The sequence below is a fragment of the Neisseria sp. P0019.S002 genome, assembly GCF_051957155.1.
Lineage (GTDB): Bacteria > Pseudomonadota > Gammaproteobacteria > Burkholderiales > Neisseriaceae > Neisseria > Neisseria perflava.
The window spans coordinates 57,672-109,474 of the sequence record NZ_JBQCWS010000003.1 but is presented as its reverse complement, the minus strand read 5'-3'; the positions used below and the strand labels follow the sequence as shown (position 1 = coordinate 109,474).

Genomic DNA, 51,803 nt, shown 5'->3' with positions numbered 1-51,803 from the left:
CCAGCATGCGAAGGTTCGAATCCTTCCTCCCCAGCCAAATAAAAGCGTGTAAGTTTTCTTACACGCTTTTTTACGCTAAGAGCAAAATAACGCTGAAAAACTTTTTTTTACCCGTCTTTACGCGTATAATCGTGTAATTAGTGTCTTAGACATAGGGCAAAGGGAAGCGTAATGTTTTCTGAGCGTAAATCAAATCTAGAATCAGGTGAAGATATGGCTGCTTATGACAGTTTAATGGTGTTTACCGGTAATGCAAATCCGGAATTGGCGCAACGTGTTGTCAAACATTTGGATATTTCACTCGGCGAAGCCACCGTTTCCAAATTCTCTGATGGCGAAGTAGCCATTGAATTGTTGGAAAATGTGCGTGGTCGCGATGTGTTTATTTTGCAACCTACCTGTGCGCCAACCAATGACAACCTGATGGAAATTTTGACTATGGCCGATGCACTCAAACGTGCTTCTGCCGGTCGTATTACTGCCGCGATTCCTTACTTTGGTTATGCGCGTCAAGATCGTCGTCCTCGCTCTGTTCGTGTACCGATTTCTGCTAAATTGGTAGCGAATATGTTGTACTCGGCAGGCATCGACCGCGTATTGACTGTTGACTTGCATGCCGACCAAATTCAAGGTTTCTTCGATATTCCGGTAGATAATATTTACGCCACCCCGATTTTATTGAACGATATTAAACAACAACGTATCGAAAATCTGACTGTTGTCAGCCCCGATATCGGTGGTGTTGTACGTGCACGTGCTGTTGCTAAATCTTTAAATGCTGATTTGGCTATTATCGACAAGCGTCGTCCTAAAGCCAATGTGGCTGAAGTGATGAACATTATTGGCGATATTCAAGGCCGTACGTGCTTGATTGTAGATGATATGATTGATACGGCAAACACCTTATGTAAAGCAGCCGTTGCCCTGAAAGAGCGCGGTGCAGATCGTGTACTGGCATACGCCAGCCATGCAGTATTCTCCGGCGAAGCAGTGAATCGAATTGCTTCTTCCGAAATTGACCAAGTAGTTGTGACAGATACGATTCCATTGTCTGAAGCAGCTAAAAAATGTGAACGCATCCGTCAAGTTACCATTGCCGGTTTGCTGGCTGAAACGGTACGCCGTATCAGCAATGAAGAATCCGTCTCATATCTTTTCAATGAAGATGTGATGACTGGCGGCATGTTGCTGCCATAACCCGATGTCGTCTTAAGCTGGTCGCGGCCGATGACGACGATTTTATCTAAATTGGAGTATTAAACATGACTTACGAAATTCAAGCCTCTGTTCGCGAAGCCCAAGGCACTGGTGCGAGCCGCCGCCTGCGTCGCGAAGGCCAAATCCCTGGCATCCTGTACGGTGAAGGTCAAGAGCCTGTTGCTATCGCTGTAGACCACAAAACTGTATTCTACGCATTGGAAAAAGAATCTTTCCATACTGCTTTGATCAAACTGTCTTTGAACGGTGAAACTAAAGATGTTATCGTGCGTGACTTCCAAATGCACCCATTCCGTCGCGAAGTTCAACACATCGACTTCCAAGCTGTAAAAGCTGATCAACCTGTACGTATCCGCGTTCCTCTGCACATTGTTAACGCTGAAAACTCTCAAGCTGTTAAATTGCAAGGTGGTCGCGTATCTCTGTTGAACACTTCTGTTGAAGTAGTTGCTTTGCCTGCAAACATTCCTGCTTTCTTGGAGCTGGATTGTGCATCAGTAGTTGCCGGCGACATTCTGCACTTGTCAGACATCAAATTGCCAGAAGGTGTTGAAAGCGTTTCTCTGAAACGTAACGAAAACCTGGCTGTTGCTACTGTTACCGGTAAAAAACGCTAATAGGTAGTTAATATAATAAGAAAACCGTATTAGATTTATCTGATACGGTTTTTTGTTTTGCATATAAAATCATTTGCTATAAAACTTGGGTAAACGTAACAGCATATGCACTTTATAAGATTGAAGCAATTTCATTGCGAAGTTTATTAAGAAAGCGTCCATGCCGTACCCATTGAGCGGCTGATTCATAATCCTGTTGTTCAAATGCTTGTTGCAAATCTTGATATAGGTTGCTTTGTGCTTCTTGAATTTCTTGATCTAGCGCTCGGATGGCATCATGGTTTTGTTCCATTTGAGCATCCATCAATGTTTCCCGCCATTCCATCTGCTGCATGAGGAATTCTGGTGAAAACGAAGTATGTTCAGGTGCATCAGCATCGATATTTTGACTTTTCAAGAGATAAGTGGCCCGATCAATAGGGCTTTTTAATGTGCGGTAGGCATCATTAATTGTAGAAGACATCATGACGGCTTGTTTCTGCTCAAAAGCTGAAGCAGAAGCAAATTTATCGGGATGAAAACGGGCAGCTAAAGCTCGATAGGTCTGTTCGAGTGCTTCGGTATCAATATTGAAAGATGGCTCAAGCTGAAAGAGGTTGAAATATTGAGACATGATATTAAGGGAAAAAATCTAAAGAAGAGGATTATTTTACGATATAATCCAAAAACTGTTTATACGAAAGGAAAACAATATGACCGGTAAGGTACAGCATAATAAAGGCAAGATACGAGACAATGCCTTAAAAGCCTTAGTCAAATCTGATTTGTTCCGACACAAAGTAGAACGAAAAAGAAAAGGCAAGGGCAGCTATAATAGGCAAGGAGCCAAAAAATGGCGGGATGGTTTTGATACTTTCCCGCCATTTTTCATATTTTAAACGTGGAAGCTCTCACCGCAGCCGCAAGAGTCTTTGACATTCGGATTCTCAAATTTGAAACCTTCCTGTAAGCCTTCTTTGGTGTAATCGACTTGCGTGCCGTCTAGATAAACCAAGCTTTTCGGGTCGATATAAACGCGCGCGCCGTGTTCTTCAAAAATCAGGTCATCCTCGTTCACTTCATCGACAAATTCAAGGTTGTATGCCATGCCCGAGCAGCCACTGGTTTTCACTCCCAAGCGCACGCCCAAGCCTTTGCCGCGTTTGGTCAGATAGTTGTTGATGTGTTTGGCTGCGTTTTCTGTGATGGTAATCATGCTTTTTTCCTCATTTCGCAATCATTTTCTGTTTTGCCTGCTTTTTTATTTCAGACGGCCTCTTGACTATCAGGCCGTCTGAAAACGCTGTTTTGCCCACTCTATTGCGGCAGTAATGGCAGCTTTTGCCTGCGGACTGTTTTTCCAACAAGTCGAGCCAGTCAATTGTGCGCCCTGTTCCAAAATATCGTCTAAATCCGCAACCGCCAGAGTGGCAATATCATCAATCCCATTTGCTGCAAACTCTGCAATATGGTTTTACCTATGCCTTTGACAGCAAGTAGGGATTGGATTTCTTCATCGGTAAAAGGCATATCGCCCTCTTTGATTTTACAGGTACAGGCGCACTTATATGGCAAGTTGGACCTATCAAGCCGATTTAGGCATTAATATCTACAAACTAAGTATCTGGCAAACAAGATTATTTGTTTTCCTGACGTTTGCGATAGTCGGCAACGGCTGCTTTTACCGCATCTTCAGCTAAGATGGAGCAGTGGATTTTAACTGGAGGCAATTCCAACTCTTCGGCAATTTCACTGTTTTTGATTGCCAGTGCATCATCAAGGCTTTTGCCTTTGACCCACTCGGTAATCAGGCTGGAAGAAGCGATAGCAGAGCCGCAGCCGTAAGTTTTAAATTTTGCATCTTCGATAATACCCTCATCGTTTACTTTGATTTGCAGACGCATTACGTCACCGCAGGCCGGTGCACCGACCATGCCGGTACCGACAGATTCGTCGTTTTTATCGAAAGTACCGACGTTGCGAGGATTTTCGTAGTGATCGATTACTTTATCGCTGTATGCCATGATGTGGTTTCCTTTATGTTTTTAATGGTGTAAATGGTTTGTTTACGAATATTCAGACGGCCTGAAGTTTAGATTTTGCATGCGCCACCTTCGCAGCCGTCATCATTCTCTGAATCAACGCCGCCTTCTACGGTAACACCGTCAAAATCTTCGAGCAGGTTGTCGAGATTGTCGAGGTCGAGTTCTTGTTCGTCCATAGTTTATGTCTTTAATCTAAAAGTTATGCCTTAGTGGGGCTAGGGGATCAAATGAAATCTATATATAGGTCGTCTGAAAAGTTTTGTTGATTTTCAGACGGCCTTTTATAAATGCGGATTAATGCGCCGCCCATTCAATCGAGTTCAAATCGATACCTTCTTTAAACATTTCCCACAGCGGAGACAGTTCACGCAGTTTGCCGATTTTGGATTTAATCAGTTCTGCTGCGAATTGGACTTCTTCTTCGGTGGTCATGCGGCCGAAGGTGATGCGCAGGGAGGAATGTGCCAACTCGTCGTTGCGGCCGAGTGCGCGTAAAACGTAGCTTGGCTCAAGGCTTGCGGAAGTACAGGCGGAGCCGCTGGATACTGCGAGTTCTTTCACCGCCATAATCAGGCTTTCGCCTTCGACGAAGTTGAAGCTGACGTTCAGGTTGTTTGGAGCGCGGTGTTCGAGGTCGCCGTTGATGTAGACTTCTTCGATGCCTTCGATACCTTTGAGGAAGATATCGCGCAGTTTCAGGTAGTGTGCAGTGTCTTGTGCCAATTCTTCTTTGGCAATGCGGAAGGCTTCGCCCATACCAACGATTTGGTGGGTCGGCAATGTGCCGGAACGGAAACCGCGTTCGTGGCCGCCGCCGTGCATTTGGGCTTCGAGGCGGACGCGTGGTTTACGGCGTACATATAGGGCGCCGATGCCTTTAGGGCCGTATACTTTGTGGCCGGACATAGACAACAAATCAACTTTGGCAGCTTCAACGTCAACAGGCACTTTACCGCATGCTTGTGCTGCATCAACGTGGAAAATGATTTTGCGTTCGCGGCAGATTTCACCGATGGCAGGAATATCTTGAACTACGCCGATTTCGTTGTTTACCCACATTACGGAAACGAGGATGGTGTCTTCGCGGATGGCGGCTTTCAGTACGTCTAAATCAACCAAACCGTTTTCTTGTACATCCAAGTAAGTCACTTCGTAACCTTGGCGTTCGAGTTCGCGCATGGTGTCGAGCACAGCTTTGTGCTCGGTTTTTACGGTGATGAGGTGGTTGCCTTTGGATTTGTAGAAGTGCGCCGCGCCTTTAATGGCGAGGTTGTTGGATTCGGTTGCACCGCTGGTAAAAACGATTTCTTTGGAGTCAGCGTTAATCAGGGCTGCAATGTCTGCGCGTGCTTTTTCTACCGCTTCTTCTGCTTCCCAACCGAAGCTGTGGCTGTTGGAAGCTGGGTTGCCGAAAATATCGGACAGGTAGGGAATCATTTTTTCGGCAACGCGGCGGTCAACGGGAGTGGTGGCGGCGTAGTCGAGGTATACGGGGGTTTTGACGGTCATGGTTTGCTCTTTCGTTTGGTCATCTGCCTGCGGTCTTTGCCGCAAGTCGGTTTAATGAATGTGTGTAAAGGTAACGACATGACTGCTGTCGCTGCAGTTTTTTTGTTCAATGATGCTTTGCAGTGTAACGCCGCTGAGGTAATCATTGATGGTTTTGTTTAAGTTTTCCCAAAGGTCATGGGTCAGACAGGGGGCGCCGTGGTGGCAGTTTGCTTTGCTGCCGCATTGTGTGGCATCCAGTCGGTCTTCGGCTGCGGAAATGATTTGTGCAATATTGATTTGCTCGGCGGGCGCGGCAAGGATGTAGCCTCCGCCTGGGCCGCGTAGGCTTTCAACCAATCCGGCACGGCGCAGCTTGCTGAATAATTGTTCGAGGTAGGAGAGCGATATGCTTTGTCGTTCGCTAATGGCACTGAGTTTGACAGCACCGGTTTGCGCGTTCATCGCCAAATCTATCATGGCGGTTACTGCAAATCGCCCTTTGGTAGTCAGTCTCATGGTGTGGTTGCCTGTGTGGGCGTTTTTATTAGTGGAGGGAATTGTCTAATATCTGAGTATTTCAGTCAAGTATGTGGCGGCTCGGTTTGATTGTTTGTTTAAATGGTGGCATTGGCTGATTTTTAAATCGGAAAATATTTTCTTTATTTTTCTGTAGTTTGGATTTAAGGCCTTCTGAAAAAAGGCTATCAACCCTACAAATATCAGGGTTAAAATGTTTTGATTTACTATTGATACTGATATAGATTATCAAAATTATTCTTAAAATTTAGTTGTTTTGATGGAGTAAAATAATGAGGTGTTTGAGATGTTCAGACGGCCTTGACCATCCATCTTTACCTTAACAGAGGCAATCGACAATGAAATGTGATTTAAGCAAAATAACCTGTATCGAAGACTTGCGCCTTGTTGCTAAACGTAAAATGCCGCGTATGTTTTATGACTATATTGACTCAGGCTCTTGGACGGAAACCACTTATCGTGAAAACACTTCGGATTTTAAAGACATCCGTTTCCGCCAAAAGGTATTGGTTAATATGGAGGGGCGCAGTCTCGAAACCAAAATGATTGGGCAGGATGTGAAAATGCCGGTAGCGATTGCGCCAACAGGTTTCACGGGTATGGCGCACGCCGACGGCGAAATCTTGGCGGCGCGGGCGGCGGAAAAATTTGGTATTCCGTTTACGCTGTCGACCATGTCCATTTGTTCGATTGAAGATGTGGCTGAAAACACCAGCTCGCCGTTTTGGTTTCAGCTTTATGTGATGCGCGATCGCGAGTTTATGGAAAACCTGATTAAGCGCGCGAAGGATGCCAAATGTTCGGCTTTGGTATTGACAGCCGATTTGCAGGTTTTGGGTCAACGCCATAAAGACATCAAAAACGGCCTGTCTGCGCCGCCGAAACCGACCATCGCCAATTTAATCAATTTGGCGACTAAACCGGAATGGTGCATGAAAATGCTGAACACGGAACGCCGCACCTTCCGCAATATTGTCGGTCATGCGAAAAACGTGGGCGATTTGTCTTCGCTGTCTTCATGGACTTCCGAACAATTCGACCCGCGCCTGAGCTGGGACGATGTAGCACGCATTAAAGATTTGTGGGGCGGCAAGCTGATTATCAAAGGCATTATGGAACCTGAAGATGCGGAAAAGGCAGCGAAAAGTGGCGCGGACGCATTGGTCGTTTCCAATCATGGCGGCCGTCAGCTTGACGATACCGTGTCTGCCATTAAGGCTTTGCCGGATGTGGTCAGCGCGGTGGGCAGCGACATCGAGGTTTGGATGGACAGCGGCATCCGCAGCGGTCAGGATATTTTGAAGGCTTGGGCATTGGGTGCGAAAGGTACGATGATAGGCCGCGCGTTCCTGTATGGTTTGGGTGCGTATGGTGAAGAAGGCGTGACCCGTGCGCTGGAAATCCTGTATAAAGAAATGGATATTTCTATGGCGTTTACCGGTCATCGCAATATTCAAGATGTGGATTCCAGCATTTTGCGTTCTACGCGTTGGCATCAAGATGAGTTTTAATTTTTGAACATAGGAAAAGGCCGTCTGAAAATCTGTTTTCAGACGGCCTTTTTATAGACGGCTATTTCTCGTTTTGGCGATACCATTCGATGAAGGCATCGGGTTTGACAAAGCCTAATAAGGGTTCGCTATGACTGCCGTCGGCGCGGACAACAAACACGCCCGGAGGGCCGAAGAGGCCGTATTCTTTCAGTAAGGCTTGATGGTCTGGAGTGTTGGCGGTTACGTCGATTTGGAAGAAGCGTTGCATATCGACTGCTTCGTGTACCTGCGGCTGGTTGAGCGTATAGGCGGCCATTTCTTTGCAGGATACGCACCAGTCGGCGTAGAAATCAATCAGCACGGGCTTGCTAGGATCGGCTTTCAAGGCGGCATCCATAGCGGCTTTGAGTTCGCCAACATCGGTAAACATTTTGCCGTGGTCGGTTTCTTGTCCGGCTTCGGATGGCGGAACCAGCGTTAAGAAGTGGTGCAGGGCGGTGGTTTGTTTATTGAAGCTCTGCCAGCCAAACCATGAGCCGCCAATCAGTAGTAAAAAGCCCAATACGGCGGCAACCGTTTTCAGACGGCCTTTTTGTTTGCCGGATTTCGCCAAAAGCATAAGGGCGGGAACAATCATCAGCAAGGTGTAGAGGCCGACTACTGCGAAATAAGGCAGATGCGGTGTGGCAAGGTATACGGCAACGGCCAGCAGAATGAAGCCGAATGCGTATTTGATGCCGTTCATCCAGTCGCCTGCTTTAGGCAGGATATGGCCGCCGAATGTACCGATGATGATGAGCGGTACGCCGGTGCCGAGTGCCAAGACATAAAGCGCCAGACCGCCCAAGACGGCATCGCCGGTCTGGCCGATATAGCCCAAAGCAAATGCCAGCGGAGGCGCAACGCAAGGGCCGACAATCAGGGCGGACAAAATACCCATGATGAAGACGGAAACGATTTTACCGCCGGAGAGTTTGTTGCTTTGGTTTTGGAAATAGGATTGGACGGAGTTGGGCAGCTGGATATTGAAGAGGCCAAACATAGACAGCGCCAGTACCACCATCAACGCGGAGGCGGCAAGTACGACCCAAGGCTGTTGCAACCATACGGTCAACAGCGCGCCGGTCAAACCGGCAATCACGCCGACCAAGGTATAGGTCAATGCCAAGCCTTGTACATACACCATCGACAAGGTAAACGCGCGGCCTTTACCGGCTTTTTTATCGCCCACGACAATGCTGGAAACAATCGGCAGGAGCGGATACATACAGGCGGTAAAGCTTAAGCCCAAACCTGCGACAAAAAACGCCAACAGGTTGGCGTTTAAAGTATCCCAAGAGAGCTTGAAGCGGCTGCTGTCGGGATTGTTTGTAGCGGGTTGCGTGGGCATTTGGCCGTCTGAAGAGGCGGATGGTTGCAAAAAGCGGTCTTTGGCAGAAACCGGCTCGTCGCTTTGCGGTTGGTAAACCCCGTTGCCTTTTACGTCAAACTCGGTGTCCACCGGCGGATAACACACACCCACTTCGGCACAGCCTTGATAAGTCAGCGTCAGTTTGTATTGCGGCGCGGCTTGTTTGTAAGGCAGGTCAACCTGTGCGGTATGGTGGTAAACCGTTTGTTTGCCGAAGAATTCGTCTTCTTTTTCTTCGCCTTTGCTGAATTTGGGTTCGGCCAAGACTTTGTCAGGATTGGTCGCTGCAACGATTTTGGACTGGTACATATAGTAGCCGTCAGCGATTTTGAACTGCACGCTGATGCCTTGGTCGGTTACATTGACTTGAGGTACAAAGGCTTGCTCAGGGGGCAGCAAATCATTGGCGTCTACTGCAAATGCGAAGCTGCTCAAGCCTAAAAATGCAATGAGGAAATAAAGGAATTTTTTCATAATATCCACGGATATGCCGTTGAGAAACCGTCATTATAAATGATGGGGAAAACAATCGGCTTAATTTATGTTAAATATTGCGAGAGAAATCTAATGCTTTTGAATTATATCGAAATAGGGTTGCCCATATATGACCGATAGTCTCATGTTATCGTTCAATTTATGCCAAAGGCCGTCTGAAATGTTCAGACGGCCTTTGTTGCTATTTGGCTTGGCTTTAAGGATAAGCGATATAAGCGTAAGCGGAATGGTTGTGTATCGATTCGAAGTTTTCGCTTTCGACGACGAATGATTCGATGCGTTTGTCGGCAATCAGCGCAGTGGCCACATCGCGAACCATGTCTTCGACAAACTTCGGATTTTCGTATGCTTTTTCCGTTACATACTTTTCATCAGGGCGTTTGAGCAAGCCGTAGAGCTGGCAGCTTGCTTGCGCTTCGACGTAATCGATGATTTCTTCAATGCCTACTTCCGCGTTTGCAATCAGGCTAACGGTCACATGCGAACGTTGGTTGTGCGCGCCGTATTGGGAAATTTCTTTGGAACACGGACACAATGAAGTAACCGGAACCATTACTTTCAGATTGTGGCTGTATGTACCGTTTTTGATTTCGCCGGTCAGGGTAACATCATAGTCGAGCAGCGATTGGATGCCGGAGACCGGCGCGCTTTTCTTGCGGAAAAACGGGAAGGAAACGCTGATTTTGCCGGAATGAGAATCCAATAGGGCGACCATATCGGCGGTCAGTTTGTGCAACGTATCAAAATCCAAAGCATCGGTTTGTTTTTCCATCAGGGCGACAAAGCGCGACATATGCGTGCCTTTTTGGTCGGCAGGCAGGAAAACCGTCATGGTTAGGCGGGCGACGGTGGATTGTTCGCCTTCTTTGCTTTTGAGTGAGATTGGAAAGCGCAGGTCTTTGATGCCGACCTGATTAATCGGCAGGTTGCGTAAATCGCGGCTGGATTGCACGTCTGCAATGGCGTTCATGCGTGGTATGTCCTTCATGATAGGATTGTTGAGATGCGTGTGGAGGGAATCGGCTCGTATCGGCTGATTTGCAAATGCGAGATTATATCACTTGCTTTATCTGCCTGCATTGATTGTTTCTATTTTTCAGATAGTGATAAAATCTTTGATTATTCACATCTACATAGGCAGAGATCAAATGAAATTCGCCACGAAAGCCATCCATTCCAGCTACGATTGCGACGAACACAACCGCGCGCTGATGCCGCCGATTTATCAAAACAGTATGTTCGCGCTGCACGAAATCGGCGAGCAGGTTCCTTACCGCTATTCGCGCCTGAGCAACCCGACCCGCCAAGTCTTGGAAGATACCGTTGCCGATTTGGAGCACGGTGCGGCCGGTTTTGCGTTTTCCAGCGGTATGGCGGGGATTGATGCAGTGTGGCGCACTTTCCTGCAACCTGGCGATACCATTGTTGCCGTCGCCGATATTTACGGCGGCGCTTATGATTTATTGGTCGATGTTTATCAAAAATGGGGGGTGAACGTTGTTTTTGCCGATTTGGGCAATCCCGACAATTTGGACGAGCTGCTCAAAGCGCACAATGTCAAACTGGTGTGGCTGGAAACGCCGTCCAACCCGCTTTTGCGTTTGGTAGACGTCAAAGCCCTTGCCGCGAAAGCCAAAGCGGCCGGTGCGCTGGTCGGCATCGACAACACTTTTGCTACGCCGTATCTGCAACAGCCGTTGGATATGGGTTGCGATTTTGTGTTCCATTCCGCTACCAAATATTTGTGCGGCCATTCCGACGTATTGATGGGCATCGTTGTGGCCAAAACCAAAGAACTGGCACAGCCTTTGCACGACATGATGGTGCATACCGGCGCGATTGCAGGTCCGATGGACTGCTGGCTGGTGTTGCGTGGCATCAAAACGCTGGCTCTGCGTATGAACGCCCATTGCCAAAACGCACTCGAAATCGCGCGCCGTTTGGAAGCCCATCCTGCCATTGAAAAAGTGTTCTATCCCGGCCTGCCGTCGCACGAACATTATGAACTTGCCCAAGCACAAATGCCCCAAGGCATCGGCGGCGTGGTTACGGTTTATCTCAAAAACGACACGCGTGAAGCGGCCAATAGTGTGATTAAAAACATGAAACTGGTCAAAATGGCTTCCAGCCTCGGCGGTGTGGAAAGTTTGGTCAACCATTGCTATTCCCAATCCCACAGCGGCGTGCCGCATGATGTGAAAATGGAAATGGGCATCAAAGTCGGCCTGCTGCGTTTCTCGGTTGGAATCGAAGATGTGGACGATATTTGGAACGATATTTCCAAAGCATTGGATACGACTTTGTAAATAAGGCTTAAAGGCCGTCTGAAGGTGAATAGTTTTTCAGACGGCCTTTAGTAATACATAAGGAATAGATATGAAAACATTATTCGGTGCATTGATGAGTATGGTGGTTTTGACAGCTTGTACATCTCCTTCAGTATCTCAGCCTGAACACGCCTCTAAATCGCAGGTACAAACTCAACAAACGGCGCAACCTACTCTAGCCGCCAAATGGCGTGTTGTCGCTTTCAATAAATTCACTGAAAAAGATTTGGCCGGTACTGATGCCTATCTGGATTTGAGCGAGATGCCTAAGGCGTATGGCAAGATGGGGTGTAACGGTATGATGTTTCAAGCGAATGTAATCGGAGCGGGCAAAATTGATTTTGGCCATATTGCGGTAAGCATGATGCTGTGTGAAGACATGAAGCTGGAAGATGCGTTTTTGCGCAAACAAAGCGTGTGGAACTATCGTTTTGATGGTAACGATTTGATTTTGGAACAAAAAGGCATCAGTATCCGTTTGCGTCGTGAATAATCTTAAAGGCCGTCTGAAAATAAATATTTCAGACGGCCTTTTGAATCTTTATAATAAGCCCTATTTGAAACTGATACCAAATATCAAGGAAACCTATTATGGCAGCTTCTCCAGAAGCCAAGTTTACCGAAGAAAAAGTCTTGTGGATCAAACACCATACGCCTAAGCTGATGACTTTTGCCATCAGCCGTCCAGAGTCCTACCGTTTTTCGGCAGGACAGTTTTCGCGCCTTGGTTTCCGTGACGGCGAGGGCTTTATTTGGCGCGCGTATTCAGTCGTGTCTGCCGAATACGCCGATACGCTTGAGTATTTCGCGGTATTAATCGAAGGCGGCCCGATGTCGGCGCGTTTTGCTGCGATGAAAGAGGGCGACACTATTTTATTGGATAAAACGGCTACCGGTTTCCTCTTGCCCGAGCGTTTCCCTGACGGCAAAGACTTGGTCATGCTCTGCACGGGTTCCGGCATTGCGCCTTTCCTCTCCATTATCGAGCAGCCTGAAATTTGGCAGCGTTTCGACCGTTTGGTTTTGGCTCATTCCGTCTCTTATGCTGACGAGTTGATTTTCAACCAGCGCCTTGCTGATTTGAAAGAGCATCCGCTGATTGAAGAATATTTCCATAAATTCACTTTTGTTCCGGTTACCACGCGTGAGGAAATGGAAGGCGCATTGAGCGGTAAACGGATTCCCGAATTGCTGAAGAATGGCGGCTTGGAAGAAAAAGTCGGCTTTAAGTTCACCAAGGCCGATACGCGCTTTATGGTTTGCGGCAATCCGGCAATGGTCAAAGACACTTTCCAAGCCCTAATGGATTTGGGCTACGCCATGCATCGCAACCGCATCCCCGGCGAAATCATGATGGAAAATGGTTTTTAACAAATAAATGGTCAAAGGCCGTCTGAAAGTTTCAGACGGCCTTCAATATTAAATATAAACCGAAAATCAGAGAAAATATGAATATCAAACAATTTATCCAAGCCTTGCCCAAAGCCGAGCTGCACGTCCATATCGAAGGGACGTTCGAGCCGGAGTTGATGTTTGAAATCGCCAAGCGCAACCATATAGCGATTCCTTATGAAAATGTCGATGCGGTACGGCAGGCTTATAATTTTCACAATTTGCAGTCGTTTTTGGATATTTATTATGCCGGTGCCGGCGTATTGTTGCACGAGGCGGATTTTTACGATTTGACCCGCGCGTATCTTGAGCGTTGCCGCGAAGACAATGTCGTGCATACGGAAATATTTTTCGATCCGCAAACCCATACTGCGCGTGGCGTGGCGTTTGAAACTGTGATTAACGGCATTGTCCGAGCCTGCCGTGAAGCCAGGCAGCAATGGGGCATAAGTACGCGTTTGATTATGTGTTTCCTGCGGCATTTGTCGGAAGAAAGCGCATTTGAAACCTTAAATCAGGCTTTGCCTTATAAAGAACACATCATCGGCGTAGGCTTGGATTCGAGCGAACTGGGGCATCCGCCGTCCAAGTTTGAGCGCGTGTTTGCGCAGGCGCGGGCGGAGGGTTTATTGACGGTGGCACATGCCGGAGAAGAAGGCCCGCCGGAATATGTTTATGAGGCTTTGGACTTACTGCATGTCTGCCGTATCGATCATGGCGTACGGGCGGAAGAAGATAAGGCGTTGATGGCGCGTTTGATTAAAGAACAAATGCCGTTGACCGTTTGCCCGTTGAGCAATTTGAAATTAAAAGTGTTCCCTGAAATGGCAAAACACAATTTACGCCGTATGTTGCAACGCGGCGTGTTGGTAACCGTCAATTCCGATGATCCGGCGTATTTCGGCGGCTATATGAACCGCAATTTTGAAGCGCTTGCCGAGGCTTTGGATTTGAGTGCGGAAGAAATCAAAACCTTGTGCGCCAATTCGTTCCGCGCTTCGTTTTTGAGCGAGGCGGAAAAGGAAGAATGGATACGGAAGATTGAAAGTTTTAATGTTGAATAACGATAAAAGGCCGTCTGAAAAAGTTTCAGACGGCCTTTTATGATGGCGGTTAATAATCAACTTTGATTTTAGGCGTTTCCTGCGCGGCTTTGTATTCTTCTTCCAATTCAAAGCGCAGCGGATACAAATTCAATTTTTCCATCAGCAGGCGGTCGCCGTCTTCGTCCGGATTGCCCGTAGTCAGCAGCTTGTCGCCGTAGAAAATCGAGTTTGCGCCAGCCATGAAACACATGGCCTGCATGGATTCCGGCATATTGCTGCGGCCAGCGGACAGGCGGACGTAACTGTGCGGCATGGTAATGCGAGCGACGGCGATGGTGCGGACAAATTCCGTCCAGTCCAAATCTTCGGCATCGGCCAGCGGCGTGCCTTCCACTTTAACCAACTGGTTAATCGGCACGCTTTCGGGCTGAGGGTCGAGGTTGGCAAGGCTGGCAATCAGACCGGCGCGTTCGGCGCGGGTTTCGTTCATACCGACGATGCCGCCGCAGCAGACTTTCAAACCGGCATTGCGGACTTTGCCCAAAGTATCCATGCGGTCTTCGTGTTTGCGGGTGTGGATGATGTCGTTGTAGCGTTCGGGGTCGGTGTCGAGGTTGTGGTTGTAGTAGTCCAAACCGGCTTTTTTGAAGTCTTCAGCCATGCCGTCTTCGAGCATGCCGAAGGTGCCGCACACTTCCATGCCCAAGCCTTTCACCGCGCTGATGATTTCGGAAACGACAGCCACGTCTTTGGGTTTGGGGCCGCGCCATGCCGCGCCCATGCAGAAACGGCTGGCGCCGCGCGATTGGGCAATTTTGGCTTTTTCGACGATTTCGTCCACGTCCATCATCTGCTCTTTGCCCAGATTGGTGTTGTGGTGTGCCGATTGCGGGCAGTAGGCGCAGTCTTCGGGACAGCCGCCGGTTTTGATGGAGAGCAGGGTGGAAAGTTGGATTTCGCGCGGGTTGAAGTTTTGGCGGTGGATTTCGGCGGCTTGGAAAACGAGGTCGAGGAAAGGCAGTCCGAATAAAGCCTCGACATCGCATTTTTTCCAATAACGCGCAGTCGGATGCGGCTTGCGCTCGGTTTGACGGCGCAAGGCTACGGGAGATACGGTCATAGTGTGTTCTTTCGTGTTTACAGCGACGCAGTGTCGCTGACGGCTTGACTGCCGGCGCAATGACGGCAGCAGCAGGTTTGAAATCAATATAAAAGGCCGTCTGAAACGGCGCAGCAAGTGTAACGCTTTTGATAATGTAGAGCAAATGTTTCAGACGGCCTGAAATATGGTTTGCCCGGGTTTGCTATAATCGCATTTTTAATTTTTCCGTTTTCTTATGAACGCGCCCAAAGCCTTCGCCGTACTCGGCCCGACCGCCGGCGGTAAAACCGCACTGGCCTTAAATATTGCCCAATCGCTGCCGGTGGAAATCATCAGTTTGGATTCCGCACTGGTGTATCGCGGCATGGACATCGGTACGGCCAAGCCGACTGCCGAAGAGCTTGCCGCCGTACCGCATCATTTGATTGATATTATTTCGCCGCTGGAAAGTTACAGTGCGGCAGATTTTGTCGGCGACTGCGTGCGCTTGGTGAACGAAATACATGCGCGCGGTCGCTATCCGCTGATTGTCGGCGGCACGATGATGTATTTCCATGCGCTGACGGAAGGTTTGAACGATTTGCCCGGCGCAGATACGGCGGTGCGCGCACAGCTTCAGGCGGAAAAGAACGAACATGGTTTGGCAGGCCTGTATCGCTGTTTGCAGGAAGTTGACCCGATTACGGCAGGCCGTCTGAAAGCCAATGACAGCCAGCGTATTGAACGCGCTTTGGAAGTCTATTTTTTGACCGGCAAGCCTTTGAGCGAACATTTCACAGAGCAGAAGCAGGCTGCGCCCTTATTGGATTTATGCACGGTTGCCCTGATTCCCGAAGACCGCCATTTGTTACACCGCCAAATCGAAAAACGCTTTTTAAATATGCTGGAACACGGTTTCCTCGATGAAATGCACGCCTTACGCCGCGATTATCCGCAGCTGCATGCAGATATGCCGTCTATGCGCTGCGTGGGCTACCGTCAGGCTTGGGATTATCTCGAAGGCGAAACCGATTATGACACCTTTGTCGAAAAAGGCATTGTCGCCACGCGCCAGCTTGCCAAACGCCAGTTGACCTGGTTGCGGAAAATTCCTTTGGCGCACACGTTAGATCCTTACGCAGACAGCGATTATGTTCAGACGGCCTTAGCCTTGGCGCGTCAGCATTTTCAGGAATAATCCATGCTGACCACGCCACCACTTGCGCCTAAGACGTTGGCCGCGCTAAAAGAATTGGATATTTGTACACTGGAAGATTTACAGGAAATCGGCGCAGTCCGCGCATTTTTATTGCTGAAAGCGTCGGGTTTGACCGTAACCAAAAGCACCTTGTGGCAACTGGACGCATTGGTTTCGGATGTGGATGTCCGGCATATTTCCGAGGAGAAAAAGACGGAGCTGGGCGAGGCATTAAAAAACCATCCGCCTGTTGCCGTTTTCCCTTCTCAAAACGATATGGAAGCCTTTATGCGGCTGGCGATAGAACAGGCCAGACAATCGGCGGTATTGGGCGAAGTGCCCGTTGGCGCGGTCATCGTATATCAAAGCGAGGTAATCGCAGCGGCACACAATACTTGCATTGGCGACTACAATGTCAGCCATCATGCCGAAATCAACGCACTTGCCGCCGCAGGCAAAGCTTTACAAAACTACCGTTTGGAAGATTGCGACGTGTACATCACCTTAGAGCCTTGCTCCATGTGCGCATCTGCCTTGATACAGGCGCGGGTCGGGCGCGTGATTTATGGTGCAACCGAACCTAAAACCGGAGGGGCAGGCAGCGTGGTCGATTTGTTTGCCGACAAACGTCTGAACAAGCATACCGCAATTTTGGGCGGCATATTGGCAGAAGAATGCCAAAGCGTATTGCAGGATTTCTTTGCGGCCAAACGTAAGGCCGTCTGAATTTCAGACGGCCTGTCAGCAAAAACACTTTATTTTAAATTTTCGGATTTCCCATGTCAGTCAATCATTACGAAAACTTCCCTGTCGGCTCCATTGTGCTGCCGCGCCGTTTGCGCAAGCCGGTTCACGCCGTTTACGCTTTTGCACGGACGGCGGACGATATTGCCGACGAAGGCAATACCGAAGCAGCCGAACGCCTGCGCCAACTGGACGAACTAAAGGCAGAGTTAGACCGCATTGCACAAGGCGGGAAACCGCAAACGGCTTTGATGCAGCGCTTGTACAACGAAGCGATTGAGCCGTTTCAATTACCGTTGCAGCCGTTTTATGATTTGCTGGCGGCGTTCAGTCAGGATGTGGTCAAAACTCGTTATGAAAACTTTGGCGAATTGATTGCCTATTGCCGCTTGTCCGCCAATCCGGTGGGGCGCATTATGCTGCATTTGTACGGGCAAACCGATGAAGTGAGCATGGCGCAAAGCGACGGCATTTGCACTGCCTTGCAGCTGATTAATTTCTGGCAGGACGTGGCGGTAGATTGGCAGAAAGGGCGCGTGTACATCCCTCAGGAAGATTTGCAGAAGTTCAAAGTCAGCGAAGGGCAGATTGCGGCCGGTAAAGCCGATTTTGCTTTTCAACGACTGATGGCGCACGAGTGCCAGCGTGCCTTTCAAATGCTGAAGGCCGGTTCGCCGTTGGGCAAAACCCTCAAAGGACGAATCGGTTTTGAGCTGCGCATGATTATTGTCGGCGGCCAGTTGATTTTGCAGAAGCTGGACGGTTGCAAATATGACGTGTTTAACCAGCGGCCGCTGTTGGATAAGAAAGACTGGATGATTATCATCAAGCGGGCTTTGATGAGGAAATAAAAAAAAGGCCGTCTGAAATGGATGTTTCAGACGGCCTTGATGTTTTTCGATTAGCGGTTTTTCAAACGGTTGATGCGGTTGTCCAAAGAAGGATGGGTGCTGAACCAAGAATCTTTGGCTTCACTGGCAATGCCCATTGCCGTCATGGTTTGCGGCAAATCGCTGGGGTTGCCTTTCAAGCGTTGCAGGGCGGCAATCATTTTTGGCGCGCCCACCAGTTTTGCAGCACCCGCATCAGCGCGGTATTCGCGTTGGCGGCTGAACCACATCACGATGATACTGGCAAGGAAGCCGAATACGATTTGCAATACCATGCTGACCATGAAATATGTACCTTGCGACGTACTGCCGTCATTGTTGCGCGCTACCATGCTGGAAACGATACGCGCCAAGAAGACAACAAAAGTATTCACAATACCTTGAATCAGCGTCAGCGTTACCATATCGCCGTTGCCGACGTGCGCCATTTCATGCGCCAAAACGGCTTCGACTTCATCGCGGGTCATGTGGTCGAGCAGGCCGGTGCTGACGGCGACGAGCGAGCTGTTTTTGGTCGCGCCGGTTGCAAAGGCATTAGGCTCTGGGGAGTCGTAAATGGCTACTTCGGGCGTTTTCAGATTCCATTGGCGGGCTTGCGCTTCAACAGTTGCCAACAGCCACGCTTCTTCTTCGCTTTGGGGCTGGTCGATGACGACGGCGCCGACCGAATGTTTGGCGATGGTTTTCGACATCAGCAGGGAGACAATCGAGCCGCTGAAGCCGACGACTGCGGAATAAGCCAGTAGGCTGCCGACTTGGTCGGTGCTGTTGATGCCCAAGATGGCCAAAATAACACGGATGACAACCAGAACTGCGATATTGGTTGCGATAAATAAGAAAATGCGTTTCACCGATTATTCCTTTTTAGTGTGGTTTGTGAGGTGATTTTTATATGGGCGCATTGTCTCAAAAACTCTATAGAGATGAAACAGCGCAATAGGCAAAGGTATGCAAATTCAAAACAATTGAAGCAAAGGCCGTCTGAAAAGGTAGTCTCAACCAGTGAGAATCGCTTTTCAGACGGCCTTTGATAGGTAAAGCTATCTGCCGGCTTCTTCCAGCCAGTTGCGCGGTATGAGGAATTGATTGAGGCGTGCTTCGGGTGAACCTTCTTCCGGCACATATTGATACTCGAAGCGTACCAAAGGCGGCATGGACATCAAAATGCTTTCCGTACGGCCGCCGCTTTGCAGGCCGAACAGCGTGCCTCTGTCCCAAACCAAGTTAAACTCGACATAGCGTCCGCGACGGTAGAGTTGGAAATCGCGTTCACGTTCTCCATAAGGCGTATTTTTGCGTTTTGCCACAATCGGCAGATACGCGGCGATATAGCCTTCCCCGACTGCCTTGATAAAATTCAAGCAGGTATCGAAATCCCAGCGGTTTAAATCGTCAAAAAACAGGCCGCCCACGCCGCGTGTTTCGTTACGGTGTTTCAAATAGAAATATTCGTCACACCATTGTTTGAATTCAGGATAAACCGATTCGCCAAATGGCGCGCATACGTCCCGCGCCACTGTGTGCCAATGCACGATATCTTCTTCAAAAGGATAAAACGGCGTCAAATCAAAGCCGCCGCCAAACCACCAAACCGGCTCGGCATTTTCAGGGTAGGCAATAAAAAAGCGCACATTGGCATGGCTGGTCGGGACATAAGGATTTTTCGGATGAATGACCAGCGACACGCCCATGGCTTCAAACGCCGCGCCTGCTAATTCAGGACGATGGGCCGTAGCAGAAGCCGGCATTTGGGTTCCCTTTACATGCGAGAAATTCACACCTGCCTGCTCGAATACTGCGTCGTTTTTCAATACGCGGGTTTCGCCGATGCCCAGTTTCCCCGTCCATGCTTCATGCACAAATTTGGCTTCGCCATCTTCTTGCTCCAGCGCGGCGCAGATTTGGTTTTGCAGGGTTTTGAGAAGGGTTAGAACGGATTCTGTGTGCATGATATATCCTTGATGGTTTGTACTTACAAAATGACAGGGCGGAAGATGATTTAAGTTGTTGAAACTGTGTGTTATCTTTCTATTGCTTTGTTATGGGTAAATTTTTGCATGGGCCTATCTTGCAATCAAGCTTTACTCATCAGCAATAGATTGAAAGGTATCGATGATGTTGCGATACCTTTCAGATGGCCTTGATTTATTCAGTAAAAAAGGTATGTGCGCCCAAATAGTTTTTGGCGTAAAACGGGGTGGAAAGTTTTTCGGTTTTGATGGTTTTGCCGCTGCTGGGGGCGTGGATGAATTCGCCGTTGCCGATGTAGAGGCCGACATGGGAATATTTGTGTGCGCCGCCGGTATTGAAAAAGACCAGATCGCCGGCTTTTAATTTGTCATCGGAAATTTTACGGCTGGCTGCGGCCATATCGCGCGCGGTGCGTGGCAGATTGACGTTGAGGGCGTTTTTATAGACGAATTGGATCATGCCGCTGCAGTCAAAGCCTGTGGATGTGGTGCTGCCGCCCCATTTGTAGGGCGTGCCGATTAGGCCCATGCTGTGAAGCATCAATTCCTGCGAACCTTGGGTGCGGTCGATATGGGAAATGCGGACAGGTTGGACTTTTCTGGCGGTTGTTTGTGGCTTGTGGGATTTGTGTTTGCCGGTGGTGCCGCAGGAGGCCAACAATAGGCCGGTGGTACAAACAAATAGGGTTTTGCAGATGAGTCGAGACATAGTGAGTTCCTTCGGCAGCATGATTTCCGTTTTCAGACGGCCTCTATAATAATCCTTCTATGGGCAGGATGGATAGGATTTTTGAAGTAACCCGTTTCCAGAATTTGGCTTCTGGTTCTTGTGCGTAAGTTCGTTTTTCGCTTGGGTCATACCAGTATAGTTTATTGTAATTGCCAAGCGTTACCTGATAGGCGTAGCTTGGAGTGGTCGTTACGAGGGTGCGCTGCATTTGGCCTGCGATTTCGGGACTTTCGATGACGACACCCATTTCGGTATTGAGCCGTGCGGAACGTGGGTCGAGGTTGAATGAGCCGATGAAAATGCGTTTCTCGTCCACGATGAATGTTTTGGCATGCAAGCTGGTGGCGGAGCTACCGGTTAAGCCGCGGTCTTTGGAGGTCGGAACGGCGTGGTTGGGTTGGAGTTCGTATAGTTTGACCCCGGCTTTAAGTAAGGGCTTACGGTATTTGACGTAGCCGGAATGGACGGCGGCAACGTCGGTCGCCTGGAGGGAGTTGGTCAGGACGGTAACGTCCACCCCGTTGTGAATCAGCTTTTCTATGGCTTTAACGCCCGATTTTGTGGGTACAAAATAAGGGGAAACAAGGTAAACGCTTTTTTCAGGTTGCTTGAGAGCGTCTTGCAGGCGTTCGGAAATAGGCGGTTTGTGCCGGTCGCGGTCTAAGCCTTTAGCCGGGTCATCGCTGATCAGGCGTGTGCTGACACTTTGCCACTCCATAAGGTTGCTCTGCATTTTTTGATAGAGGCTGGAGTGTTCGATGCTTTGGCGGTAGCGGATGAGCGTTTGATTTTTATCTTGGTCGGTGTAATCAAGCTCTGCCAATCCTTTTTTCAGGTTTCCCCGTTTGATAATGCTGGTCGCGTTGTAGGCGGAATGGCTTGCCCAATAGCGGTCGAAGTCTTGGGACACTTCTGTTACTACGCGGCCTGTGGCGAGGATATCGAGGTCGGCAAAGATGGTATCGTCGTTAACCTTAAAATATTCGTCGCCGATATTGCGTCCGCCCAAAATGGTGGCACGGTTGTCGGCGGTAAACGATTTGTTGTGCATCCGGCGGTTAAGTCGCGGAAAGTCGGTAACATAGCCGAGTGCACGCCATTTTCTGAAAATAAAGGGATTAAACAGACGGACTTCGATATTGGGATGATTGTCGAGTGCAAGCAGGAGATCATCCATGCCGTTGGTGTTGTTGTCGTCCAGAAGCAAACGCACACGGATGCCGCGTTCGGCCGCGCGATGAATCAGGTTGAACAAAAGCTTGCCGGAGATGTCGTTGTGCCAGATATAGTACTGCAAATCGAGGGTATGGTCGGCGGATTCAATCAGGGCGGCACGGGCGACAAAGGCTTCATGGGCATCGTTCAGCAGATAGATATGGGAAATATCGGCCTTGGAGGGAGTAGAAGGAATACCTAAGGCGCTGTCCAGTCGCGGCGTTGAAGGGATGTCAAGATAACTGCTTTGGGTGCGTTCGTCCAATGATGGCAAAAACGCGGCGCAACCGCCCAATAGCAGGGTATAAAGAAGAGGAAGATGAAATTTCATGGGAAACCGGTACAAACAATCCCTACCTAAATGACATTTAGGCAGGGATTGAATTGAAATTAGGTTGCTTGAATCAGCTTAGAAGGCAACATAATTTGCCGGATTGACTGGTTTGCCGTTTTGACGGATTTCAAAGTGCAACTGAGTGCGGGATGCATCGGTATTACCCATGTGCGCAATGGTTTGACCGCGTTTAACGGTTTGGTTTTCATTAACCAGCAGGCGTTGGTTGTGGCCGTATGCGCTCAAGAATGAGGAGTTGTGTTGGATGATGACCAAGTTGCCGTAACCGCGCAAGCCTGAGCCTGCGTAAACGACTTTACCGTCTGCCGCTGCAACGACAGGCTGACCTTGTGTACCGGCGATATCTACACCTTTGTTGCTGCCGCCGAAGTTGGCAATAACGTTACCGGTAGTCGGACGCTGCCATGTGATGCCGCTAACGTTGCGGCTGCTGCCGGTAGACACGGTTGGTGTATTGGCAGGAGTGCTTGGAGTCGGAGCAGTGGTTGTAGTTGTTGGAGTAGAAGGTTTGCTTGCAGAAGCTGCAGGTGCAACGTAGCCTTCAGGTTTCACACGGAGGGTTTGACCAATGCTGATGGTGTTGTCGGCCAAGTTATTCCATGCACGCAGATTGTCTTGGGTAATGTTGTAGCGTTTGGAGATGTTGTAAACGGTATCACCACGAACAACAGTATGTGTCGCTGCATTAATATCAACAGGCGCGTAAGAAGGCGTGTAAGTGCCGGTGCTGCCGCTGTTATATGTTGGAGCAGGTGTACTTGCCGGCGGAGTGTATGGAGCGTCTGCCGCTGGGCTGGTGTTGGTATTGTAAGGCGCTGCACCGTAAGGATTGTCAGCGGTAGAGTTTGTTGTTGAACCACCGCTTTGTGTGCCGACGACTACAGGAGCCGGTTGTTGGCTGGCACAGGCTGCAAGTAATAAAACCAAAGCTGCCGATCCGGCATAAGATACACTTTTTTTCAACATGTTAATGACTTTCGTATTCGGGTAATTGTTCTCGTCGGAGCATATCATAATAAAAATATGCTTGTTTCTCAAGTGTTCGGCTGTTAGGGACTGTTAAGGCGCAGGGATTTCTGACCAAAAGGAAGCGGTTTGCTCCATTTGTCCGTAGGCAGTCAAATCGACTTGCAGGGGGGTAATCGTGATGAAGCCGGCTGCACATTCGCCAAAGTCGGTACCTTCTTCGCTGTCGGAAACATCGCCGACCGACCCAATCCAATAAATTTGTTCGCCACGTGGATTATACATGGGAACAATGCTTTGTTCATGATGACGACGGCCGAGCCGTGTAATTTTCATGCCTTGGATATCTTCAGGTGCGACGGCAGGGATATTGATGTTCCATAAGATGGGTTTGGAAATAGGGCGTTTGAGAAAGTAGGAAAGCAGCATCCAAGCGGCTTTTTCTGCGGTTTCCCAATAACGGCCGCTGGAATCTGCGAGTGAGAAAGCAATGGCGGGAATGCCCATCAAATAGGCTTCAGTCGCGGCGGCAACCGTACCGGAATAAAGTGTATCATCGCCCATGTTTGCGCCGTTGTTAATGCCGGACAAGACTAAGTCGGGTTTGAAATCGGCGAGGGCGTGTTGGCCGACATGAATGCAGTCGGTGGGTGTGCCGTTGACATAGTAAAACCCGTCTTCCGCCTGTTTCAGTTGTAAAGGACGGTCTAAAGTCAGGGAATTGCTGACGCCGCTGCGATCGCGTTCGGGCGCAACCACCCTGACATTGGCAAATTCTGCGCACACTCTTGCCAAAACAGCCAAACCGGGCGCAAGATAACCATCGTCGTTTGAGATTAATATGTTCATGTGACAATATTGTGTCTATCGGTAAGATGGGCGGTATTGTACTGGTTTGCTTAAGCGATTGTCCACGAATCGGCAACGTTTGGGCGGAAAGGATAATAATGAAACATTATGAGTTAGACCCCAAAGCTTTATTGGGCGGCGTGATTGCTTCAGACGGCAATCAGGAGATTGTTCAGCTTTCACTGCAGAAGAATAATGAAATTCCGGCATATGAGGCGGATGCGATTATTTTGCTTTTGGTTTTAAACGGCAAAGCCGAAATCAAAACGGTGGACGAAGTTTTGCAGACTGAAGGCTTGCAAGTTATCCGTCTTGAGCCGATGGAAGCGCACAGCATTCGCGCGTTAGCTGATAACACCAATATTTTGGTTATCAAACAATTGATTCACGAAACAGGTCTCAGCAAACGTTTGAGATTTGGAAGTTGCTGTCTGTAATGGCAATAAAGGCCGTCTGAAAAGTTTCAGACGGCCTTTTTAAAATCAACTAGATTTATTTCAAACCTTTTTTCACCAAGTCTTCATAACCGCCATGGTTGGTTACGTTGGTGTAACCGGCTTTTTTCAGCTCAGTTAGCGCAGCTTCTGCTCGGCGGCCGCTGCGGCAGTAGAGGTTAACCGGTGCGTTTTTATCCGGGCTGACGGATTTGATGCGTTCAACGATTTGGTCGTGTGGAATATTGAGCGCACCTTGCAAATGGCCTTCTTTGAATTCTTCGGCAGAGCGGACATCAATCCAAACGCCTTTTGCTTTTGCAGGTTGTGCCGCGCTTTTTTCAACTTTAGGCATAGAGGCAGCGGAAGCGGCCAAAGGAGTGGCAACAGCGGCGGCGAATAGTACGGCGGTCAGCAGTTTCTTCATGGTTCAATCTCCTATTAGACAGAAAACAATATATGATAACTTTATCAGTTTAGCATTTCATCAGGCCGTCTGAAAGGGGAGTCGGCTTTCAGACGGCCTGATTTTACAAACCGATTTAGCGTTGGGTTTCTACTGCTTCTAAAGCGCGCAAAGCGTAGGTATAAGCGGCACCTGCATTCAGTGCGATAGCGGTGGCCAATGCGCCGGCGATTTCGCTTTCGGTTGCCCCTGCTTTGGCTGCGGCAGCTGCATGCACGCTGATGCAGCTTTCGCAACGTGTGGTAATGGCAACGGCAATGGCAATCAGTTCGCGTGTTTTGGCATCCAGTGCTTCGGCAGCGGCTGCTTGATCCAGTGCGCCGTAGGCTTGCAGCATTTTAGGATGGTTTTTACCCAGTTCTCCGAATGCTTTTTTTACCAAGGCGGTATGTTCAGGCCAGTCTTTAAACATGATATGTCCTTTCTTAATGTGAGTGGATAAGATAAAAAATCCTATCCGTTTGTGTTTGGTTTGTGTATTATTGCAATAATTTGAAGATTTAAATCGTCAAAAAATCTCATTTATTGGTAAAAAACACTATGGATATTTTGGATAGGCTGGTCAAATTGGCGCAGGTAAAAGGCAGCGTGGATGTTCAATGTCTTTTTCGGGGGGAGTGGTATGTGCGGCATGAGCCAAAGCGTGCGCATGGTTTGGTGCATATCGTCACTGCCGGTTCGGGTTATATCCGAATTGATGGGGAGCAAGAGGCCAGGCTGCTGAGTGCGGGGGATATCATTTTTTTTCCGCGCAGCGTAGGGCATACTTTGAGCAACGACAGCAGTTGTGAAAATCTTGGCGTCAACGTGCTGACGAGTGAAAAAGGCGCATTTAAAGTCAAGCGAAGTCATGCAGGAGGCGATGCGGCTTTGCATCTTTTCTGCGCGCGGTTTGAATATGAAGCGCAGGCGGATATTATGGCGGGTCTGCCTGACACGGTTTTGCTGAATATCAACCATCCTTCTTTACAGTATTTGGTGGCATTGTTGCAGTATGAGAGCGGTCAGGCTTTGTCCGGCTCGGTAGCGGTTGTGAATGCATTGGCTTCGGTGTTGCTGGTATTTCTACTTCGAGCCAGCCTGGAGAAAAATGGGGAAGCGCAATTAAGCGGTTTGCTGAATGGTTGGCAGGACAAACGCCTGCGGAATTTGCTTCAGGCAGTAGTGGATAAGCCGGAAGAGGAGTGGAATATCGAGAAAATGACCGCGATTGCCAACTTATCTCGCGCCCAGTTGATGCGAGTATTTAAGCAGCAGACGGGAACAAGCCCGCACGCCTTTGTTAACAGTATTCGCTTGCAACAGGGGGCATTATTATTGAAACAGACGGCGGATTCGGTTTTATCGGTTGCGCTCTCGGTCGGTTTTCAATCGGAAACGCATTTTGGCAAGGCATTTAAAAAGCAATATGGGATATCGCCGGGGCAATATCGTAAGAATGATCGTACTGATGAGGCGGCAGTACAAGCGGAAGAAATGCCGATTTACTTTATTTGAACAGATGATAAAAGGCCGTCTGAAAGTGTAAAAATGAAATCTAGGATTTCCAAAACACTTTTCAGACGGCCTCAATTTTAAAACGTATCAATCAAACAGAATTAGTCTAGTTTTTTGAAATGACGGCGACGTTCCAATTCGCTCAGGTAGCGTTTACGCAGGCGGATGGATTGTGGCGTGATTTCAACCAGTTCGTCATCGTCGATGAACTCAACTGCACCTTCCAAAGTTAATTTAATCGGCGTAGTCAGGCGCACGGCTTCATCTGTACCGCTGGCACGGACGTTGGTCAGTTTTTTACCTTTCAGAGGGTTTACCACCAAGTCGTTGTCGCGGCTGTGAATACCGATAATCATCCCTTCGTAGACTTTGTCGTTTGGAGAAACGAACATACGGCCGCGGTCTTCCAAGTTCCACAGGGCGTAAGCAACAGCTTCACCTTGCTCTTGAGAAACCAGTACGCCGTTGTGACGGCCGGGCATATCAGGTTTAACCGGAGCATAGTCGTCAAAAACGTGGCTCATCAAGCCGGTACCGCGGGTCAAGGTCATAAATTCACCTTGGAAACCGATCAGGCCGCGTGCAGGAATGTGGTACTCCAGACGTGTACGACCGTTACCGTCGCTTTCCATATTGGTCAATTCGCCACGGCGACGGCCGAGTTCTTCCATGACCGCGCCTTGGTTTTCATCCGGCACATCCACAGTCAGATTTTCGTAAGGCTCGCATTTTTGACCGTCAATTTCACGGAATACCACGCGCGGTTTGCCGACTGCCAATTCAAAGCCTTCGCGGCGCATGTTTTCCAACAAAATGGTCAGGTGCAATTCGCCACGGCCGGAAACGCGGAATACGTCGGCATCGGCAGTATCTTCAACACGCAGGGCAACGTTGGTCAGCAATTCTTTTTGCAGGCGGTCGCGGATTTGGCGGGAAGTCACGAATTTGCCTTCAGTACCGGCCAAAGGAGAAGTGTTGACCATAAAGTCCATGGTCAGGGTCGGCTCGTCTACGCTCAACATAGGCAAGCCTTTAGGATTGTCTTTGTCGGTAATGGTTACGCCGATACCGATGTCTTCGATACCGGAAATAATCACGATATCGCCGGCTTCAGCTTCTTCCAAAGGTACGCGTTCCAAGCCTTGGAAACCCAATAGTTGGTTGATACGGCCTTGGGCAACTTGTTCTTCATGATTCATAACGGCAACGACTTGGCCGGGTTTGATGCGGCCGTTCAGGATGCGACCGATACCGAGGCGGCCGGTGTAGTTGTCGTAGTCCAGTTGGGAAATTTGCAGTTGCAGCGTTTCGTCCGCGCTGCCGCTTGGTGCAGGCGTGTGTTTCAAAATGGTCTCGAACAGAGGACGCATATCGCTGCTCTCGTCGTTTTCATCCAGTTTGGCAAAGCCGGACAGGCCGGAAGCATAGACGATAGGGAAGTCCAATTGTTCGTCAGTTGCACCCAAGTTATCGAACAATTCGAATGTTTGGTCGATAACCCAGCTTGGACGGGCAGACGGTTTGTCGATTTTGTTGATAACAACGATAGGTTTCAGACCCAAAGCCAAGGCTTTTTTGGTCACGAAACGGGTTTGCGGCATAGGGCCTTCTTGTGCGTCAACCAACAGTACGACGCAGTCAACCATGCCCAATACACGTTCCACCTCGCCACCAAAATCGGCGTGTCCCGGGGTATCTACGATGTTAATGTGGTAGCCTTCGTATTCGATGGCGGTATTTTTAGCGAGAATGGTAATGCCGCGTTCTTTTTCAAGATCGTTGCTGTCCATGACGCGTTCTTCGACTTGCTGGTTGGAACGGAATGTACCGGACTGGCGCAGCAATTGGTCAACTAATGTGGTTTTGCCATGGTCGACGTGGGCGATGATGGCAATATTGCGGATTTGTTTCATGATAATTTATAAGGTTTAGCTGGTTGCTTAAAAAAAAGATAACTGGCAATTATAGCACGATTCGCAAGTGATGACGGAATGGGTGATTCAAAAAAATCAGGTAAAAGCAGTTGAGAATAATTCATAATTAAATTTGATTGATTTTGTTGGATTATTTGCTTTTATTTATGGTTAACGAATGTAAATGTTTTTGAATAATGCAATGGATTCTTAATACTAATGTCAAAAAAATATTATTAAAAACAGGGGATTAATTTTTCAGACGGCCTTTTTGGCTGGTTAACTTTTTTGATAATTGTTTGTATTTTAAATAGAAAATTTGTCAAAAGTGCTACTTGTGCATACAATTACCTCATTCCATAACAACACACGAATCTTCATTTCGTGATTATCAACTTTTAAAAGAAAGAGAAAGAATTATGCAAGGCAACCAAGCAGTTATTGATTACATGAACGAATTATTGTCTGGTGAGTTGGCTGCTCGCGACCAATATTTTATCCACTCTCGCCTGTACTCTGAATGGGGTTACACCAAACTGTTCGAACGTTTGAACCACGAGATGGAAGAAGAGACCACTCACGCCGAAGACTTCATCCGTCGTATCCTGATGTTGGGCGGTACGCCTAAAATGACCCGTGCCGAACTGAACATTGGTACTGACGTAATCTCTTGCCTGAAAGCAGACTTGAACACTGAATACGAAGTACGCGATGCGCTGAAAAAAGGCATCAAGTTGTGCGAAGAAGCTCAAGACTACGTTACCCGCGATTTGATGATTGCCCAACTGAAAGACACTGAAGAAGATCACGCTCACTGGTTGGAACAACAACTGCGTCTGATCGAATTGGTCGGCGAAGGCAACTACTACCAAAGCCAACTGTAATCTAGCGTATAACATACAAGGAGCTGAATATGAAAGGCGATCGCTTAGTTATCCGCGAATTGAACAAAAACTTAGGCTTGTTGCTGATTACCATCAACCAATACTTCCTGCATGCCCGCATTTTGAAAAACTGGGGCTTTGAAGAATTGGGTAGTCATTTCTACAAACAGTCCATCCGCGAAATGAAATCCGCAGACGATTTGATCGAACGTATTTTGTTCTTGGAAGGCCTGCCTAATCTGCAAGAATTGGGTAAATTGCTGATCGGTGAATCTACCGAAGAAATCATTGCCTGCGATCTGAAAAAAGAGTATGAAAAACATGATGCTCTGGTTGCAGCCATCGCTCTTGCAGAAGAGCAACAAGACTACGTCAGCCGTGATTTGTTGGAAAAACAAAAAGACATCAACGAAGAACACATCGACTGGCTTGAAACCCAGCAGGAATTGATTGGCAAAGTTGGTTTGCCAAACTACCTGCAAACTGGGGCGCAAGAGGACTAAAACACAAACTACTGCCAAATATAGCAGTCCCTGCTCCCATCGACGGCATATCTTTACGGATATGCCGTTTTCTTTTATGAAAATGCTTAAAGGCCGTCTGAATGTTCAGACGGCCTTGATTTTATATCGCTTTTAAACGGTATAGATAAGTAGTTTCCTTGTTTCTGGCAAATGCCAAAGGATCGGATTCATCTATTGCTTTTTTGTGTTGCGGTTTGGTTTTCAGAATATCAACTACATTGAGTGAAGCCGTCTGAAAGCATTGGTTTAAAAAGTCTTTATCGCGCAAATGCAAGTGTTCTGCCAAGTCGGAAATAATCAGCCAAGCTTCGCCGTTTGGATTTAAGTGATGACGTACACCGTTGAGGAACGCAGTCAGCATGGCATGATTGGGGTCATAAAGGGCAGTCTCAATAGCCGAGGTCGGTTTTGCCGGCAGCCAAGGCGGATTGCAGACGATAAGGTCGGTGCAACTTTCGGGAAATAAATCAATCGATTGGATGTTGATGGCTTTATCCAAGCCTAGGCGTTTGAGGTTTGCTGTGGCGCAGGCTATTGCTTTTGGGTTGGTGTCTGTGGCAATGATGTCGGGTATGCCTCGCTTGGCCAAAATTGCGGCAATAACACCTGAGCCGGTGCCGATGTCAAAGGCCGTCTGAATATTGGGAGCGAGTGGTGCTTGGGCGATTAAATCCAAATATTCGCCACGCAGTGGAGAGAATACGCCGAAAGGAACATGGATTTTTCCGTCTAGCTGCGGAATGTCTATGCCTTTTTTGTGCCATTCGTGTGCACCGATAAAACCCAATAATTGATTCAGCGGCAAAAGAAACGGTTTGTCGTTTGGTGTGTCGTAAACATCGCGAAGGGCGGCGTAGATGTCGGGTGCACGTGCATTATCCAGTTGAAAATTTGGTTGGATTTCAACAGCAAGCATATTGAGCAAACGGCTTTGCTGAGCCTGTTTCATACGGTGGGCGTGAAAGGCCGTCTGAATATCGGCAGGTACGTCTTTCTTTTTTTCAGACGGCCTGCGGATACGTTTTTTCATTGCGGCCAAGACTTGCTTGGCATTGTGAAAATCGCCAGTCCAAACAGTTGCAGTTTGCGCATGGGCATTTTTTAAGATTTCTGCTGCACCTGCTTCTTGTATGTAAACCGCCTGCTTGGGTGGCTTTTGTGTACTTTCGTTGCGCCATTCGATGTCGGAGCGGTTGGTAGGGATGGTATGGGGCATAATGTGTTTCAAATCGGGGAAATAGGGGATTAGTTTACTATATTTAGGATGTGTTCGGTTTAAGAGGAGCTTTTAATAGTCCAAATTAGACAAAATGTATAAAAATTTCTCAAGTTTTAAAATTTATACCAATATTTTGATAAAAATAGATTGTCGTTTTGTCTAAAATGAGTATAATGCAAAACCAGAACACAATAATCTTAATCAGATTTGGACAAGGAGCATCATGCAATTAGACATTGACCGTTTGGTTGCCTATTTTGGTGGCGTAAACGCGCTGGCCGAAGCCCTGAAACAGCACGACCCGGAAAATGCTGCGACCACAGCGGCTATCTACAAATGGCGTACACGCGGTTCCCTGCCTTTGGCTCAGTTGCAAAAACTGACCGCTTTGGCGGAAGCGCAAGGCAGACCGCTTGATTTGAATGCTTTTTTACAAAAAAATGAATCTCTGGAGAGAACAGAAATGACACAAACCAACCGCGTTATCATTTTCGATACCACTATGCGCGACGGCGAGCAGTCGCCTGGTGCATCCATGACCAAAGAGGAGAAAATCCGCATTGCCCGCCAGTTGGAGAAAATGGGCGTGGATGTGATTGAGGCGGGTTTTGCCGCCGCCAGCCCGGGCGATTTTGAATCGGTTAATGCGATTGCCAAAATCATTACTAAATCTACAGTTTGCTCATTGGCGCGTGCTGTTGAAAACGATGTGCGCAAAGCAGGCGAAGCTGTTTCCCCTGCTCCGAAAAAACGTATTCACACTTTTATCGCCACCAGCCCCATCCACATGGAGCACAAACTGAAAATGAAGCCGCAGCAGGTCATTGATGCGGCGGTCAAAGCGGTGAAAATTGCCAAAGAATACACTGATGATGTGGAATTTTCTGCCGAAGACGCAGTGCGTTCGAATTTGGACTTCCTTGCCAAAATTTTTACGGCGGTTATCGAAGCGGGGGCGACTACTATCAACATTCCCGATACTGTCGGCTACTCCATCCCTTCCGTGTGGTACGAGCGTATCAGCAACATCATCAAAAGCGTGCCCAACGGCGACAAAGTAGTCTGGTCTACTCACTGCCACAACGACTTGGGTATGGCGGTTGCCAACTCGCTGGCCGCTGTTCAGGCAGGCGTGCGCCAGGTGGAATGCACTATCAACGGTTTGGGCGAACGCGCGGGTAATGCCAGCCTTGAAGAAATCGTGATGGCGTTGAAAGTGCGCCATGATTTGTTCGGCTTGGAAACCGGTATTGATACCACGCAAATTGTGCCGGTATCCAAACTGGTATCCACCATTACCGGCTATCCGATTCAGCCAAACAAAGCAGTAGTCGGCGCAAACGCCTTTGCACACGAATCAGGCATCCACCAAGATGGCGTGTTGAAACACCCTGAAACCTATGAAATCATGACTGCCGAATCAGTCGGCTGGTCAACCAACCGCCTGACTTTGGGTAAACTCTCCGGCCGTAATGCTTTCAAAACCAAGCTGGCAGATTTGGGTATCGAATTGGAAAGTGAAGAGGCGTTGAATGCGGCATTTGCACGCTTCAAAGAGCTGGCGGATAAGAAACGCGAAATCTTTGATGAAGACTTGCACGCTTTGGTGTCTGACGAAATGGGCAATATGAATACTGAAAGCTACAAATTCATTTCCCAAAAAATCAGCACTGAAACCGGCGAAGAACCGCGCGCCGATATTGTGTTCAGTATTCGCGGCGAAGAAAAACACGCTTCCGCTAGCGGATCAGGCCCTGTTGATGCCATCTTCAAAGCCATTGAAAGCGTGGCTCAAAGTGGCGCAACCTTGCAGATTTACTCTGTCAATGCGGTAACTCAAGGTACAGAAAGCCAAGGCGAAACTTCCGTCCGTCTGCAACGTGGCGACCGTGTGGTCAACGGCCAAGGTGCGGATACCGACGTATTGGTGGCAACTGCCAAAGCCTATTTGTCTGCGCTGAGTAAATTGGAATTCGGCCAAGCCAAGCCAAAAGCGCAAGGCAGAGGCATGATTTAATGCTTTGAACAAGTAAAGGCCGTCTGAAAACGTTGTAATACGTTTTGGACGGCTTTTTTATTAGGCTAAAGAACCAACTCGGTTATTGAAGTTTCAGCAGCCTATCTTGTTCGACGGACAATACGCCGTTTACCTTTTTGAAATAGGCAATGGCATCTTCAATCTTGGTCTTGGAAGACGGACGAATAGCAATGCCGTTCAGGTTTTTGTATTCATAAATCAAACTTGCGCCGGAGGCTTTCACTGCTTTTAGCAATGGCGCAGAACCGGTTTGGGCATCATAGAAGATAATCAGGTTGCCGGTAGTATCTTGAGCTTGTTGCTGAGATGGAATGGCAGTTGATTGAGTAGGAGTGCTTTGGCAAGCGCAAAGCAGGGTGGAGAGTAGGACGAATGCTAGGGTTTTCATGGCATTAATTCAATTTGATAAAAGACTAAGGCCGTCTGAACAATCGTAAAACGAAATCAAAGTTTCTCTTTACAACTTTTAGACGGCCTTAGTTCCTTATGCTTCAGGCAATTCCATGGCTAGAACGGTTTGTTCTTGTTTGGCACGGAAAGCCGCCAGTTTTTCAGCCAATTCAGGATTTTCGTTGGCCAAAAGTGAAATGGCAAACAGCGCTGCATTGGCCGCACCGGCTTCGCCAATGGCAAATGTGGCAACAGGAACGCCTTTGGGCATTTGTACAATCGAAAGCAGGGAGTCTTCGCCGCGCAGATATTTGCTGGGCACGGGAACACCCAAGACGGGAACCGTGGTTTTGGCTGCAACCATGCCCGGCAAATGCGCTGCGCCGCCTGCGCCGGCAATGATGGCTTTGATGCCGCGTTCGCGTGCGGTTTCGGCGTATTCAAACATCAAATCAGGCGTGCGGTGTGCAGAGACGACACGCGCTTCGTATTCAACGCCGAATTCTTTGAGAAATTGTGCTGCCTGCTGCATCACCGGCCAATCGCTGTTGCTGCCCATAATAATGCCGACTTGGATCATGAGGAGTTCCTTTTGCTTGAATGGATTAAGGGTAAAAAATATTCAGACGGCCTTGGGGATGACAAGGCCGTCTGAACGTTTATCTTTGTTTAAGGCTGATGGAAGCGCGTTTTGCCGCCTCGCTGTTGGGGAAACTTTGTATCAGTTTGCGCCATGTGCTGCGGGCGATGTCTTTTTGTTGCAGTTTGTATTGGCATTGGCCGATGCTGTACATGGCATCGGGAGCTTGCGGGCTGTTGCGGAATCGGTTGGCGTAGCGGTTGCCGATTTCGATAACGGATTCGCAGTTGCCCAAACGTTGTTGGCTTTGGAGAAGCAGATACATATTACGGCGGGCAATTTCGCTACCGTTGCCACCGTCTGCCTCTTTCAAAATGGCCACAGCAGCGGAGAAGTTGTTGCGCTGATAGTATTTTTGCGCTTGGTTATAAAGGCGCAGTTCATTTTGTGCGGCTGAGTCTGTTTCAGACGGCACGCTGCCACCATTGGCCAAATAGTTCATTTTCAGCTTGCGGTCGTCTAATCGTTGGGCTTTGGGTTTGGGAACTAAAGGGGTTGGACGTTTGATGTTTCGTTGTTGTTCCAATGTGTGCAAGCGTTGATTTAATTCTTCAACGGTGCGTTCCAGTCGGGCGATTTGTATGCCCAAGTGGTCAATCTGGGTTTGTTCGTCCAGGCGCGGATAGGGAATACTTTTTTCATGCAAAGGCTCACGCGGAATATCTGGCAGGACAAAGTTCGGATTGTCGGCAGGTTGAGGGGGATGGGAAACGGCGCATGATGTGGCCAATAGAGTAAGCGGCAAAAGAAACAGGGAATGTGATAATGTTTTCATCGGATTGTGTCGTTTTATTTTTTTAGTAGCAGTGTCAAACCGTCGCCGATAGGCAGGGTAATGGGAATAATGCGTGTATCGTGTGGCAGGTTTTGGTTGAAATGGCGCAGGATATCCAAGCTGGGCGGATCATTTTCGGCAGCTTCATTCATGACGCGCCCACCCAACAAGATATTGTCGATGGCAATCACGCCGCCACTCCGTACCAGTTGCAAACAGCGTTCGAAATATTTCGGCGTAGGCGGTTTGTCGGCATCGATAAGTGCCAAGTCGTAGCTTTCCGATTCGCCTTGCGCAATCAAATCATCCAAAGTCAGCAAAGCCGGTTGCAGATGAAGCGAGATTTTATGCGCTACACCTGCTGCTTTCCATGTTTCGCGAGCAATATCGGTAAAGGTTACATTAATGTCGCAAGCCGTGATTTTGCCGTCTTCGGGGAGGGCAAGCGCCATGGCGGTGCTGCTGTAACCGGTAAAGACGCCAACTTCCAAATATTTTTTGGCATTCAATAATTTGGCCAACCACACCAACATGGCCGCCTGCTCTTGGGCGATGGCCATCTTTCCCAGACGATGTGATTGTGTACGCTCGCGCAATGCGGTCAAAACGGGATGTTCGGATTGACCAATGCTGTTGAGGTAATGTTGCAATGCCGGATCGGTATTGTGCGTGTTGGTCGTCATGCCGATACGGGATTAGTCTTGATAGTAGGTATAGGGTTTTTTGTTGACTTTGGCTGCTTCAAATTCGGCCTGCTCTGTCGGATTGAGGGTAACATCCCACAATAAATGGCGGTTTTCGAGGCGTTGCGCTTCCATTTCGGGATTGTCTTCCATGAGTTTGTCGAGAAATTGGGTAGCTTCGGATTTGTAGTGGTACATGATGTTCTGCCTGAATCGTTGTCAGACCGTCATTATAGCCGATATTTTTTGCCAATACGCTAATTAATCGAACTTCCATAAGGTATAATGGCACGTCTTTTTTAGGCCGTCTGAAGCCTTTGCTCAATGTTTTGCCCCTTCTGCGGCAGAATATTGTGCAAAGGCTTAAGCCGGACAAGTTTCAGACGGCCTTTTTTATTGTGAAAAGAGCTGCTTATGTTAAAAAAATGGCTGCATAAAGTGTTGCCTAAAAAACACGTCAAATCATTGCCCGAAAAGGAAATTATCCCGCTTGAGCAACACGGTATCCGCGCGGATATGTTGAGCTTTGCCGCGGAGAAAATTGCCAAACGCCTTCATGAAGCCGGTTTTCAGGCTTATGTTGTGGGCGGTGCTGTTCGGGATTTGTTGCTCGGAGTCGAGCCCAAAGATTTTGATATTGCAACCGATGCCACGCCGGAGCAAATCCGCAAAGTATTCCGCCGCAGCCGTATTATCGGCCGCCGCTTTCAAATCGTTCATGTGATGATTGGCCCTGAAACTATTGAAGTCACAACGTTCCGCGGTGGCGATAAGGTTCAGCAAAATGCACAAGGCCGAATTATGAAGGACAATACTTACGGCAGCATTGAAGAAGATGCCATGCGTCGCGACTTTACTTGCAATGCGCTGTATTACGACCCGGTTAAAGAGGAGATTTGGGACTTCCATCAGGGCGTGGCTGATGTTGCCGATAAAAAATTGGTGATGATAGGCGATCCTGCCGAACGCTATCAGGAAGATCCTGTCCGTATTCTTCGCGCCGTCCGTTTGTCGGGTAAATTGGGTTTTGAAGTGGAAGAGCAAACGGCTTTGCCGATTGCCGAATATGCAGGCCGTCTGAAAAATGAGCCTGTGGCCCGTCTATTTGATGAAATTTTGAAAATCCTGTTTTCCGGTTATTCTCGTGCCTGTTTGAAACGGTTGAACGAGTTGGGTATTCCCGAAGGCATCCATCCGCTTTTAGATGCCTTGAAAACGGCTGAAGCAGCCGACAAACGTATGATTATGTTGGCCTTGAAAAATACCGATGAGCGCCTTCGTGCGGATAAGTCCGTTTCCGTCGGTTTTGTATTGGCGGCGGTATTGTGGCCGACACTAAACGCCATTTGGCAACGCAATCAAAGCCATGGTCAAAAACCTGTCCCTGCGTTGATGGATGCGATGAACACCATGCGCGATACGGTAGAGAAAGGTTGGGGCGTACCGCAACGATTTTCTGCAACCATGCGTGAAATTTGGCAATTTCAGCCGCAATTCGACAATATGCGCGGCGCACGCCCATATCGTCTGCTATCACAAGCCCGTTTCCGAGCTGCTTATGATTTCCTGATTTTGCGTAGCGAGGTTGGCGAGGTTGATAAAGAGATGGCTTCTTGGTGGACAACTTTCCAACATGCCGATGAGGAAGCACGCCAGCAAATGACTGCGGCTAATGATCACAAACGTCAGAAACAAAGTGGATCAACTGATGGCAAACTCAAACGTCGCCGCTGTCGTCCGAAAAAGAAAACCACTGAGGCTGAATAAATTATCAAAATTAGTTTAAGGCCGTCTGAAACGATTAAATCTTTTGAGATTTGGTTTTCAGACGGCCTTCGTATTTCAAAAAAAAAACCGCAGGCTTTTTAACCTGCGGTTTGCTTTTATGATTTGTTTTCTTCGCTGTCGAGGAAGCTGCGGAGACGGTCGCTGCGGGTAGGGTGGCGCAGCTTGCGCAGGGCTTTGGCTTCGATTTGACGGATACGTTCACGGGTTACGTCAAATTGTTTGCCGACTTCTTCGAGCGTGTGGTCGGTATTCATATCGATACCGAAACGCATGCGCAACACTTTGGCTTCACGCGGTGTCAGGCTTTCGAGGATTTCTTTGGTTACTTCGTGCAGGCTGGTGTACATCGCAGCTTCTGCCGGCGCAACGTTGTTGGCATCCTCGATGAAATCGCCCAAGTGCGAATCGTCGTCGTCGCCAATCGGTGTTTCCATGGAAATCGGCTCTTTGGCGATTTTCATGATTTTGCGGATTTTGTCCTCCGGCATTTCCATCAACTCGGCCAGTTTGGCGGAATCAGGTTCTTCACCGGTTTCTTGCAGATATTGGCGCGAGATACGGTTCATTTTGTTGATGGTTTCAATCATGTGAACCGGAATACGGATGGTACGCGCTTGGTCGGCGATGGAACGGGTAATCGCTTGACGGATCCACCATGTGGCGTAAGTCGAGAACTTGTAGCCGCGGCGGTATTCGAATTTGTCCACCGCTTTCATCAGGCCGATATTGCCTTCTTGAATCAAATCCAGGAACTGCAAGCCGCGGTTGGTGTATTTTTTAGCAATGGAAATAACCAAACGCAAGTTGGCCTGAATCATTTCCTGTTTGGCGGCTGAGGTTTCTTTCTCACTCAACACCATGTTTTTATTGATTTCTTTCAACTCTTCGATGGAAATGCGGGTTTCGGCTTCCATATTTGCCAACTCGGTTTGTTTTTCGAGGATGGCGTGGCGGAAACGATCCAACGCGTTTGCCCATACACGGCCTTTGGCTACTTCTTCTTCTACCCATTTCAAATCGGTAATGGCAGGCAGGAAGTTTTTGATGAAGTAGTCGCGCTCCATACGGACGCGGTCGATACAGATGTCACGGATTTCGCGTTCGAGTTTGCGGATGTTTTCAACGCGGCTGCGCAGGTTGCTGCTCAGGTTTTCGATTTGACGTGTGGCAAAACGGACTTCTAACAGTTTGTTGGCAATGGCATCACGGTGTTTCAGGTAGTTGGCGTGCTGACTGCCGTGTTTTTCCAACTGCTTGATCATTTTGCCGTATTCGCTCTCGATAAAGGCGAAGTGTTCCAAAACTTTTTGTTTCAGTTCGGCCAAATGGGCGGCGGATATGGCTTCAGAGTCGCTACCTGAATCGTCTTCATCTTCCTCGTCGCCATCTTCATCATCGCTAACGGTTTCTCCTTCTTCGTCATCTGGTTTGGCATTTTCCAAATGACCCAAGCCTAATTCGTTCAACAAGACTTCATTAGGGTCGATGATGGCTTCAACAACTTCATCCACACGGATTTCGTCGTTGCGGACTTGCTCGATCAACGCCAGAATTTCGGCAATTGAGCCTGGGCAGGCGGAGATTGCCTGCACCATGTTTTTCAGTGCATTTTCGATTTTTTTGGCGATGATGATTTCGTCTTCACGCGTCAACAGATCGACTTGACCCATTTCACGCATATACATACGCACAGGGTCGGTTGTACGGCCGAATTCTGAATCTGCGCTGGAGAGTGCTGCTTCGGCTTCTTCAACGGCATCGTCGTCGGTCATGGCGGCGGCGTTGTCGCTCAAGAGGATGTCTTCAGCATCGGGGGCTTGCTCGGTTACTTGGATGCCCAAGCCGGAAATCATGCTGACGATGTTGTCGATTTGCTCGGCATCGGACATATCGTCGGGCAGGGCGTCGTTAATTTCGGAATAAGTGATGTAGCCGCGTTCTTTACCCATGATAATGAGTTGGCGCAGACGCGCACGCTGCTCTTCGATACTCAAGGGGCGGTTGTCGTCTTGGTCTTGGTATTCTTCGTAGTTTTGATTTTTAGACATGGATTGCTCTCTAGGTTGATAGGATGCCGACGGTTTACGGTGATGTGGCCGTACCTGAAGGCGGAGCAGAGCTTTTTGTTGTGAAATCAGATTTCACTTTAATACTCTGAGGCCGTCTGAAAATATTACGGATGGAGTGTTCTGCGTGTTATGTTTCGCAGCGTGTGTTTAGATTGTTCAGACGGCCTGAGGGGTTAGTTTTGCTTTGCCGTCAAAAGTGACAGCAATAGTTTTTTTTCATTTTCGGTCAAACCAGTTTGAATACTTTTTTGCTTTAAAGTTTCGATTTGACTGTATTTTAATTCATTTAACAACTTTTTCATGCCAATTTGGAAACTTTCGCAATCTTCTTCGTTATCCCCTTCCATTTCTTCAGAATGAAGGGTCGATAAAAAGATTTGATTGACGGTTTCCTCATAGGGCGAACCGCGCATATATTCAAGCACTTGTGCGGTTGCAGGAGTCGTATCGTGATGCTTGATTGTTTCGGCCAGATTGGCAAGGCAGGCAAAGTCACCGCTTAAAGCCAGATAATCGGGCAGGTCTATATATGAAGCCCAAGCCGGATTTATCAAGAGGCTACGTATCTGTCTTTGAACCAGTGTCAGCATGGTTGGCTGTTTGACAGAAATAGGCGGCAGTTTGTAACTTTTTTGTTTGACGTGCCGCTTTGGCGTTTCTTGTCCGAGTAACTGGGCGAGGTTGTCAGGGTCAATGCCTACGAGCTCGCTGAGTTTTTGTTTCAGAAGATAGCCTAATGCCGGCGCGGTAATCTGAGCCAAGAGCGGAGAACTGGTTTTGACCAATTCTGCTTTGCCTTCTTGCGTATTGAGGTTGAGGCCGTCTGAAAGATGTTCCCAAAAGTATTCGGATAGAGGCTTGCTTTGGTTTAACAAGGCATCTTCAAATTGAGTCTTGCCGTAGGCGCGGATGTAGCTGTCTGGGTCGTGTTCTTCGGGTAGGAACAGAAAATGCAGCGATTTATCGTCTTTTAATTGTGGCAACGCATTTTCCAGCGCGCGCCAAGCCGCTTTACGCCCCGCGCTGTCGCCATCAAAACAAAAATAAATACTGTCGGCCTGACGCATCAGGATTTTGACGTGTTCCGCCGTGGTTGCCGTACCCAAAGCCGCTACGCCGTAGCCGACGCCGAACTGCGCCAATGCGACCACGTCCATGTAGCCTTCGACCACCAAAATCCGTTCTGCCTCTTTTATGGCAGCACGCCCTTCATATAGCCCGTAAAGGTTTTTCCCTTTGTCAAACAAAGGCGTATCGGGCGAGTTCAGGTATTTGGGTTTGGAGTCGTCCAATACACGGCCGCCAAAGCCGATAACCTGCCCACGAGGATTACGGATAGGGAACATAATCCGATGGCGAAAGCGGTCGTAATGTTTGCCTTCGTTATCGATGACCATGCCCGTATCCACCAACGCAGTATTCGGATAGGGTTGGAACACTTGTGCCAAAGGCTGCCAACCGTCGGGTGCATAGCCCAAGCCATAATGCGCAATAACTTCCGCACTCAAGCCGCGTTTGTCCAAATAAGCCTTCGCCGCTGGATTGAATTTCAACTGTTGCGCGTAAAAATCCGCTGCCGCTGCCGTTGTTTCTTCCAAAGTTTGTTGCTTTTTTTTACGTTCGGCACGGATTTCGGGGTTGTCTTCCTGCCCACGAACTTTAGGTACCGTCATGCCGACGCGATCAGCCAAAAACTGCACTGCCTCCGGAAACGACAGCCCCTGATGTTCCATCACAAAACCAATCGCTGAACCATGAGCCCCGCAACTGAAGCAATGGTAAAACTGTTTGGTCGGGCTGACTGAAAACGACGGCGTCTTTTCCTTGTGAAACGGACAGCAGGCCATATAGTTTGCCCCGCCTTTCTTCAGCGGAACCTGTTCGTCGATAATATCGACAATATCGACTTTGGACAAAAGCTCGTCAATGAAATCAGATGGAATCATGGTTCGGCAGAAGAGGATGGACGGAAAACATTTCAGACGGCCTTATAAACAGACAAAGGCCGTCTGAAAATGGAATTTCGAATGAGGGTTGAAATGAGTTTTGTATTATAGCAAATTGTTGTAATACATGTGTCCTATCCTTTTTAGGTAGAGTATTAATAATCGTATTTCATTCATTATTAAGATGGATATGATGTTGCTAAAGCAAAGGCCGTCTGTAAGATATTCAGATGGCCTTTGCTGTTGGTTTATTTTTCTATTTAGTTGCACTTTGATGGTATGAATATGATAATGAACGTATATCCTCGGTTTTAGAAAGGTCGTTTCTCATGAAAGATTTTGCCCGTTTGCTCAATCATCCCGATATTTCCTTTTCTCCGATTCCAGATGCCATTAGAGTTGATAACCCTGCAATAGGTGAGGCTTTGGCGTTTGTCCGTAAGACTGGTTCAGACGGCCTAAAGCTTTTGATTCAAAAGGCTGAAGCTGCGCAAAAATTATGGGCGGCAAAAACCGCGTTGGAACGCGCCGATGTGTTGTGGCGTTGGTATTTTTTAATTAAAGAAAACAAAGAAGAACTGGCGCGTATCATGACGATGGAGCAGGGCAAAAGCCTGACTGAGGCGCGCGGCGAAATCGATTATGCGGCTTCGTTTGTGCGCTGGTTTGCCGAAGAGGCGCGGCGGATTGACGGCGATGTGCTGACAAGTGTGAAAGCGTCACAAAAACTGGTTGTGTTGAAACAGCCTGTCGGCGTTACCGCTGCGATTACGCCGTGGAATTTTCCGTCCGCGATGATTGCGCGCAAGGCTGCGCCTGCTTTGGCGGTTGGTTGCGCGATGATAGTCAAACCAGCATCACTCACGCCTTTGAGTGCGTATGCATTAGTCGTTTTGGCTTATGAAGCGGGTGTGCCGCAGGATTTATTGCCTGTTGTCAGTGGTAGCGCTTCGGAAATCAGTCATGAATTTGCCACGAATCCGACCGTGCGCAAAATCAGCTTTACCGGCTCAACCGAAGTCGGCGCGAAAATTTTTGCCGACAGCGCGGCAGACATTAAAAAACTCAGCTTGGAACTGGGCGGCAATGCGCCGTTTATCGTGTTTGACGATGCCGATTTGGACAAAGCTGTCGAAGGTGCACTTGCCAGCAAGTTCCGTAACAGCGGTCAGACCTGCGTCTGCACCAACCGCGTTTACGCCCAATCAGGTATTTACGAGGAATTTTGCCGTAAATTAAGTGAAAAAGTGTCTGCGCTTAAATTGGGCAACGGCTTGGAAGATGGCGTAAACCAAGGGCCGCTGATTGAGGAAAAAGCGGTGGAGAAAGTCGAGCAGCACATCGCCGACGCGCTTGCTAAAGGCGCAAGTTGCCTGACCGGCGGCAAACGTAGCGCGTTGGGCGGAACGTTTTTTGAGCCGACTGTTTTAAGCGGCGTTACGGCGCAAATGGCGGTAGCTTGCGAGGAAACCTTCGGACCTTTGTGTCCGGTGTTCCGTTTTGAAACCGAAGCCGAAGTCATTGAGGCTGCGAACAATACGGAATACGGTTTGGCAGCTTACCTTTTTACCTCCGACACCGCCCGCCAATGGCGCGTCGGCGAAGCCTTGGAATACGGCATGGTCGGCATCAATACGGGCTTAATCAGTAATGAAGTAGCACCGTTTGGCGGCGTGAAACGCAGCGGTTTGGGACGTGAGGGCAGTAAATACGGTGCGGACGAGTATTTGGAATTGAAATATTTGTGCATTGATGTAGCGGAATAAAGCTGCACAGTAAAGGCCGTCTGATAGTTGGTTTTCAGACGGCCTTTTTTAAACGCAGAAAAGGTATTGGGTAATTTTCATATTATGAGAACGAGCTTTATAAAGAAGCAAAACCATAAGAAACAAAGTTGCAAAAAATTTGTCACATGTTTATAAAATTAGTTTGATAACTATTTTATATGTTTTAATTGCATTAGAAGTGTATTCCAAATTTCTGGCAGTAGTTTTTCTTTGAGTGATGGCAGCGAAATTTTGGCACATATATCGGCGGCACAATTAGTTATATACACAAATGTGGGCAAGGCGAGATTGGTTCTTTTTGCTCACACGGTGTGGCTCATATCGATAGCGTGGGAACTTTATCTAGGTTGCAATTTTGGGGTATGATTTTTATAAAAAAGGTGATGTGAATGTTGAAGAAATTTTTAATCCTGTTTTGCGTAGCTTTCACCGGCGCATGCAGTTCCTTTGATAGAGACGGTTTGACAAATGGCTCATATTCTCAAGGGAAACGGCTTGACCCGAATTGTGATCATTATGCTGTCGGCGGTAGTGGTGGCGGTTGTACACCGTCAGGTCAATGGCATCTTAAAGATAAGCAAGGACAAAGAGTGCCATTCTAGCTTTTAAAAATGATTGTAGAACGGGCATTTAATTATTTAGGCCGTCTGAAATTTGGTTTTCAGACGGCCTTTGTTTTAGAGTAGATCCTGGATGGCTGAACGTTCTTCTTTCAATTCGGCCAGTGTGGCGGCAATACGTTTTTGGCTGAATTCATCTGACAAATCCAAGCCTTGGACGATGCGGTAGCTGCCTTCGTCACAAATGACGGGGAAGCCGAAAATCAAACCTTCGGGAATGCCGTAAGAGCCATCGGATGGAACACCCATGGTTATCCATTTGCCGCTGCTGCCGAGCAACCAGTCACGCAGGTGGTAGATGGCGGCATTGGCGGCGGAGGCTGCGGATGATGAACCGCGTGCGGCGATAATGGCGGCACCGCGTCCGGCGATTTTCGGCATGAAAACTTCGGTGTTCCAGTCAGGTTCGGTAATCATGTCTTGGACGGACTCGCCGTTGCTGGTGGCGTAGCGGTAGTCGGCGTACATGGTCGGGCTATGGTTGCCCCAGACGCACATTTGCTCGATGGAAGTAATCGGGCGGTCGATTTTTTCGGCAATTTGGCTAACGGCACGGTGGTGGTCGAGACGCATCAGTGCGGTGAAATTTTCTGGCGGGATGTCGGGGGCGGATTTCATGGCGATGTAGGCGTTGGTATTGGCCGGATTGCCGACGACGAGGACTTTAACGTTGCGATTGGCAACTTTGTTCAACGCCGCGCCTTGTACTTTGAAAATTTCGCCATTGGCGTGCAGCAAGTCGGCGCGCTCCATGCCTTGGGTACGCGGGCGCGCTCCAATCAAGAGGGCAATGTCGGCATCTTTGAAGGCGACTTCGGGGTCGTCTGTGGCGAAGATGTCGGCAAGGAGCGGGAAGGCGCAATCCTGCATTTCCATAATCATGCCGCGCAATGCCTGTTGTGCCTGCGGCAGGTCGAGCAGCTGCAGGATAACGGGTTGGTCGCGTCCTAGCATGATGCCGCCGGCGATACGGAAGAGGGTGGCGTAGGCGATTTGGCCTGCCGCTCCGGTAACGGCGATTCGGACGGGTGGCTTGAGAGTCATATTTTTCCTTTTGAAGTCTTTGTTTTACTTGATTTTCGGATTATAGCAGTATTATGGGGAGAATGATGTAGTAAGGCCGTCTGAAATTTGATTTTCAGACGGCCTGAAGTGTTTGAAAAGATTATTCGCCGTTTTTCTTTTCAGCTTGTTCTTCTGCTGCTTCATAGGCTTCGACGATTTTCTGCACCAAAGGATGGCGGACGACGTCTTCGCTGGTAAAGGTGTGGAAATACAGGCCTTCTACATCGCGCAGCTTTTCACGAGCATCTTTCAAGCCGGATTTGATGTTGCGCGGCAGGTCGATTTGGCTGATGTCGCCGGTAATGACTGCTTTGGCACCAAAGCCGATACGGGTCAGGAACATTTTCATTTGTTCGGGCGTGGTGTTTTGCGCTTCGTCCAAAATGACATACGCGCCATTTAAGGTGCGGCCGCGCATATAGGCCAGCGGCGCAATTTCAATCAAACCTTTTTCCATCAATTTGGTTACGCGGTCGAAACCCATCAAATCATAAAGCGCATCGTAAAGTGGTCGCAGGTAGGGATCGACTTTTTGTGCCAAATCGCCCGGCAGGAAGCCTAATTTTTCTCCTGCTTCGACTGCGGGGCGCACCAAAACGATGCGTTCGATTTGGTGTTTTTCCATGGCATCGACTGCGGCGGCAACGGCAAGATAGGTCTTACCCGTACCAGCAGGGCCTAAGCCGAACACGACATCGTGGTTGAGCAAGGCGCGGATATAGCCGTTTTGGCGCGGGGTACGGCCGCCGATGCTGCCGCGTTTGGTGCGGAAATAGTATTGTTGGTCGTGGTGTTTTTCTTCGTGTTTTTCATCTGCGGTTTTTGCTTCGACGGCCGCAAGACTGATGGCGTTGTCGTCCAAGTCGCCTTTTTCTGCGGCTTCGGCAAGCGACAGCAAGGCACGACGGCCGGCGTGTGCCAGTTCGCCCATGAATGTGAAATGTTCGAAGCGGCGGCTGATTTGGATATCAAGGGCTTTGCCTAAGGCTTCGAGATTGCTGTCGAGCGCGCCGCACAGGCGTTGCAACACGGTATTGTCAATTTCTTCAAACTGCAGATGGACGGTGTGGGTCATATCGGTTTCCGTAAATAAATCTAATTTTTCCATATTATACCCTTGTTCAGACGGCCTGATTTATAATACGTCGCTTCTTTTTAATAAACCGTTTCAATCAAAATGAATCACACTGCTTCTCCTCAATCGGAATTTCTGCGCGGTATCAAAGAATGTTCCCCCATGCTGATCGGCTTGTTGCCGTGGGCGCTGATTTTGGGCATGCAGGGTGGGCAGAAAGGCATGAGTTGGCTGGAAATGCTGCTGATGACGGGCATGAACTTTGCCGGAGGCTCGGAATTTGCCGCAGTCAATTTGTGGGCAAATCCTTTGCCGATTATGCTGATTGCAACGGTTACGTTTATGATTAATTCGCGCCATATCCTGATGGGTGCGGCGATTGCGCCGTATATGAGGGATATGCCGCTGAAAAAGGCGATGCCCGCGCTGTTTTTTATGTGTGATGAAAGCTGGGCAATGGCGTTTGCTGAAATTCAAAAGCGTAAGGCGGCAGGTTTGCCAGCGTTCAATATGCCGTTTTATGCCGGTGTGTGTTTTATTTTGTATGTAACTTGGATTGGTTTTGCGGCATTTGGTGCGGCAGTCGGCCCGATGTTCGGCGATGTAGCGGCTTGGGGCTTCGGCATGGCGTTTCCTGCGGTGTTTTTAGTGTTGCTGCGCGGGATGTGGAAGAGCTTTGCGGCTTCGCGCCCTTGGTTTGTCAGCCTGATTGTGGCGTGCGCAACCTATTTGATCGTGGATGGCGCATGGTATGTTCCTGTCGGAACGTTGTCGGGCTTGTTGGCGGCGTATGTGTGGGGAGAGCAAAAATGAAGGATTTGTTGTCGCTGCAATCGTTTTTGCTGTTTTTAAGCATGTTGGCCGTTACTTATTCAACCCGATTAATCGGCTTTTTTGCATTGCGCAACCGTACATTGAGCCGTCGTGCGCAAGTAGTTATGGAGGCTGCGCCGGGCTGCGTGTTGATTTCTGTGATTGCGCCTTATTTTGTATCGGACAAACCGCATGAGCTTATTGCCATTGCTTTGACGGTTTTGGCGGCCAGCCGGTTTTCGATGTTGGTGACGGTATTAATCGGCGTTGGCACTTCGGGCATACTCGGTTATTTGATGAAATAAAAAATTTTCAGACGGCCTTACTTGTTATAATGGCCGTCTGAATTTTTTGATAAAGCAAAAACATGGCAAACCAACGACTCATCTATGGCTTTCACGCCGTCAATGCCCGTTTGTGGCAAAACCCGAAATCGATTACCGAACTCTATATCCAAGAGGGCAAATCCGATGCACGCACCCGCGATGTATTGGATAAAGCGGCCTTTGAAAACGTACGCGTGCATTTTGCTGATGCCGACCGCCTGAATGCCATCAGCAAAGGGGCGCGTCATCAGGGCGTGGTCGGGTTTATCGATGCTTCCAAAAACCATGTTCATTTGGAAGATGTGTTGGAAAACCTGAGTGAACCGCCGTTTTTGCTGGTATTGGACGGCATCACCGACCCGCACAACCTCGGCGCGTGCCTGCGTACTGCCGATGCGATGGGCGTGCATGCTGTGATTGCGCCCAAAGACAAAAGCGCCGGCCTGAATGCGACCGTCAGCAAAGTTGCCTGTGGCGCGGCGGAAACCGTGCCGTATATTACCGTAACCAATCTTGCCCGCACTTTGCGTGAGCTGAAAGAATACGGCATTTGGATTGTCGGCACAGACATGGGCGGCGACTCCGACCTTTACCACTGCGACTTGCCCGACAGCGTGGCTTGGGTAATGGGCAACGAAGGCGAGGGTATGCGCCGCCTGACGCGGGAACATTGCGATATGCTGGTATCGATTCCGATGTTCGGCACGGTAGAAAGCATGAACGTTTCCGTCAGCGCAGGCATGGTATTGAGCGAAACCCGCCGTCAACGGGTGTTGAAATCTGAAAAATAAAAAGTTTAATTAAAAGGCCGTCTGAATGTTTTTCAGACGGCCTTTTTCAGGTTTTATTCTTTAACCAAAGGACCTGATTTCTTTTCGCTACCGGCGGCAATGCGTACCAATTGGAGAAACTCCGATTTCAGTTCAAATGGATCATTGCCTTGGACTTGCTGCGCCATTTTTTCGATGTCGCTCCAGCCCAGTTTGCCGTTGTATTCACCGCCGCGCAGGGCTTGGGCATAGGAAGCCGCGGCAAGGGCGAGCAGGGTGTCTTTATCGGCTTGCTCCAGCGGTTTGCTGCCAACGGGAACCGCTTGTTCCATCAGCTTACTGTCTTTTTCCCCAGGTAGTTTGTAGCGTATTTTGACAAAGGCGTATTCGTTTTTACTGCCTTTGACGGCAGGGGCTTTTTGATAGCGTGATTCGTTCAGCCAGCCGTTTTTGCCTGCCGGAATGATTTCATAGATGGCGGTCACGCTGTGGCCTGAGCCGATATCGCCCGCATCTACTTTGTCATTGTTGAAGTCTTCATTGCGCAGGGTGCGGTTGGTGTAGCCGACCAAGCGGTATTCTTTGACAGTGACAGGATTGAATTCGACCTGGATTTTGACATCTTGCGCAACGGTGGCAAGCGTGGAAGTCAGTTGCTGCTGCAGAACTTTTTTCGCTTCTTTTTCGTTGTCGATATAGCTGTAATTGCCGTCGCCTGCATCGGCAATTTGTTCCATCATGTCTTCGTTGTAATTGTCTGTACCGAATCCTAGCGTGCTGAGTGAAACACCGGTTTTACGTTTTTCGGCAACCATGGATTTGAGCGTTTCGGTATCAGATACGCCAACGTTAAAGTCGCCATCGGTCGCCAGCAGGATACGGTTGATGCCGTTGGGTACAAAGGCTTTTTGTGCTTGCTCGTAGGCCATGCGTAAAGCGGATTCGCCTGAAGTCGAGCCTTCGGCCTCCAGTTTGTCGATGGCCTTCAGGATAGTTTCTTTATCTGAACCTGATGTGGGCGGAAGCACCAGCTCTTCGCCTGATGAATAGGTAATCAGGGTAACCTTGTCCTGAGGACGTAATTGTTGGGTCAAGATCCGCAGCGTTTTTTGAACCAACGGAAGTTTATTTTCTTCATCCATACTGCCGGATACGTCCACGAGGAACACAAGATTGGCAGGCGGCAGGTCTTTCTTTGCCGTGTCTTGTGCTTGGATACCGATTTTGATCAGCTTGGCTTCCGGTTGCCATGGAGAATCAATGGTTTCAGTATGAACGGCAAATGGACGGCCGTCAGTAGGCAGCGGATAGTTATAAGGGAAGTAATTGACGATTTCCTCAATCCGTACAGCATCTTTAGGCGGCTGTTTGCCGTTGTTCAGAAATCGGCGGACGTTGGCGTAGCTGCCGGTATCGACATCGATGCTGAATGTGGAAACAGGTTCTTGAGCAACGGATTTGACCGGTTGGTCGGGTTGGTCTTGGTAGCGTTCGGTATTTTCTGCAAGAGACAGATTTTCTTCAGCAACGGCAGCAGCAGGCAATGCTGATTCCGGTGCGCCCTGAAGATTTTCGGTTGACGAGCCTGATCGGTCGAGTGGACCGGAACACGCAGTCAAAGCTGCCAAAGTGAGTATGGAAATGGTTTTCAGGAAGAAACGGGGCATGATTTAAGCTCCTGGGAAATATCACATGCTGATTATTAAAAGTGTTGATGGCAGTGTATTGGCAGAGTTAACGCTGGTGCTGAGTCACTTTTTTTGAATTTTAATGTGTGAATAGTGGGTTAAGTTTAAATCAGGACAAGGCGGAGCAATGCGGTACTGGTTTAAACTTAACCCACTATGTTTATGACTTGTGCAAGATTTTGTCGGGCTGAGACGATTTTGTAAAGGCCTCAGCTCCGATTTATCTTACATTAACTTTTCTTCCGTCGACGTTCTCCCGGCAGCAGCATATCTGCCCATTTGATGATGTTGGCGACTTCTGCCGGATTGAGTTCGTAGAACTGGCCGCGTTTGAGGCGGTTTGGCAGGCCGATGGGGCCGAAGCCTACACGGACGAGACGGCTAACGGTGAGGCCTTGGCTTTCAAAAATGCGGCGTACTTCGCGGTTGCGGCCTTCTTTGATGACCACGTTGTACCATTTGTTTGCACCTTCGCCGCCTTGTTCGTAAATGCGTTCTACTTTAGCCAAACCGTCTTCGAGCATGACGCCTTCTTCGGTCAGGACGCGCATTTGTTCGGTGGTCAACTCGCCCAATACGCGTACGGCGTATTCGCGTTCGACTTCAAAGCTGGGGTGGGCAAAGCGTTGAACGAGTTCGCCTGAGGTGGTCAGGATCAAGAGGCCGCTGGTATTGATGTCTAAACGGCCGATGGCCACCCAGCGGCTGCTGGCTGCTTGCGGCAGGCGGTCGAAAATGCTGACGCGGCCTTGCGGGTCGTCGCGGGAAACGATTTCGCCTTCTTGTTTGTAGTAGAGGATGATGCGTGGCAGGCGGTCTGCCCATTTGAGTTTGATGATGCTGCCTTTGACGGTAACATGATCGTCGGGCGTGACTTTTTCACCCAGTTGGGCTACGCGGCCATTGACTGTTACCCAGCCGTTGCTGATCCATTCTTCCATTTCGCGACGTGAGCCGACGCCGGAAGCGGCCAGGACTTTTTGCAGGCGTTCGGGCTCGAAGCGTGAAAGGTCGCTGCGGCGTTCTTTCAAATCGCGGGCGTGCTCCATGATTTTTTGGTTGGGATTGCGAACAACCAGTTTTTTGGCTTTGGCAGCACGTTGTTTAGGCGCGGTATTTTGAGCTTTGGGGCCGTCTGAAACTTTTTGGCCGTAAGGTTTGCCTGATGTTTTGCGTTCGTCGTCTGGACGTTTTTTATTGGCAAAGGATTTGGCCGGTTTGGAAGGTTTTTTGGCGGTAGACGATACGCCGTCGCGCCATTGGCGTTTGCTGGAAGGCTGTTTGGACATGATTTTTCCTAACTCGCTTGAAAAAGCGGTTCTTCTGCGGCGGTTGCGGCAGGGGTTGGATTGGGGGAAAAGGCCGTCTGAAAATCATATTCAGACGGCCTGCCGATGAAAGGCTATATTGTAACTCAACCAGTAAATTTTTGTTTGAAAATCCGAAAATTATGGCGAAAGGCGTTCGCGTATCCAGTTGCCGTCAACTAGGCGGTATTGGATGCGGTCGTGCAGGCGGCTGGGGCGGCCTTGCCAGAATTCGATGCGGTCGGGGATGACGAGGTATCCGCCCCAATGCGGCGGGCGGGGGACATGTAAGGGATGTTTGACGCCGACAGCTGCGGCTTTGGCCACCAAAACGGCTTTGCTGGAAATCACTTCGCTTTGATCGCTTGCCCATGCGCCGATACGGCTGGTATACGGGCGGCTTTCAAAATATTCGTCTGAAGCGGCGGTGTCGAGTTTTTCAATGCGTCCTTCAACGCGCACTTGGCGTTCGAGTTCCGGCCAGAAAAAAGTCATGGCGGCAAAGGGGTGTGCCGTATAGGAGCGGCCTTTGCGGCTGTGGTAATTGGTAAAGAAAACAAAGCCTTTGGGGTTGACTTCTTTTAGCAATACCATACGGCTGTTGGGCCTGCCGTCTTCGCCTACGGCAGCAACGTTGACCGCGGTCGGCTCGTTGACTTCGGCGTGAATCGCTTCGTTCAGCCATTGCTCGAATTGGACAATTGGGTCGGCGTGGCATTCGGCTTCCGACAGCTCGCGTTTGCTGTAATCTTCGCGGATATTGTGCAGATCCATGATTTTTCTCCTTAGGTCTGACTGAATCATACTCCGTTTTTTCAGACGGCCTCAAGGGCATTTGTGTATAATCGTAGCCCTTTCCAATATAGAACAATACGGAGTCCCGTCATGCAAACCGAAGTCGAACTGAAAATCTTAAATCCGAAAATGGCCGATTCCCTGCCTGCTTATGCAACGCCCGGTTCTGCCGGTTTGGACTTGCGTGCCTGCTTGGATGAAGCTGTTGTATTGCAGCCGGGCGATGTGTATCTCGTTCCGAC

At 48.8% G+C, this 51,803-nt stretch carries 52 protein-coding genes and 2 pseudogenes (1 of these 54 only partly in view); 22 read left to right on the top strand and 32 right to left on the bottom strand.

Annotated features, from left to right (window positions below; all coding sequences use genetic code 11):
• The first annotated feature begins 213 nt into the window (after nucleotides 1–213).
• Complete coding sequence (locus ACTHTY_RS05860; protein ID WP_107723665.1) at nucleotides 214–1,197, top strand: ribose-phosphate pyrophosphokinase; 984 nt, start codon at nucleotides 214–216, stop codon at nucleotides 1,195–1,197.
• A gap of 65 nt (nucleotides 1,198–1,262) precedes the next feature.
• Entirely contained in the window at nucleotides 1,263–1,835 is a 573-nt protein-coding gene (locus ACTHTY_RS05855) for a 50S ribosomal protein L25/general stress protein Ctc (RefSeq protein ID WP_004519902.1), read from the top strand.
• 112 nt (nucleotides 1,836–1,947) lie between these two features.
• Here ACTHTY_RS05855 and hscB read toward each other — a convergent pair whose 3' ends face one another.
• Nucleotides 1,948–2,448, bottom strand: coding sequence for a Fe-S protein assembly co-chaperone HscB (gene hscB / locus ACTHTY_RS05850; protein WP_440366749.1), 501 nt, complete (start codon nucleotides 2,446–2,448; stop codon nucleotides 1,948–1,950).
• A 79-nt stretch (nucleotides 2,449–2,527) separates the two neighbouring features.
• Between hscB and ACTHTY_RS05845 the strand changes: the two are divergent.
• A pseudogene (locus ACTHTY_RS05845) lies at nucleotides 2,528–2,750 on the top strand (alternative ribosome-rescue factor A).
• On the opposite strand, the gene iscA reads toward ACTHTY_RS05845, so the two are convergent.
• The 6 genes and pseudogenes from iscA to iscR form a co-directional block, all read right to left on the bottom strand.
• The gene (gene iscA / locus ACTHTY_RS05840) at nucleotides 2,710–3,030 is read right to left on the bottom strand and encodes an iron-sulfur cluster assembly protein IscA (RefSeq protein WP_049330777.1); all 321 of its coding nucleotides are present in this window, start codon (nucleotides 3,028–3,030) and stop codon (nucleotides 2,710–2,712) included. The pseudogene ACTHTY_RS05845 and the gene iscA overlap by 41 nt on opposite strands.
• A gap of 69 nt (nucleotides 3,031–3,099) precedes the next feature.
• Nucleotides 3,100–3,344: pseudogene (locus ACTHTY_RS05835) on the bottom strand (recombinase RecA).
• A 107-nt stretch (nucleotides 3,345–3,451) separates the two neighbouring features.
• Nucleotides 3,452–3,838: a Fe-S cluster assembly scaffold IscU gene (gene iscU, locus ACTHTY_RS05830; RefSeq protein WP_003674559.1), complete on the bottom strand. Its 387-nt coding sequence runs from the start codon at nucleotides 3,836–3,838 to the stop codon at nucleotides 3,452–3,454.
• Nucleotides 3,839–3,906: 68 nt separating this feature from the next.
• Nucleotides 3,907–4,035, bottom strand: a complete 129-nt coding sequence (locus ACTHTY_RS05825) for a hypothetical protein (protein WP_004519897.1) — start codon at nucleotides 4,033–4,035, stop codon at nucleotides 3,907–3,909.
• 118 nt (nucleotides 4,036–4,153) lie between these two features.
• On the bottom strand, nucleotides 4,154–5,368 hold the full coding sequence (locus tag ACTHTY_RS05820) for an IscS subfamily cysteine desulfurase (protein ID WP_004519895.1): 1,215 nt from the start codon (nucleotides 5,366–5,368) through the stop codon (nucleotides 4,154–4,156).
• 51 nt (nucleotides 5,369–5,419) lie between these two features.
• A complete protein-coding gene (gene iscR, locus ACTHTY_RS05815) occupies nucleotides 5,420–5,866 on the bottom strand; it encodes a Fe-S cluster assembly transcriptional regulator IscR (RefSeq protein ID WP_003746476.1) in 447 nt (148 codons plus the stop codon).
• Nucleotides 5,867–6,225: 359 nt separating this feature from the next.
• Here iscR and ACTHTY_RS05810 point away from each other — a divergent pair, with 359 nt between their 5' ends.
• A complete protein-coding gene (locus ACTHTY_RS05810) occupies nucleotides 6,226–7,398 on the top strand; it encodes an alpha-hydroxy acid oxidase (RefSeq protein ID WP_049335278.1) in 1,173 nt (390 codons plus the stop codon).
• Nucleotides 7,399–7,459: 61 nt separating this feature from the next.
• On the opposite strand, the gene dsbD is transcribed toward ACTHTY_RS05810, so the two are convergent.
• Both dsbD and folE2 read right to left on the bottom strand, forming a co-directional pair.
• A complete protein-coding gene (dsbD, locus tag ACTHTY_RS05805; protein ID WP_440367029.1) occupies nucleotides 7,460–9,265 on the bottom strand; it encodes a protein-disulfide reductase DsbD in 1,806 nt (601 codons plus the stop codon).
• A 217-nt stretch (nucleotides 9,266–9,482) separates the two neighbouring features.
• Nucleotides 9,483–10,256 (bottom strand): GTP cyclohydrolase FolE2, encoded by a 774-nt coding sequence (gene folE2 / locus ACTHTY_RS05800; protein WP_440366746.1) that lies wholly within the window; start codon nucleotides 10,254–10,256, stop codon nucleotides 9,483–9,485.
• Nucleotides 10,257–10,434: 178 nt separating this feature from the next.
• On the opposite strand from folE2, the gene ACTHTY_RS05795 reads away from it, so the two are divergent.
• The 4 genes from ACTHTY_RS05795 to ACTHTY_RS05780 all read left to right on the top strand — a co-directional run bounded on the left by ACTHTY_RS05795 (nucleotide 10,435) and on the right by ACTHTY_RS05780 (nucleotide 14,069).
• A complete protein-coding gene (locus tag ACTHTY_RS05795; RefSeq protein WP_440366745.1) occupies nucleotides 10,435–11,592 on the top strand; it encodes a trans-sulfuration enzyme family protein in 1,158 nt (385 codons plus the stop codon).
• A 70-nt stretch (nucleotides 11,593–11,662) separates the two neighbouring features.
• Nucleotides 11,663–12,106 carry an META domain-containing protein gene (locus ACTHTY_RS05790; RefSeq protein ID WP_440366744.1) on the top strand — a complete coding sequence of 148 codons (444 nt, stop codon included), beginning with the start codon at nucleotides 11,663–11,665 and terminating at the stop codon, nucleotides 12,104–12,106.
• Nucleotides 12,107–12,204: 98 nt separating this feature from the next.
• Nucleotides 12,205–12,984 carry a ferredoxin--NADP reductase gene (locus ACTHTY_RS05785; protein WP_440366743.1) on the top strand — a complete coding sequence of 260 codons (780 nt, stop codon included), beginning with the start codon at nucleotides 12,205–12,207 and terminating at the stop codon, nucleotides 12,982–12,984.
• Between the two features lie 77 nt (nucleotides 12,985–13,061).
• Nucleotides 13,062–14,069: an adenosine deaminase gene (locus ACTHTY_RS05780; RefSeq protein WP_440366742.1), complete on the top strand. Its 1,008-nt coding sequence runs from the start codon at nucleotides 13,062–13,064 to the stop codon at nucleotides 14,067–14,069.
• A 49-nt stretch (nucleotides 14,070–14,118) separates the two neighbouring features.
• Here the strand turns inward: ACTHTY_RS05780 and bioB are convergent, their stop codons facing one another.
• On the bottom strand, nucleotides 14,119–15,171 hold the full coding sequence (bioB, locus tag ACTHTY_RS05775) for a biotin synthase BioB (RefSeq protein ID WP_004519884.1): 1,053 nt from the start codon (nucleotides 15,169–15,171) through the stop codon (nucleotides 14,119–14,121).
• 217 nt (nucleotides 15,172–15,388) lie between these two features.
• On the opposite strand from bioB, the gene miaA reads away from it, so the two are divergent.
• Genes miaA through hpnC form a run of 3 tightly spaced genes read left to right on the top strand, consistent with a single transcriptional unit; the run spans nucleotide 15,389 to nucleotide 17,925 of the window.
• The gene (gene miaA, locus ACTHTY_RS05770; protein ID WP_440366741.1) at nucleotides 15,389–16,330 is read left to right on the top strand and encodes a tRNA (adenosine(37)-N6)-dimethylallyltransferase MiaA; all 942 of its coding nucleotides are present in this window, start codon (nucleotides 15,389–15,391) and stop codon (nucleotides 16,328–16,330) included.
• Between the two features lie 3 nt (nucleotides 16,331–16,333).
• Entirely contained in the window at nucleotides 16,334–17,056 is a 723-nt protein-coding gene (gene tadA / locus ACTHTY_RS05765) for a tRNA adenosine(34) deaminase TadA (RefSeq protein WP_440366740.1), read from the top strand.
• Nucleotides 17,057–17,109: 53 nt separating this feature from the next.
• Nucleotides 17,110–17,925: a squalene synthase HpnC gene (hpnC, locus tag ACTHTY_RS05760; protein WP_440366739.1), complete on the top strand. Its 816-nt coding sequence runs from the start codon at nucleotides 17,110–17,112 to the stop codon at nucleotides 17,923–17,925.
• A gap of 50 nt (nucleotides 17,926–17,975) precedes the next feature.
• On the opposite strand, the gene htpX is transcribed toward hpnC, so the two are convergent.
• The 6 genes from htpX to surE form a co-directional block, all read right to left on the bottom strand.
• A complete protein-coding gene (gene htpX / locus ACTHTY_RS05755) occupies nucleotides 17,976–18,815 on the bottom strand; it encodes a protease HtpX (protein ID WP_188209657.1) in 840 nt (279 codons plus the stop codon).
• A 189-nt stretch (nucleotides 18,816–19,004) separates the two neighbouring features.
• On the bottom strand, nucleotides 19,005–19,913 hold the full coding sequence (gene hemF, locus ACTHTY_RS05750; RefSeq protein ID WP_440366738.1) for an oxygen-dependent coproporphyrinogen oxidase: 909 nt from the start codon (nucleotides 19,911–19,913) through the stop codon (nucleotides 19,005–19,007).
• Between the two features lie 196 nt (nucleotides 19,914–20,109).
• Nucleotides 20,110–20,643: a C40 family peptidase gene (locus tag ACTHTY_RS05745; protein ID WP_150537788.1), complete on the bottom strand. Its 534-nt coding sequence runs from the start codon at nucleotides 20,641–20,643 to the stop codon at nucleotides 20,110–20,112.
• A gap of 43 nt (nucleotides 20,644–20,686) precedes the next feature.
• Complete coding sequence (locus ACTHTY_RS05740) at nucleotides 20,687–22,210, bottom strand: phospholipase D family protein (protein ID WP_440366737.1); 1,524 nt, start codon at nucleotides 22,208–22,210, stop codon at nucleotides 20,687–20,689.
• A 78-nt stretch (nucleotides 22,211–22,288) separates the two neighbouring features.
• Entirely contained in the window at nucleotides 22,289–23,200 is a 912-nt protein-coding gene (locus ACTHTY_RS05735) for a peptidoglycan DD-metalloendopeptidase family protein (RefSeq protein WP_440366736.1), read from the bottom strand.
• Between the two features lie 93 nt (nucleotides 23,201–23,293).
• Complete coding sequence (gene surE / locus ACTHTY_RS05730; RefSeq protein WP_440366735.1) at nucleotides 23,294–24,049, bottom strand: 5'/3'-nucleotidase SurE; 756 nt, start codon at nucleotides 24,047–24,049, stop codon at nucleotides 23,294–23,296.
• A 98-nt stretch (nucleotides 24,050–24,147) separates the two neighbouring features.
• On the opposite strand from surE, the gene ACTHTY_RS05725 reads away from it, so the two are divergent.
• On the top strand, nucleotides 24,148–24,486 hold the full coding sequence (locus ACTHTY_RS05725) for a hypothetical protein (RefSeq protein WP_004520298.1): 339 nt from the start codon (nucleotides 24,148–24,150) through the stop codon (nucleotides 24,484–24,486).
• Nucleotides 24,487–24,541: 55 nt separating this feature from the next.
• On the opposite strand, the gene ACTHTY_RS05720 is transcribed toward ACTHTY_RS05725, so the two are convergent.
• Entirely contained in the window at nucleotides 24,542–24,910 is a 369-nt protein-coding gene (locus tag ACTHTY_RS05720; RefSeq protein ID WP_049351660.1) for a rhodanese-like domain-containing protein, read from the bottom strand.
• 115 nt (nucleotides 24,911–25,025) lie between these two features.
• Nucleotides 25,026–25,361, bottom strand: a complete 336-nt coding sequence (locus ACTHTY_RS05715) for a carboxymuconolactone decarboxylase family protein (protein ID WP_003686488.1) — start codon at nucleotides 25,359–25,361, stop codon at nucleotides 25,026–25,028.
• 128 nt (nucleotides 25,362–25,489) lie between these two features.
• Between ACTHTY_RS05715 and ACTHTY_RS05710 the strand changes: the two genes are divergently transcribed.
• Complete coding sequence (locus tag ACTHTY_RS05710; protein WP_440366734.1) at nucleotides 25,490–26,446, top strand: cupin domain-containing protein; 957 nt, start codon at nucleotides 25,490–25,492, stop codon at nucleotides 26,444–26,446.
• Between the two features lie 101 nt (nucleotides 26,447–26,547).
• Here the strand turns inward: ACTHTY_RS05710 and typA are convergent, their stop codons facing one another.
• Nucleotides 26,548–28,359 carry a translational GTPase TypA gene (typA, locus tag ACTHTY_RS05705; protein ID WP_107723336.1) on the bottom strand — a complete coding sequence of 604 codons (1,812 nt, stop codon included), beginning with the start codon at nucleotides 28,357–28,359 and terminating at the stop codon, nucleotides 26,548–26,550.
• Nucleotides 28,360–28,778: 419 nt separating this feature from the next.
• On the opposite strand from typA, the gene bfr (ACTHTY_RS05700) reads away from it, so the two are divergent.
• Together bfr (ACTHTY_RS05700) and bfr (ACTHTY_RS05695) are read left to right on the top strand one after the other, a co-directional pair.
• On the top strand, nucleotides 28,779–29,243 hold the full coding sequence (gene bfr, locus ACTHTY_RS05700; protein ID WP_004520304.1) for a bacterioferritin: 465 nt from the start codon (nucleotides 28,779–28,781) through the stop codon (nucleotides 29,241–29,243).
• Nucleotides 29,244–29,272: 29 nt separating this feature from the next.
• Nucleotides 29,273–29,746 (top strand): bacterioferritin, encoded by a 474-nt coding sequence (gene bfr / locus ACTHTY_RS05695; RefSeq protein WP_188213164.1) that lies wholly within the window; start codon nucleotides 29,273–29,275, stop codon nucleotides 29,744–29,746.
• Nucleotides 29,747–29,867: 121 nt separating this feature from the next.
• Here bfr (ACTHTY_RS05695) and ACTHTY_RS05690 read toward each other — a convergent pair whose 3' ends face one another.
• On the bottom strand, nucleotides 29,868–30,983 hold the full coding sequence (locus ACTHTY_RS05690) for a methyltransferase (protein WP_440366733.1): 1,116 nt from the start codon (nucleotides 30,981–30,983) through the stop codon (nucleotides 29,868–29,870).
• Nucleotides 30,984–31,209: 226 nt separating this feature from the next.
• Here ACTHTY_RS05690 and ACTHTY_RS05685 point away from each other — a divergent pair, with 226 nt between their 5' ends.
• Nucleotides 31,210–33,003, top strand: a complete 1,794-nt coding sequence (locus ACTHTY_RS05685; RefSeq protein ID WP_440366732.1) for a 2-isopropylmalate synthase — start codon at nucleotides 31,210–31,212, stop codon at nucleotides 33,001–33,003.
• An 82-nt stretch (nucleotides 33,004–33,085) separates the two neighbouring features.
• Here the strand turns inward: ACTHTY_RS05685 and ACTHTY_RS05680 are convergent, their stop codons facing one another.
• The 5 genes from ACTHTY_RS05680 to ACTHTY_RS05660 form a co-directional block, all read right to left on the bottom strand.
• Nucleotides 33,086–33,412 (bottom strand): hypothetical protein, encoded by a 327-nt coding sequence (locus tag ACTHTY_RS05680; RefSeq protein ID WP_308881269.1) that lies wholly within the window; start codon nucleotides 33,410–33,412, stop codon nucleotides 33,086–33,088.
• Between the two features lie 96 nt (nucleotides 33,413–33,508).
• Nucleotides 33,509–33,994 (bottom strand): 5-(carboxyamino)imidazole ribonucleotide mutase, encoded by a 486-nt coding sequence (gene purE / locus ACTHTY_RS05675; RefSeq protein WP_003686478.1) that lies wholly within the window; start codon nucleotides 33,992–33,994, stop codon nucleotides 33,509–33,511.
• Nucleotides 33,995–34,073: 79 nt separating this feature from the next.
• Nucleotides 34,074–34,829 (bottom strand): tetratricopeptide repeat protein, encoded by a 756-nt coding sequence (locus ACTHTY_RS05670; protein WP_440366731.1) that lies wholly within the window; start codon nucleotides 34,827–34,829, stop codon nucleotides 34,074–34,076.
• A gap of 14 nt (nucleotides 34,830–34,843) precedes the next feature.
• Nucleotides 34,844–35,512 carry a class I SAM-dependent methyltransferase gene (locus ACTHTY_RS05665; RefSeq protein ID WP_440366730.1) on the bottom strand — a complete coding sequence of 223 codons (669 nt, stop codon included), beginning with the start codon at nucleotides 35,510–35,512 and terminating at the stop codon, nucleotides 34,844–34,846.
• Between the two features lie 12 nt (nucleotides 35,513–35,524).
• On the bottom strand, nucleotides 35,525–35,710 hold the full coding sequence (locus ACTHTY_RS05660; protein ID WP_003680728.1) for a DUF3460 family protein: 186 nt from the start codon (nucleotides 35,708–35,710) through the stop codon (nucleotides 35,525–35,527).
• Between the two features lie 216 nt (nucleotides 35,711–35,926).
• Here ACTHTY_RS05660 and ACTHTY_RS05655 point away from each other — a divergent pair, with 216 nt between their 5' ends.
• Nucleotides 35,927–37,279, top strand: a complete 1,353-nt coding sequence (locus ACTHTY_RS05655; protein ID WP_440366729.1) for a polynucleotide adenylyltransferase PcnB — start codon at nucleotides 35,927–35,929, stop codon at nucleotides 37,277–37,279.
• 116 nt (nucleotides 37,280–37,395) lie between these two features.
• On the opposite strand, the gene rpoD is transcribed toward ACTHTY_RS05655, so the two are convergent.
• Complete coding sequence (gene rpoD / locus ACTHTY_RS05650) at nucleotides 37,396–39,348, bottom strand: RNA polymerase sigma factor RpoD (protein WP_440366728.1); 1,953 nt, start codon at nucleotides 39,346–39,348, stop codon at nucleotides 37,396–37,398.
• A 194-nt stretch (nucleotides 39,349–39,542) separates the two neighbouring features.
• Complete coding sequence (gene dnaG, locus ACTHTY_RS05645) at nucleotides 39,543–41,315, bottom strand: DNA primase (protein WP_440366727.1); 1,773 nt, start codon at nucleotides 41,313–41,315, stop codon at nucleotides 39,543–39,545.
• Nucleotides 41,316–41,644: 329 nt separating this feature from the next.
• On the opposite strand from dnaG, the gene ACTHTY_RS05640 reads away from it, so the two are divergent.
• Nucleotides 41,645–43,081, top strand: a complete 1,437-nt coding sequence (locus tag ACTHTY_RS05640; RefSeq protein WP_440366726.1) for an NAD-dependent succinate-semialdehyde dehydrogenase — start codon at nucleotides 41,645–41,647, stop codon at nucleotides 43,079–43,081.
• Nucleotides 43,082–43,779: 698 nt separating this feature from the next.
• On the opposite strand, the gene ACTHTY_RS05635 is transcribed toward ACTHTY_RS05640, so the two are convergent.
• Nucleotides 43,780–44,766, bottom strand: coding sequence for a malate dehydrogenase (locus ACTHTY_RS05635; protein WP_440366725.1), 987 nt, complete (start codon nucleotides 44,764–44,766; stop codon nucleotides 43,780–43,782).
• 121 nt (nucleotides 44,767–44,887) lie between these two features.
• Complete coding sequence (locus ACTHTY_RS05630) at nucleotides 44,888–45,862, bottom strand: PhoH family protein (RefSeq protein ID WP_004520317.1); 975 nt, start codon at nucleotides 45,860–45,862, stop codon at nucleotides 44,888–44,890.
• A 102-nt stretch (nucleotides 45,863–45,964) separates the two neighbouring features.
• Between ACTHTY_RS05630 and ACTHTY_RS05625 the strand changes: the two genes are divergently transcribed.
• From ACTHTY_RS05625 to rlmB, 3 genes are all read left to right on the top strand, one after another.
• Nucleotides 45,965–46,675, top strand: coding sequence for an AzlC family ABC transporter permease (locus tag ACTHTY_RS05625; RefSeq protein ID WP_440366724.1), 711 nt, complete (start codon nucleotides 45,965–45,967; stop codon nucleotides 46,673–46,675).
• A complete protein-coding gene (locus tag ACTHTY_RS05620; protein ID WP_003680717.1) occupies nucleotides 46,672–46,980 on the top strand; it encodes an AzlD family protein in 309 nt (102 codons plus the stop codon). The genes ACTHTY_RS05625 and ACTHTY_RS05620 overlap by 4 nt, the downstream gene beginning before the upstream one ends.
• Before the next feature lie 62 nt (nucleotides 46,981–47,042).
• The gene (gene rlmB / locus ACTHTY_RS05615; protein WP_440366723.1) at nucleotides 47,043–47,792 is read left to right on the top strand and encodes a 23S rRNA (guanosine(2251)-2'-O)-methyltransferase RlmB; all 750 of its coding nucleotides are present in this window, start codon (nucleotides 47,043–47,045) and stop codon (nucleotides 47,790–47,792) included.
• Nucleotides 47,793–47,845: 53 nt separating this feature from the next.
• On the opposite strand, the gene ACTHTY_RS05610 is transcribed toward rlmB, so the two are convergent.
• The 3 genes from ACTHTY_RS05610 to pdxH all read right to left on the bottom strand — a co-directional run bounded on the left by ACTHTY_RS05610 (nucleotide 47,846) and on the right by pdxH (nucleotide 51,540).
• A complete protein-coding gene (locus ACTHTY_RS05610; protein WP_440366722.1) occupies nucleotides 47,846–49,438 on the bottom strand; it encodes a vWA domain-containing protein in 1,593 nt (530 codons plus the stop codon).
• 251 nt (nucleotides 49,439–49,689) lie between these two features.
• Nucleotides 49,690–50,748 carry a pseudouridine synthase gene (locus tag ACTHTY_RS05605; RefSeq protein WP_003686367.1) on the bottom strand — a complete coding sequence of 353 codons (1,059 nt, stop codon included), beginning with the start codon at nucleotides 50,746–50,748 and terminating at the stop codon, nucleotides 49,690–49,692.
• 159 nt (nucleotides 50,749–50,907) lie between these two features.
• Nucleotides 50,908–51,540, bottom strand: a complete 633-nt coding sequence (gene pdxH, locus ACTHTY_RS05600) for a pyridoxamine 5'-phosphate oxidase (protein WP_440366721.1) — start codon at nucleotides 51,538–51,540, stop codon at nucleotides 50,908–50,910.
• Between the two features lie 111 nt (nucleotides 51,541–51,651).
• On the opposite strand from pdxH, the gene dut reads away from it, so the two are divergent.
• Nucleotides 51,652–51,803 carry the 5' portion of a dUTP diphosphatase gene (gene dut, locus ACTHTY_RS05595; RefSeq protein ID WP_293194334.1) on the top strand. 301 nt of this gene lie beyond the right edge of the window, so 152 of the gene's 453 nt are visible here — the first part of the coding sequence; its start codon is at nucleotides 51,652–51,654; its stop codon lies beyond the right edge, outside the window.

What these genes read in the sequence shown, in the direction of transcription:
- ACTHTY_RS05685 (WP_440366732.1), top strand. Translation starts at nt 31,210, where the DNA reads ATGCAATTAGACATTGACCGTTTGGTTGCCTATTTTGGTGGCGTAAAC.
- ACTHTY_RS05715 (WP_003686488.1), bottom strand. Translation starts at nt 25,361, where the DNA reads ATGTTTAAAGACTGGCCTGAACATACCGCCTTGGTAAAAAAAGCATTC.
- ACTHTY_RS05635 (WP_440366725.1), bottom strand. Translation starts at nt 44,766, where the DNA reads ATGACTCTCAAGCCACCCGTCCGAATCGCCGTTACCGGAGCGGCAGGC.
- ACTHTY_RS05725 (WP_004520298.1), top strand. Translation starts at nt 24,148, where the DNA reads ATGAAACATTATGAGTTAGACCCCAAAGCTTTATTGGGCGGCGTGATT.
- ACTHTY_RS05735 (WP_440366736.1), bottom strand. Translation starts at nt 23,200, where the DNA reads ATGTTGAAAAAAAGTGTATCTTATGCCGGATCGGCAGCTTTGGTTTTA.
- ACTHTY_RS05810 (WP_049335278.1), top strand. Translation starts at nt 6,226, where the DNA reads ATGAAATGTGATTTAAGCAAAATAACCTGTATCGAAGACTTGCGCCTT.
- ACTHTY_RS05785 (WP_440366743.1), top strand. Translation starts at nt 12,205, where the DNA reads ATGGCAGCTTCTCCAGAAGCCAAGTTTACCGAAGAAAAAGTCTTGTGG.
- ACTHTY_RS05660 (WP_003680728.1), bottom strand. Translation starts at nt 35,710, where the DNA reads ATGTACCACTACAAATCCGAAGCTACCCAATTTCTCGACAAACTCATG.
- rlmB (WP_440366723.1), top strand. Translation starts at nt 47,043, where the DNA reads ATGGCAAACCAACGACTCATCTATGGCTTTCACGCCGTCAATGCCCGT.
- rpoD (WP_440366728.1), bottom strand. Translation starts at nt 39,348, where the DNA reads ATGTCTAAAAATCAAAACTACGAAGAATACCAAGACCAAGACGACAAC.
- ACTHTY_RS05610 (WP_440366722.1), bottom strand. Translation starts at nt 49,438, where the DNA reads ATGCCCCGTTTCTTCCTGAAAACCATTTCCATACTCACTTTGGCAGCT.
- ACTHTY_RS05665 (WP_440366730.1), bottom strand. Translation starts at nt 35,512, where the DNA reads ATGACGACCAACACGCACAATACCGATCCGGCATTGCAACATTACCTC.
- ACTHTY_RS05720 (WP_049351660.1), bottom strand. Translation starts at nt 24,910, where the DNA reads ATGAAGAAACTGCTGACCGCCGTACTATTCGCCGCCGCTGTTGCCACT.
- hemF (WP_440366738.1), bottom strand. Translation starts at nt 19,913, where the DNA reads ATGCACACAGAATCCGTTCTAACCCTTCTCAAAACCCTGCAAAACCAA.
- ACTHTY_RS05630 (WP_004520317.1), bottom strand. Translation starts at nt 45,862, where the DNA reads ATGACCCACACCGTCCATCTGCAGTTTGAAGAAATTGACAATACCGTG.
- ACTHTY_RS05690 (WP_440366733.1), bottom strand. Translation starts at nt 30,983, where the DNA reads ATGCCCCATACCATCCCTACCAACCGCTCCGACATCGAATGGCGCAAC.
- ACTHTY_RS05605 (WP_003686367.1), bottom strand. Translation starts at nt 50,748, where the DNA reads ATGTCCAAACAGCCTTCCAGCAAACGCCAATGGCGCGACGGCGTATCG.
- ACTHTY_RS05710 (WP_440366734.1), top strand. Translation starts at nt 25,490, where the DNA reads ATGGATATTTTGGATAGGCTGGTCAAATTGGCGCAGGTAAAAGGCAGC.
- ACTHTY_RS05860 (WP_107723665.1), top strand. Translation starts at nt 214, where the DNA reads ATGGCTGCTTATGACAGTTTAATGGTGTTTACCGGTAATGCAAATCCG.
- iscA (WP_049330777.1), bottom strand. Translation starts at nt 3,030, where the DNA reads ATGATTACCATCACAGAAAACGCAGCCAAACACATCAACAACTATCTG.
- miaA (WP_440366741.1), top strand. Translation starts at nt 15,389, where the DNA reads ATGAACGCGCCCAAAGCCTTCGCCGTACTCGGCCCGACCGCCGGCGGT.
- bfr (WP_188213164.1), top strand. Translation starts at nt 29,273, where the DNA reads ATGAAAGGCGATCGCTTAGTTATCCGCGAATTGAACAAAAACTTAGGC.
- ACTHTY_RS05740 (WP_440366737.1), bottom strand. Translation starts at nt 22,210, where the DNA reads ATGAAATTTCATCTTCCTCTTCTTTATACCCTGCTATTGGGCGGTTGC.
- ACTHTY_RS05825 (WP_004519897.1), bottom strand. Translation starts at nt 4,035, where the DNA reads ATGGACGAACAAGAACTCGACCTCGACAATCTCGACAACCTGCTCGAA.
- ACTHTY_RS05670 (WP_440366731.1), bottom strand. Translation starts at nt 34,829, where the DNA reads ATGAAAACATTATCACATTCCCTGTTTCTTTTGCCGCTTACTCTATTG.
- folE2 (WP_440366746.1), bottom strand. Translation starts at nt 10,256, where the DNA reads ATGAACGCCATTGCAGACGTGCAATCCAGCCGCGATTTACGCAACCTG.
- ACTHTY_RS05790 (WP_440366744.1), top strand. Translation starts at nt 11,663, where the DNA reads ATGAAAACATTATTCGGTGCATTGATGAGTATGGTGGTTTTGACAGCT.
- ACTHTY_RS05820 (WP_004519895.1), bottom strand. Translation starts at nt 5,368, where the DNA reads ATGACCGTCAAAACCCCCGTATACCTCGACTACGCCGCCACCACTCCC.
- ACTHTY_RS05745 (WP_150537788.1), bottom strand. Translation starts at nt 20,643, where the DNA reads ATGTCTCGACTCATCTGCAAAACCCTATTTGTTTGTACCACCGGCCTA.
- bioB (WP_004519884.1), bottom strand. Translation starts at nt 15,171, where the DNA reads ATGACCGTATCTCCCGTAGCCTTGCGCCGTCAAACCGAGCGCAAGCCG.
- iscR (WP_003746476.1), bottom strand. Translation starts at nt 5,866, where the DNA reads ATGAGACTGACTACCAAAGGGCGATTTGCAGTAACCGCCATGATAGAT.
- ACTHTY_RS05855 (WP_004519902.1), top strand. Translation starts at nt 1,263, where the DNA reads ATGACTTACGAAATTCAAGCCTCTGTTCGCGAAGCCCAAGGCACTGGT.
- ACTHTY_RS05620 (WP_003680717.1), top strand. Translation starts at nt 46,672, where the DNA reads ATGAAGGATTTGTTGTCGCTGCAATCGTTTTTGCTGTTTTTAAGCATG.
- ACTHTY_RS05655 (WP_440366729.1), top strand. Translation starts at nt 35,927, where the DNA reads ATGTTAAAAAAATGGCTGCATAAAGTGTTGCCTAAAAAACACGTCAAA.
- dnaG (WP_440366727.1), bottom strand. Translation starts at nt 41,315, where the DNA reads ATGATTCCATCTGATTTCATTGACGAGCTTTTGTCCAAAGTCGATATT.
- dsbD (WP_440367029.1), bottom strand. Translation starts at nt 9,265, where the DNA reads ATGAAAAAATTCCTTTATTTCCTCATTGCATTTTTAGGCTTGAGCAGC.
- hscB (WP_440366749.1), bottom strand. Translation starts at nt 2,448, where the DNA reads ATGTCTCAATATTTCAACCTCTTTCAGCTTGAGCCATCTTTCAATATT.
- ACTHTY_RS05680 (WP_308881269.1), bottom strand. Translation starts at nt 33,412, where the DNA reads ATGAAAACCCTAGCATTCGTCCTACTCTCCACCCTGCTTTGCGCTTGC.
- ACTHTY_RS05640 (WP_440366726.1), top strand. Translation starts at nt 41,645, where the DNA reads ATGAAAGATTTTGCCCGTTTGCTCAATCATCCCGATATTTCCTTTTCT.
- purE (WP_003686478.1), bottom strand. Translation starts at nt 33,994, where the DNA reads ATGATCCAAGTCGGCATTATTATGGGCAGCAACAGCGATTGGCCGGTG.
- bfr (WP_004520304.1), top strand. Translation starts at nt 28,779, where the DNA reads ATGCAAGGCAACCAAGCAGTTATTGATTACATGAACGAATTATTGTCT.
- pdxH (WP_440366721.1), bottom strand. Translation starts at nt 51,540, where the DNA reads ATGGATCTGCACAATATCCGCGAAGATTACAGCAAACGCGAGCTGTCG.
- tadA (WP_440366740.1), top strand. Translation starts at nt 16,334, where the DNA reads ATGCTGACCACGCCACCACTTGCGCCTAAGACGTTGGCCGCGCTAAAA.
- typA (WP_107723336.1), bottom strand. Translation starts at nt 28,359, where the DNA reads ATGAAACAAATCCGCAATATTGCCATCATCGCCCACGTCGACCATGGC.
- iscU (WP_003674559.1), bottom strand. Translation starts at nt 3,838, where the DNA reads ATGGCATACAGCGATAAAGTAATCGATCACTACGAAAATCCTCGCAAC.
- ACTHTY_RS05625 (WP_440366724.1), top strand. Translation starts at nt 45,965, where the DNA reads ATGAATCACACTGCTTCTCCTCAATCGGAATTTCTGCGCGGTATCAAA.
- hpnC (WP_440366739.1), top strand. Translation starts at nt 17,110, where the DNA reads ATGTCAGTCAATCATTACGAAAACTTCCCTGTCGGCTCCATTGTGCTG.
- ACTHTY_RS05780 (WP_440366742.1), top strand. Translation starts at nt 13,062, where the DNA reads ATGAATATCAAACAATTTATCCAAGCCTTGCCCAAAGCCGAGCTGCAC.
- ACTHTY_RS05795 (WP_440366745.1), top strand. Translation starts at nt 10,435, where the DNA reads ATGAAATTCGCCACGAAAGCCATCCATTCCAGCTACGATTGCGACGAA.
- surE (WP_440366735.1), bottom strand. Translation starts at nt 24,049, where the DNA reads ATGAACATATTAATCTCAAACGACGATGGTTATCTTGCGCCCGGTTTG.